This window comes from Psychrobacter sp. ASPA161_6 (genome assembly GCF_051970285.1).
In the GTDB taxonomy this organism is placed as follows: domain Bacteria; phylum Pseudomonadota; class Gammaproteobacteria; order Pseudomonadales; family Moraxellaceae; genus Psychrobacter; species Psychrobacter glaciei.
Map to the genome: position 1 here is coordinate 1 of NZ_JBEFNJ010000004.1, position 57,671 is coordinate 57,671.

Here is a 57,671-nt window from a genome sequence, read left to right on the forward strand (position 1 = left end):
TATTTACTTTATGGACACGTGAGTTAGTTATTAATGATAAATTAGGACGATTGAGAGCTGGCCGTAAGAAAGCGACTGCTGTGGAGTGTCTCTTCCCATCTTTCGTATTTAAATCAGTATAACTGACCCCTTCTTGTGTCTCCCCATTGCTGTCATCATTAAAAGAGATACCAGACTCTACAGCAGCATCAACTATCGCTTTCGTGACTGGATGAGGAGTAAAATCTGCAGTAACATGAAGTAGCCCGTCACCGCCATGATAGACACTTGGACCACGTGAGTAATTTTCTGACTTTTTGAAATATGGTAGTACATCATTATAAGACCACCCATCACAACCTAATTCATTTGCCCAATGATCATAATCAGATGCATTACCTCGCACATAAATCATGGCATTTAATGAAGATGACCCACCCACTGTTTTACCACGTGGCCAATTTAAGATACGATTGTGTGCATTTTTTTGCGGTATAGTTTTATAGTCCCAATCATATTCGGTACCCCATAGCTCAATTAAACGCATGGGTGTTGATATCATTTCACTATTATCGGGACCTCCTGCTTCAATAATAAGTACCTGACTACCGTCTTCAGTTAGACGATTCGCAAGTACGCAGCCTGCTGAACCTGCGCCAATAATCACATAATCGAATTCCTTACTATGGCTATCTATAGGATTAATACTTGCACCTATAGCACCTTTAGATAACATAAGTACACCTGAAGCAACTGCGGTGTATCCTAAAAAATTGCGACGTGAAATACCTTTTGATTTATTTTTAGTAGACATGAAAACTCCTTTTTACTGTCAACTATATTCTTTTGTTTTAGATGAGCCTATTTCAATTAAAATAACTAACCATCTTCAGATAACTGATTTTTTCTACTAACAACCATGTAATCTGGGGCTTTTAGCATCTCTAAAGATAAGTACTCACTACCTGTTCTACTTCGGCCATATTTTTTGCATTTAACTAGCGGTCACTAGATGCTTGCTATGTAATAATTATCTATCAAGATTTAAAAACTTGCATGGTCTGTATAGAAGTAAACTCTTTAAGACCAGCTTCTCCAAACTCAATACCAAACCCAGAGTCTTTAACACCACCAAATGGGGCATCAGGTTGCACCATGGCATGATTATTAATCCACACAGTGCCACAGTCTAAACGTGAGCCGATACTCTGTGCTTTTTCGATGTCTGTCGACCAGACTGAACCGCCAAGTCCAACAGATAAGCGGTTGGCACTGGCTATCGCCTCTTCGACATCGCTAAACTTAATAATCGGTAGAATCGGTCCAAACTGTTCTTCATCAACCAATCTTGCACCATCATTGATATGGTTCACTAGCGTTATGGGATAAAAATAGCCGGTCTCGTCTACCACTTCCCCGCCGCATAAGAAGTTTGCACCGCGCTCTTTGGCATCTTGAGCAAGGGCTTTGACAATATTTAATTGTGCCTCATTTTGTAGAGGTCCAAAGTCGGTGTCTTCATCAAGCCCATTACCTGTCTTCATGCTTTTGGCAATCGCGGTCAAGGCTGCACACAACTCATCGTGCACGGATTCATGCACATACAGTCGTTTTAGGGCGGCACACGTTTGGCCATTATTGATAAAAGAGGTTGCAAAAATCTTACCCGCGATGGCTTCAATATCAGCATCCGCCAGTACAATACCAGCGTCATTGCCACCTAACTCAAGCGTCAAACGTTTTAAAGTCACCGCAGCGCTTTTCATGATGGCCTTGCCCGTTGGGGTTGAGCCTGTAAATACAATCTTTTGAATATCCACATGTGCAGACATCGCCGCACCAATATCACCTTTGCCAGTTACCACATTCAATACGCCTGCTGGCAAAATATCTTTAGCAATCTCACCAAAACATAGTACGGTCAATGGGGTCATCTCAGACGGTTTCATGACGACGGTATTACCAGTGAGCAAAGCAGGAATGATGTGCCAAATACCGATGAGTAAGGGATAATTCCATGGGGTAATTGAGCCTACAACGCCCAGTGGCTTACGATGTAACTCTATCCGAGCCAAGTCATTGTCTTGAATGATTTCTGGTTCTAACGCCATGCTGGCAGTCGCACGTATCCAAGCCAATGCACCACCCAATTCAAAGCCTGCACCCAAATCGGCAAAACCTTTTGTGGGTTTGCCTTGCTCTTTGGTCAGCATTGTCATAAGCACATCAGCACGAGCTTCAACCGCATCAGCAAGCTGCATTAAGTGGTCACGGCGCTCTGCATAGGTGAGTGCTGACCAACTAGGGAACGCAGCTTTGGCTGCTGCGACTGCTTCATCTAGTTGAGCCACACTGGCCTTTGGGCAGCAGGCAATAACAGATTTATCAGCAGGATTGATGACATCAAAATAATCGGTAGTGGCAACGCTTTTACCGCCGATAATTAAATTAAATTTTTTCATTATTTTAACTCTTATTTTCGTAAATATTATTTATAGGATTGACTGAAAACACTTAAATTAGGCTATAGAGTCAAATTATTTACTTGGGATATCTGTGCTTATAAATAATTAGTACTAGTACAGCAATGGTATTGCTGTACTAGTAGCCTACTATTCCAAAATATTTATTTGCTTTCATTTTTACTTTGATTAAGATTTAATGAAGGGGTTTCATCAAAGAAGTTCCATGGTTTCAGCAGAATATTCACCCACTCTGTTGGCATAATAGGCCATTCTTCAGCCCGGGCTATATGCGTAGTGCCCGTGGTTAGCCACACCACCAAATCTTTGTTATGAATGTTTTCGTCATCTGCAACAAAGGCGCCTAGCCCTGTATCTTTATCAGAGCGATTGGGATAAGTACCCTCTGGATATAGCTCATTCGTCTTGTATTTTGTGACCCAAATTTGTTTATCCATAAAGCTAAGACGATTAAATAACCACTCATCGTCTGCAAAGTTAGCGCCTTTCGCAATGGGATGAGTGGCACCTGCAAATGGAATCATTTGATAAGACACTGGATTGCCCATACGATTTTCTTTACTGGCATTACTGATTAAACGCACAGTAGTAGGGTCAAAATTCTCTTGCGCCTTAGTTTCTGTCACTACTGTCGTCTCGCGAGTCTCCATTGCACTGGTACGCGGGCCACTGCGCACATTGGGTACGACGACTGGCTCTATACGTTTGATGTTGTTAGTCTCGCCATCGACATCCATATCCAAGCGGAAGTTATAGATATGCTGATGCGTGGTGCCAACGATGTTATGGTCTATCAGTGTGCCGTAACGTGTGTCTTCTTTAGCACTTGGATCATGCATGGTTTTTGCAATAACACCTTTGACCGCCTCGATACCAGTAGCGCCGGCATTGATACCAATGGTACCGTTTGGCTGAAGCACCCAATCAAAAATATAGTCATAGTTGCCGATGGTGCTGATCCAGCGTACGACCAGCTCACGACGCTCAGTACTGACATTTTTCTGTCCCATTTCTTGGTGTTTAAACTCAGGGCCTGCATAACGTTCAAACACGGCGATGGCATTCGGAATGGTATAAGGATTGCCTTCATAATCTGCAAGCACCGCATCAAGGAGTACCGCGTTTTCTGGTGCGTCAACGTTTCTTTCTAGCGGGGAGGTTAAGGTGCCCATACCATATTCGCCAGAGTCTAAATAAGACTTAAAGTACCAACCCATATCGGGGTCACCATAAGGGACTACCATGCCGCCTAAGTTGCCTTGATACATGATTTTACGGTCTACGCCTTTGTCGTTAAAGGTCACGGTGCTGAGCTGTAAACCGGTACGACTGTCTAGACCAATATGGAATTTCCAATTGTTCCACTCAATGTTTCGACCAGTGATGGTATAGTTTTTCCCTTCTGGTTCGATAATGTTCAGTGGTTTATTGGTCACAACCTTTTTATCGCGACCATCAATTGGGCGCGGGGTCATAGGTACCGGAATAACACCGCCTTCTTCGATTTTAATAATCTTGTTCTTATCTAAATCGACAACGGCTACTAAGTTTTCGATCGGATGTGCCCAATAGTTGCCATCCCCAACATCTAGGTAAGAGACAATTTTTAAAATCCTCTGTTGCTGATCTAAAAGTCCATCTTTTCCCCCAAAATAGCCGACAGTCAATGGTGTTCCAACCACTTTTGTCACGTCATCAACGCCCCGTTTTTTCAAAGCGGTTTTATACTCTGGGCTAGTTTGAATAATGTCTTGTATGGCCATAAAATCATCGACTAATACCATACCAAATGTATTTTCGAGCGTTTTCCAGCTGGTAAGTGACTTGGTGTTTAAATCCACCTCACCTTCAATGACAGTGTTACCCTTTAGAATTGTAAAAGTGACTACACGATCGCCAACATAAGGTTTTTTATCAATTACGTTACGCCACACGGCATCTTTGTCAGGTTGCTTTAGACGAATATCGGCAAACCTTAAGTTGGTTTCTTTCGGTTTGGCTTTACGAATAATAGCGGTCGCTTGCTTAATTTCATCACTGCTCAAAGTATTGAGTGGATGCGGTATGCTCTCTACTTTAAAGGTTTGGTCTAAATTGGATTGGAGTATTTCATTGGCCAAGGTATCAGGCACCAAAGCTTGACCATCTTTCATAACCAGTGGGTTGGTGATTTTTAAGGATTTTCCATTAACCATGGCAGTTGCGCTACTGGGTTTGATCTGTACTCGTGTAGAGTTTTTGGTAATGGTATACATATCAGCATAACTGTCATAGGTGACCTCTGCACCCGCTGTGGACATTGCTTCCTCAATCGGAACCATGTGCACCTCACCACCATGTGCTAGTGCCTGACCGCCATAAATAAAAGCTAAGCTGGCGACTAGCGCCGTTAAAGTAGACTTGAATGTGATATTGTGATGAGATTTTTTACTGATTGTAGCGTTTATTTTTTGGTGATGGCTTGAGTGTCTCATGAATAACTTCCTTGTTATTGTGGATGGATATAGATTTTACTTTTTGAAATAGCCGCTAAATATTGATGGCCTTTATTATCAAAGCTCTGATTTGATATGATGTTGGGCATTAAATTGCTTATGTGTTAACCGCTCGTCTGCATCCATGGTTAAAGGCTCAACTTCTTTTAAGGAGTACAAACAACGTTTGGTAAGATCTATATATTGCTGAGTACCATGAGCTTTCCAAGCCAATTCCTTTTCTTCAAGTTTTCTTATCACTTTTGTAGGGCTGCCTAATGCCATGACATTTGGCGGAATGATCATCTTCGCTTTGACGGTACTATTAGCACCAATAATGCTATTTTCACCTACTTCTGCTAAGTCTAAAATGACACTATTCATTCCGACTAGTGCATTCTTTCTCACAATGCAGCCGTGTAGAATGGCTGCATGTCCAATATGTCCATACTCTTCAACCACTACTACATGGTTGGGAAAGCCATGTATAATGCAATTATCTTGGATATTGGCGTTTTTTTTAACACGAATACCACCGAAATCAGCACGTAATGAAGCGAATGGACCAATATATACACCTGCTTCAATCACCACATCGCCGATGATCACGGCAGTTGGATGAACATAAGCATCTGGGCTAATAACCGGTATTACACCGTCAATGGCATAGCAAGGCATCATCGTTTCCTTATCAAAAAATATCAAACAAAGTTTACAGCCATCATTCGCTTAAGTTCCTTCAGCAAACTTTAACCCGCCGAAGCGTTTATAAAACTGTGGCCGTGCTGGCGGCATGGTCCCCTCAGCAGTGCGAGCAATGTTAAGAAAAAACTCTTCAGACGAACTAATAATCATTTGGTACACATTACTGGTCAAATTACGAGCGGTCAGTGCCAGCCAATCCGATGGCAATAATTCTAGAGGTAAATTCGGATCTTTTAATAAGATACGTCGGTACTGGTGAATCAGTAGAATGCGAATTTGAAACGCTTGTAGTTCATTAAGATCACCATCTTCAATGAGGCTTAAAACATTACGAAAATCGTTAATAAATTTATCATAGCGTTGGTGCAGCTGCTCGATGGGCCAGTTCACCTCAATCATACGCTTGAGTGTTGGGTATGACTCTTGCCATAAGTGCAAGGCTTCGGCACGAAACACTACCACTTGTTCAGTCATATTGAGCTTGAATAGTAAGTTTTGCAGCTGCAGTTCATCACAGCTAGGATAGGCCATGAGATTGGTGGTAATATTGGCAAACCCTAACCACTCCAATTCTTTTTTGAGGATGGTTTTGTTTCCAAGCTCAACCGAACTTAATAACACCAAGTCCCATTTGTGATCCCACTCACACTGATTTAAACCATAAATTTTTTCATGGGCGGCAGCAAAGCGTTCACGGCTGACTTCTGTAATGCGGTAGTAACTGGTACGTCCGATTTTTTCGGAGCTTAACCAGTCATTTTGCACCAAGCGAAACACCGCAGTACGCACGGAGCGTTCGTTGAAACCGAACACATCCATGAGTTGAATCAGACTGGCTAAACTAATGACCCCTCCTCGTTGAAAGATACAATCACCAAAGATTGACATAATTAACGAGGTGCCACTTAAGACGTCTTCACAAATAAGCTCATCGATATATTGTTTTAGTTTAGCGTTCATGTCATTTATTCATTATTTAAAAAGCACGCAACAATACCCAAGAGACTATCGCGCGGGGTTAACTACATTAAGCAGGCACAGCGACATTGCGTAGGTCAACAACACGTTGAGCCTTACCCTCAGAACGAGGTAACATACCTTGTGGTAAGACGTCTATCTGAACGCTGATACCCACCATGGTTTTTATTTTTTGTTCAAGTTTTCTGGCCAATTGCATCACTTCAAGATCACTGGCATCAATACGTGACTCAACATGGATACGTAGGGTGTCTAAGTGGCCGTGCTTGATGATATGAATTTGGTAGTTTGGCAGTAATTTTGATATTTGTAAAATTTGTTCTTCGATCTGCGAGGGAAACACATTAACGCCGCGGATGATCATCATATCATCACTACGACCAACAATCTTTTCCATACGACGCATGGTGCGTACAGAGCCTGGTAATAAGCGGGTCAAATCTCGGGTACGGTAGCGAATGATGGGCATACCCTCCTTAGTAATGGTGGTAAACACTAGTTCGCCAAGCTCGCCGTCTGGTAGTACCTCCCCGGTCTCAGGGTTGATGATTTCTGGGTAAAAATGGTCTTCCCAAATGGTTGCACCGTCTTTAGATTCTAAGCATTCCATGGCGACACCTGGGCCCATGATTTCTGACAGGCCGTATATATCTAGCGCATCAATACCCATGCGTGCTTCGATTTCTTGGCGCATGGCATTCGTCCACGGTTCCGCCCCGAAAATACCGGTTTTGATAGAACAGTCTTTAGCTGTACCAAATTTTTTCTCTAATGCTTCAATAATGTTCAAGCAGTAAGAAGGGGTAACCATTAATGCGGTTGGTTTAAAGTCATGGATTAGCTGGGCTTGGCGATCAGTTTGGCCACCTGACATTGGAATAACCGTTGCGCCTAATCGTTCAACACCATAGTGCGCACCCAAACCACCAGTGAATAGGCCATAACCGTAGGATACTTGGATGGTATCTTTGCTAGTAAGGCCAGCCGCACGCAGTGAGCGTGCGACGACATCCGACCAAGTCACGATATCTTGCTTGGTATAACCGACCACGGTAGGTTGGCCAGTAGTACCTGATGATGCATGAACACGGACGATCTGTTCACGTGGGACGCTAAACATACCGAACGGGTAATTGTCGCGCAAATCTGATTTGGTTGTGAATGGGAATTTGGCTAAATCTTCTAACGATTGACAGTCTTCGGGGTGGACACCGACTTGGTCAAATTTCTTCTTATAAACAGGGTTGTTTTCGTAGGCGTGTTTGAGTGTTTCTTTCAAACGTTTCAACTGTACGCTACGCAATTCGTCTATTGACGCGGTTTCGATGTGTTCCATAACGTTATGATTCATGTAAAACTCCTTTTCGTAGTCATCCTGACTACATTTCCAATTAAAAAACTCCGTTAAAGCCGTGATCAGACGTTTTCTATCACCATTGCCACGCCTTGACCCACACCCACACACATGGTGCATAACGCATACCTACCGTTACGACGTTTTAATTCTTTCATTGCGGTGATGACCAAACGTGTACCACTCATTCCTAGAGGATGACCTAGCGCAATGGCCCCACCATTTGGATTGATACGTACGTCATTATTGGTAAGACCCAGTTCGCGAATTACGGCAAGGGATTGCGCGGCGAATGCTTCGTTGAGCTCGATAACATCCATCTGGCTTAATGTTAGTCCGGTTTGCTCAAGTACTTTTAATACTGCAGGCACAGGGCCAATACCCATATAGCGTGGCTCGACACCAGCACTCGCCATACCAACAATACGCGCTTGCGGCGTTAGATTATATGCTTGACCAAAGCGTTCGCTACCCATTAGCACACAAGCAGCACCGTCATTGATGCCTGATGCGTTACCCGCAGTCACTGAGCCGCCCTCCTTGCGAAATGGGGTTTTGAGACTCGCAAGGGCTTCTAAGCTAGCATCTGCACGTGGGTGTTCATCTTGGTCAACAATCACGCTGCCTTTTTTCGTTTTGACTTTAACTGGTAAGATCTCTTCGGTAAAGAGACCCGCCTGTTGGGCAGCGGCAGTTTTCTGTTGGCTACGTAGCGCGAATAGATCTTGGTCTTCGCGGCTGATCTGATATTTTTCAGCCACGTTTTCGGCAGTTTCTGGCATGCTATCAACACCATACGCTGCTTTCATTAATGGGTTAATAAAACGCCAACCGATTGAGGTGTCAAAAATTTCTGGTGCGCGGTGAAAGGCACTGGTCGGTTTTGATTGGACATAGGGTGCGCGGCTCATGCTCTCGACACCACCAGCCAATACAAACTCGGCCTCACCCGTTTTTACCAAACGTGAGGCGATGCCAATCGAGTCCATACCAGAGGCACAGAGACGGTTAACGGTGATAGCAGGCACCTTATCAGGCAAGCCTGCAAGTAAAGTTGCCATACGCGCTACATTACGGTTGTCTTCGCCGGCTTGGTTAGCACAGCCAATGACTACCTCATCGACCTTATCCCATGGCAATTTTGGGTTTTGAGCTTTTAGATGTTGAATAGGTAAGGCTGCCAAATCATCCGTACGAACACTACTTAAGCCACCGGCATAGCGCCCGATTGGGGTGCGAATGGCGTCATAAATATATACTTGTTGCATCATAGTTTCCCCTTACAATAAATTAATAAGCTTAAGCGCTCACCGTGTGACAGGTGATAGCTTTTTTTACCAAATACAGGCTGGCACGATAACGTTCTTCACCATAAATACGCTGTAAGTTATTGAGCGTGTGAAGCACGGTGTCGTAGCCGAGCATTTGTGCCCATTCAAACGGACCTTGGGGGTAATTCACGCCGTACTTCATGGCCGCGTCGATATCTGCTTCAGAGGCGATATTATGTAACACTGCTTCACAGCCTTCGTTAATAAGCATAGCAATGGTACGTAAAACATATAAACCAGGATGGTCGGCAGTCCAAATAACATGCACGTCAATACGGGCAAAGGCTTGCGTCACCAGCTCACGTTCATCATCATTACAGGCCATAGAGGCAGTCAATGCAACAGCGCAGGCTTGTGACCAGTCCGCATGCCAGTCCATCAGCATGACTTTGGCATCACCATGATCAATCACCACGGATTCACCCAGTGATAAACGGATGCTGACATCACCAATTTCGATACTGTTCTGGTCTGCATTTTCAAGAGTCACCGTGAGGCTATCAGCGGCTTGTAAGCGTTCAACCAAACCTTTGGCATAAAGCCAATCACCGCGTACGATAATTGTAGGCAGCGCGGCATCGTTTGCTTCAACGGTTGGCAACGTGTAGGCAGGGGTTGCTGGAGTTTGGCTATAATCATAGAATCCTTGGCCAGATTTACGGCCGAAGCACCCTGCATCGACCAATTCTTTCTGTACCAACGATGGGCGGTAACGTGGCTCATAGAAGAAAGCTTGGTAGACGCTTTGGGTCACCGAGAAATTGACATCTTGACCAATTAAGTCTGTCAACTCGCATGGCCCCATAGCAAAACGACCTGATTCACGCATGATAAAGTCAAGCTGCGCAGGCGTGGTCGCGTTTTCTTGCAGGGCGCGAAAGCCTTCGGCGTAGTATGGACGCGCCACACGGTTGACGATAAAGCCTGGAGTAGACTTGACGATTACCGGTACCTTTTTCCAAGCACTCATCAAGTTAAACAAGCCATCTGTAATCTCAGTCGCTGTTCGTAAACCGCGAACAACCTCAACAAGCTTCATCACTGGGGCTGGATTAAAGAAGTGTAAACCCACCACACGCTCAGGGTTTGGTACTGCTGAGGCAATCGCTGTAATCGATATTGACGACGTGTTTGATGCAAAAATCGTATCATTAGCACAAATATCAGCCAATTGGACAAAAAGCTGCTGTTTAATGTCTTGACGCTCAACAATCGCCTCAACGATCAACTGCACCGCTGCCATCTCATTAATATCTGTAATAATAGATAAATTCTCTAGGGTGCTATCAAGTAGCACTTGGGACATCTTACCTTTTTGGACCCGTTTGGCAAGTTGGCTTTCCATACCCGCTAAGGCGGCTTTACTTTTGGCAACATCTACATCAAAGAGATAGGTCGTGTGACCGTGCATGGCGGCCAACTGGGCAATGCCAATTCCCATCGTGCCTGCCCCAATAACGGCAATGGTTGCTTTTGATAAATCCCTCGTTTCCATGATTAACGTCCTTGGTAAATTGGGGTGCGTTTTTGCATAAAAGCTTGGACACCTTCTTTATAGTCGGCTGAGCGGCCAGCAAGTCGCTGCAAGTCCCGCTCTAAGATTAGCTGATCTTCTAAGCTGTTGTCCGCGGATGCATTGATGGCTTTTTTAATGAGGCTGAGGCCATAGGTCGGTTGGCTGGCCAAGTGTTCGGCCAATTTACTGGCTTCGCTACGTAGCGCGTCATCTTCGACCACTTGCCAAATCATGCCCCACGCCATCGCTTGTTCAGCAGATAGCTTATCGCCGAGCATGGCTAAGCCCATCGCGCGGGCGCGTCCGACAACGCGTGGTAAGAACCATGTACCGCCTGAATCAGGTACAAGCCCAAGACGACAAAACGCTTGGATAAATGAGGCTGATTTGGCCGCCAGTACCAAGTCACACGCTAAAGCGATGTTCGCGCCGGCACCGGCAGCTACGCCATTCACCGCACAGATCACAGGCTTTGGCATGTCAGTGATCAGCTTAATAAGTGGATTGTAGTAAGTCTCGATAGATAGGCCCAAATCTGGCGCATCAGCATTCGGGGCAACTGCGCGATCGCCTAAATCTTGACCTGCACAAAAACCGCGACCTTCAGCAGAGAGCACTACAGCGCGAATAGTACTGTCTTTTGACCATGCTTTTAGCACGCTGACCACTTCTTTGTGCATGGTTTCATTAAAGCTATTAAGCTGTTTTGGGCGGTTTAAGGTAAGATAGCCGACGGCATTTTTTTCTTCGACGAGAATCGTTTGATAGTCCATTACATACCTCTAAAAATTGGTTGACGTTTTTCTAAAAATGCACGGATGCCTTCTTGGCGATCTTGGGTGGCGGCAAGCCAAACAAATAGCTGACGTTCTTGCTTAAGGCCTTGGCTCAAGTTCACTTCGTGGATGGTTTTAAGTGACTGTTTGATGGCGCGAATGGCCAAAGGGGCTTGTTTAGCGATTTTGGCCGCCAGATCAAGGGTATATTGCACGGTCAAATCGGTTGGGCAGATTTGGGTGGTAATTCCATGTTGTTGCGCGCTCAACGCACTAATCCTCTCACCTGTCATCGCCCAACGCATGGCAAGCTGTTGACCCACTAGGCGGGCGAGACGCTGTGTCCCCCCAGCCCCTGGTAGCATGCCCAAGCCAATTTCAGGCAGCCCAAATTGGGCGTTTTCGCCCGTAACCACGATGTCACCATGCAGTACCAGCTCAAAACCGGCACCGAGTGCATAGCCATTGACCGCGATTAATAGTGGCTTGCTAAATTCATCGATTCGCTTCCATAAGGTTGGGCGCATATCGGTTTGTAAGCTAACGGTATCGAGTTGAATAAGTTCATTAAGATCTGCACCCGCAGCGAAGCATTGGGTGTTGCCAGTAATGACGACCGCTTTTATATCGGTGTCAGCGTCATAGGCTTGAAGCTGTTCAACGATTTCTTGCAAAGTGGCGTTATTTAAGGCGTTACGTTTTTCTGGGCGATTCAGCTCAATTAGTGCAACGCCTTCTTTTGGTCTGGAGGTTTTAATGTAATTCATCCCTGAATCCTAATAAAAACAATGAAATAAGGAGTTTTTGCTAAACTCTACTTTGAATATAAAAACGATAAATAGCTATGTTTCTAGCGTCTTACGATTACGCGTCAAAGCTCAATCGTATGTTGGCTGATACAGGTAATGCTTGGCAGCTGAGTACGTAGCCCTTATCTAACTCTTCTTGCTCAAGGCTATAGTTAACGGCCATTTCGACCTCACCTTCGATCACCTTACATTTGCAAGTGGCACACACACCGCCTTTACAGGCATAGGGTAAGTCAGCACCCGCACGTAATGCCGCATCTAAGATGCTGTCATCTTGTTTTGACACTTCAACGATCAGTTCACGTCCGTCCAAAATGATATTGACGCTCTCTTCGCTACGTTTTTCGATTTGCTGGGCGGTTGGTTTGTTGACAGTCCCCGTATGGAAACGCTCGGTATGGATGTTGTTGCGATCGATACCAAGGTTTGGCAATACGGTCTCAATGGCTTCCATCATTTCTTCTGGGCCACAGGCAAAGCAGTGGTCGACATCAGCACTGATAAGTTGGGCGTCAAACAATTGTTGTAATTTGTTCGCATCGATACGACCATTAAAGATCTCGCTGTCACTCATCTCACGTGAGAAAATATTGACCAGTTGTAGGCGCGTTTTAAAACGGTCTTTAAGGTCCATGATTTGCTCAGAGAACATGGTTTGTTTCCATGACCGATTGCCGTATACCAAGGTAAAATTGGCATCTGGTTGGGTGCTTAACACCGTTTTGACGATAGATAAAATCGGGGTAATACCACTACCAGCAGCAAAGCTTAGATAGTTTTGACCACCAGCTTTAGCGGCTTTTTGAAAGAAAAATCCTTGGGGTGGCATAACTTCTAGAGTATGGCCTACTTTTAGGTGTTCGTTTGCCCAAGTAGAAAATTGTCCTTGATCAATCTTCTTGATGGCGATGCTCATGTCTTCTTGCACATCACTACAGATTGAGTAGCAACGACGGATTTCGCCATTGTCTGTCATGTGACGGATAGTCAAATGTTGACCTGGTTGGTACTTAAAGGTTGTCGCGTCTTCCGAAGCAAGGTCAAATGCAATGCAAATCGCTTGCTCAGTTTGTGGCTGGATAGACTTGATAGTTAGTGGCAAAAATTGACTCATGCGAAAATCCTTCTTTCATATTGCTTAGTTAGTGAGCTGACTGTCACGTGCGAGCTCGCGACTACCCCTATCTTAGATGCATTTAAAATAATCAAACGGCTCAAGGCAGTCGAGGCACTTATACAGCGCCTTGCACGCAGTTGAACCAAATTCGCTAATCAGTCGGGTTTTTTGACTGCGGCAATGCGGACAGGTCACACCATCGGTTAGCGCCACGTGGGTACCACAGCTGTGTGAATCGCCTTGCGGCGGTGCAATGCCATATTCTTGCAGCTTTTGCTTACCTGCCTCACTCATCCAGTCGGTCGTCCAAGCTTCAGACAAGTCAATCACCACCTTTACAGGGCTCAGCCCACGTTCGGTAAACGTGTTGGTAATATCATCTTTTAGCATATCAGTTGCTGGGCAGCCGCTATAGGTTGGTGTTAAACGCACCACGATTTCGTTATCTGCGTTGATATCAACGCCCCGAATCATGCCTAAGTCAAGCACGGTCAAAACAGGTATTTCTGGATCATGAACCTGATTAAGGGCTTGCCAGCAGGCATCTGTGACTTGTGGAATTAACCGCATACTTTGACTCCCTGTCTTGTATGTTTACCAATTCATATTTGGGTAAGCACGTTGCATGTACTGTAATTCTGCCAAAATATAACCCAAGTGTTCGGTATGAGCGCCTTGTTTCGCACCACGGCGGTATGCGCCAATCTCAGGCAACGTTAAGTTCAAACGTGCCAATCCACTTTCAATCTGCGCTAACCATTCAGCTTTTAGAAGATCAAGTTTCGGTAAGACACCACTATCAACCAAGGCTTGTTCGTCAGTGGTGAGTTCAAACAATTCAGCAGTAAAGCGCCATAGGTTGTTCAGCGCTTGTTGCGTTTTGTGGTGTGCCTCATCGGTGCCTAGACTTAGGCGTTCCATCCATGCATGTGAGAAACGTACGTGATATTTTGCTTCTTTCAATGACTTTACACCAAAGGCTGCAATATCTACGTGGCTGCTTTGGCTTAACGCGTCAAGTAACAATACATGGTAATTATCCATCAACCATTGACGCACCATCGTTTGGGCAAAATCTCCATTGGGCTGTTCACATAGCAATAGGTTGCGATATTCACGTTCGGTACGTAAAAAAGCTATATTATCTTCATCACGGCCCAAGCCTTCGATTTGTCCGGCCAGACTCAGCACCGTACGTGATTGGCCCAATAAGTCTAAACCGATATTTGACAAAGCAATATCAAGCTCAAGCTCAGGGGCATGTCCACACCACTCAGACAAGCGGTGTGATAGGATCAATTGGCTATCACCAACATGAAGTAAAAATTGTGTTAATGCTTGGTTATTCATCGATTATCTCCTACCTTAAATATGTCCAATACCGTCTGGAATTTGATAGAAGGTAGGATGACGATATACCTTGTCGAGTGATGGCTCAAAAAACTCTGGTTTATCCTCAGGTTGCGATGAGGTAATCAGCTCTGATTTCACTACCCAAATGCTCACACCTTCGTTACGACGAGTGTAGACATCACGTGCGTTCTGCAGAGCAATTTCATCATCTGGCGCGCGCAAGCTACCAACATGACGATGACTTAAACCTTGTTTGCTACGGATAAACACTTCGTAAAGTGACCAGTTGTTTTTGCTTTCCATGGCTAATTTTCCTTTAAAAAATATTAAGCGACTTTTTGAGTATTGGCGTGTTGCTTCTGTGCATAGACAGCAGCAGAGTCACGAACCCATTCACCCTCTTCCCAAGCTTTACGTCGGGCTTCGATACGCTCATGGTTACACGGACCTTTACCAGCAATCACGGCAAAGAGTTCGTCCCAGTTGATTTCACCGAATTCATAGTTGCCCGTTTCTTCGTTAAACGTCAAATCTTTGTCAGGAATGGTTAGACCAAGTTGTAACACCTGTGAGACGGTGTTATTCACGAATTTTTGGCGCAACTCATCGTTACTAAATAGTTTGATTTTCCAATCCATGCTAACAGCACTGTTGGGTGAATTATCATCACTTGGACCAAACATCATAAGCACTGGCCACCAGAAGCGATCGACTGCATCTTGTGCCATGGCTTTTTGTTCGGGTGTACCATTCGCCAATACCATCATGGCTTCAAAGCCTTGACGTTGGTGGAAACTTTCTTCTTTACAGATACGAACCATGGCGCGAGCATATGGACCATATGACGTCCGGCAAAGCGCCACTTGGTTAACGATGGCGGCGCCGTCAACCAACCAGCCGATAGCAGCGATGTCAGCCCACGTTAAAGTTGGGTAGTTAAATATTGATGAGTATTTCATGCGGCCGGCAACGAGTTTGTCCATCATATCGTCACGATCTGCGCCTAAGGTTTCAGCAGCACTGTATAGATATAATCCATGACCTGCTTCATCTTGGACTTTTGCCAACAATACGGCTTTACGCTTGAGTGTTGGTGCACGCGTAATCCAATTACCCTCAGGTAACATACCAACCACTTCTGAATGCGCATGCTGACCAATCTGGCGAATGAGCGTTTTACGATAAGCATCTGGCATCCAATCCTTTGGCTCAATTGAAACGTCCTTTTCAATCTTGTTGTCAAACAATTCTACTTGCATGTTCATTTGATCCCTCGTCCTTAACAAGTGTTAGTGTTATCCAATCTAAAGCGATACTACTTTAAAATCAATACCTATTTTTATGTATCGTTTTATTTTTTAGCCATTTTTATTATAAGTAATTGTTTTTAATATCTATTTATAATAATAAATTTTTAAAAAATATTAATAATGTTAAATACGCTTGACTTCTTAGCGATTTAAATACAGATTATGACACGTTAAGTTTTTATTTTTATCTATAATGTATCGTAAAAGGAGTTATCATATGTCAGACATTAAAACTTTAAGCTCACTCATCCTCGGTAAAGCCTACGTTGCACAAAGCGATTTTCGCACCGTGCATCATGCGATCACCGGTGAACCAATTTATCAAGTCAGTAGCGCTGGTATCGATACCAAAAAAGTGGTTGAATACGCCAAAGAATATGGCTCAGCGATTGCCAACTGGACATTCCACCAACGTGCTAATGCACTAAAACTGGTCGCACAATATCTACTTCAACGTAAAGAAGAATTTTATACCTTAGCCACAGCAACTGGTGCGACACGCAAAGATGCCTGGGTCGACGTTGAAGGAGGTATCGGTACCCTATTTGCATATTCGAGCCTCGTGCGCCGTGAGCTCAGCGATGAGACCGCATTAGTTGAAGATGCTTGGATTCCTCTATCAAAAAATGGTACGTTCGGCGCTCAGCATATCTTGAGCCCGAAAACGGGCGTGGCCATTCATATTGATGCGTTTAACTTCCCCATCTGGGGCATGTTAGAAAAAATCGCACCGACTCTATTAGCCGGTGTCCCTTGTATCGTCAAGCCAGCAACTGAAGGCGCTGAGCTGACTCATGCCGTGGTAGCCGCGATTCATGAAAGTGGCCTATTGCCAGAGGGTTCATTGCAGCTGATATGTGGTCAAACCTATGACTTGTTTGACCACCTGAATCCCCAAGACACCATAACCTTCACAGGTTCTGCAGTAACGGGGCAAAAACTAAGAGCCCATCCACACTTGAACGCCCATTCAATCCCCTTCACCATGGAAGCCGATTCGGTGAACAGTGCAATTTTAAGCCCAGCTGCCAACGATGAAACTATCGATTTGTTTGTACGCGAAGTTTTCCGCGAAATTACTATCAAAGCCGGTCAAAAATGTACTGCGATTCGTCGCGCGTTTGTCCCTGCCGCCTTGCTAGAAACAGCGCAAATGCGCCTAGTTGAAAAACTACAAAAAGTCGTGGTCGGTGACCCAAGCCGTGAAGGAGTGACCATGGGTACATTAGCTAGCGTGAAGCAAAAACTTGACGTCGCCGAAAAAGTCGAGCAACTAAGCCAAGAAGCCGAAGTGGTATTCGGTAGTCACTTACGTGAAGACTTCATTTTACAAGTAGACGACGCAGAAAAATCAGCCTGTTACCCACCAACCGTATTGGTCTGTAATAACCCAAGCCAAGCCGAAAACATCCATCGCATCGAAGCATTTGGTCCAGTTGTCACCCTAATGCCATACAGCGACCTAGATGAACTTGGCGCACTTGTAGCACGTGGTGAAGGTAGCTTAGTCGCCTCTATCGTGCGCAATGCAGACGAAAACATCGAAGCCTTATTGAAAAAAATTGCCCCTTGGCATGGACGTGTACATATCCTAGATAGCGAAAGTGCTCGTGAAAGTACAGGTCATGGTTCACCTCTCCCATTACTTGTACACGGCGGCCCAGGCCGTGCCGGTGGCGGCGAAGAACTTGGTGGTCTGCGAGCTGTTAAACACTACATGCAACGTACCGCCATCCAAGGCTCACCCAATGCCATGACCCAAGTCGGTCACAGCTGGACAGCTGGTGCGCAAGTGTTCGAAGATCGTGTCCATCCATTCAAAAAATCATTCGATGAACTTCGTATTGGTGAGCGTCTATTGACCGCACGTCGTACAGTGACTGAGGCAGATATCGTCAACTTTGGCTGCTTGAGTGGTGACCACTTTTACGCTCATATGGACAAAATTGCGGCGGCAGATTCGTTCTTTGGCGAGCGTGTCGCCCATGGTTACTTTATCGTATCAGCGGCCGCTGGCTTGTTTGTTGACGCATCACCTGGTCCAGTCATCGCTAACTACGGTATGGAAAACCTACGCTTCGTCGAGCCTGTCAAGATTGGTGACACCATTCAAGTTGAATTAACTTGTAAACAAAAGACGCCAAAGGCACAACGCGACCCAGCGGAAAAAGCTCATGGCGTTGTAGTATGGGATATCAAAGTTAAGAACCAACGCAACGACTTGGTCGCAACTTACGACATCTTGACCTTAGTTGAACGTAAGGCTTGATAGCTATACCGATTTGCAAAAAAGGAGTCGTCATGACTCCTTTTTTTCAACTAAAGTAAACTTTATTGATAAAACATATTGACGCCAGGTTGTAAAATAGCTAAATTATAAAATAAGTGATACACAAATTTATTTTTAAAAAATAAAAAGTATCATTAATTGATATTAAGTAATGTTTAGCTAGGATAGCTAAGCTGTCGAGTCGTTTCTAGGACAATATATAGACAAGGAGTCACTAATGACAACTACCACCACGATGGCTGAAAACGCCTCGCTTGCTATACATCAGGATAAAAAAGTACTCACTGCTACCCTAGTTGGTACTGCGATTGAATGGTATGATTTTTTCATCTATGCACAAGCCGCAAGTCTCATATTTGCTCCCCTGTTTTTCGCTGAAGTCAGCAAATCTAACCCTATGCTAGCCCAAATCATCGCTTTTGCTACCGTTGGTATCTCATTTCTATTTCGCCCATTAGGCGCAATCGTATGTGGTCGTTTGGGCGACAAATACGGTCGCAAGATGGTATTGGTAACAACCCTGATTTTGATGGGTGCGTCAACGACCTTAATAGGCTTCTTGCCGACTTATGCGCAGATTGGTGTATTAGCACCCTTGGCTTTGGTATTTTTACGTATTGTCCAAGGCTTTTCTGCAGGTGGTGAATGGGGCGGTGCGGCATTGTTATCTGTCGAGCATGCACCCCTTGATAAACGCTCACTATTTGGGGCTTACCCACAGATTGGCGTGCCCATCGGTATGATTTTAGCGACTGGTGTCCTTCTACTCTTAAATTTGATTTTGGGTAAAGAAGCCTACCTCGAATGGGGTTGGCGCATTCCATTTATATTATCAATTGCATTAATCATCGTGGGCACCTTTATCCGTCGTTCGGTTAAAGAATCACCAGTGTTTGAAGCCATGCATCGCCGTAAAGCTGAAGCCTCTGCACCGTTGTCATTGTTATTCAAAGATCACACGCCAACAGTTCTTAAAGCGGCTTTAATCTTTATGGGAGTGAATGCAGGTGGTTATATTCTCATCGCTTTTATGGTGGGTTACGGTCAAAAAGCCTTAGGACTTAGTCCTACTTTAACCATGCTAATCGTAGTTGCGGCTGCTTTCTCTTGGTTAGTATCAACCCTTTGGGGCGGCATGTTAGGTGATAAGATTGGTCGTCTAAAGATTTTTAAATTAGGCTATATCTTATTGTCGTTATGGTCGATTCCAATGTGGTTTTTGATTGATACCAAATCTCCCATCTTATTTATGCTAGCATTAGTGGTTTGGACTATTCCCCTAGGTTTTACTTATGGTCCATTATCAGCCCTATTTGCTGAAATGTTCCCCGCAAAAGTGCGTTTTTCAGGGGTATCCATCAGCTATGCATTAGGTTCCATTATTGGTGGTGCATTCGCTCCGATGATTGCGCAATGGATTATGGCAACTTATCAACAATCATGGATGATTGGTTTGTATATTACTATCGTTTCATTAATTTCACTATTCACACTTTACACGATTAAAAAAGACCCACAAGGCGTTGATCTATCTCTCTAAATAAATTTAGATAGATAGATAGTGGAAAATGTCACCATGTAAATGGTATAAAAATTTTCTCAGCATACGACAAAAAATCAGCCCCACCTCACCTTTAACGGTTAAAAAGCTGACTAACTGTCGTATTACTATATTTGGTTGACATACATTGACATGGTAGAGGATGTTCTAAGTCACCTTTAGATGAATTATATTAACTTTTTTATGTTACAACGTATCATGTATGAAACCCTTTGTTTTCAGACGCTCTAAAATACAATTATCGTGATTAAACGGTATCACCGTCACGTATTTTATGGATAAAAAAAACACTCTTTAAGCTATATAAAACATAGCTTAAAGAGTGTTTTTTTTATCTGTACTCTTATGTGGTTGAGTCGATTAAAGTTAAGGTTTGGTCTAAAAATACAACTCCCTCCCTTATTGATAGTTTTCCAATACTATACTGCTGTGCATTGACTCTGAACCCATCTGGTTCCGAATGCCACTAAAAGCTCTAACTACTAAAAACAGGGGAATGCTAAAAGACTTTCGTTAGATAAATTATCGTTCATCAGGTCTAGAGAATAGCTTTTTTTAGTCGCTATAATAAATGACCCCTGCCGTCAAATCCGTACAGTTAAACTTGGGAGATTTTAGTTACGCAGCTTGACGGTGTTCTTTGAGTATCCTAAAAACATTAGAAAAGCCATTTATACCACCAATGCTATAGAATCACTGAATAGTCTCATTCGGACGGCGGTGAATAAGCGTAAGGTGTTCCCATCTGATCAAGCCGCATTCAAGGTGGTGTACTTAGCCACCCAGCAGGTATCCAAAAAGTGGTCGTTGCCAATTCGTAACTGGACGGCTGCTCTTAATCGTTTTATGATTATGTTTGATGATCGTATCAGTAAGCATTTAATCTAAAGGGCAGTTACACAGAATCTGGGATGGGCTCTCTTATGCAGGGGACGAAATAACTAAAAATATTAATATTCATTCTTTAAGTTTCCGACAATCCCGGGACGGTTCAGAGCGTGTATTACTCTTCTAGATTTTAGTATATTTGGTAACTGCTGCCATATATTTACCGTGTAGAATTCATCGAAGACCTTTACCTACTGCACCAATATTTACGCAAAGTTTGGGAAAATCTCAGTTTGGTAGGAATTTGATCACGGCTACATTTTATTCTGTTCAATGACTTCTAAAATCTTGTAAGCTTTCCATATATATCTAACGTTTAAGTACCATTTGCACGCTATCACACTAAATGACGCAGAAATCGAGAGCCCAAAAAATAGTAAGAAATAGTTAATCGGCAAATTTTGCGACAGTTACACCATTTTCTAAAATGCAGTTATCGCAAAAATTGCGACAACTGCCTCAACTTATGAAATGGAAAGAAAAATGTCTGATGATCGCCCTATCCTTGTAAGTGAAGCCGAAATTGCGAAGCGCCGGCATAGCAATGCACTTACTTCAGGTAGCTTTGCAGTAGACAATATACCTGCAAACCCTGACACTCAGTACCTTTTTGACGATTTTGTGGAAGGTCGCATTGCTACCAATGAGGAATTAATACAACTGTTACATGCTCATTACTCTAAAATAATAAACCCACCTAAGCCTTGATGGTTTAGATACATACCCTTTTAGCCTCCATTAGTTATGTCTTTACTTTACTAATAACAATCCAAAATCGAGGATTTACAGTCGGAACCTGTAGGCGTAAAAAAGTTAAAAACACTAAATGACGTAGGAACGCATTCTGTTTTTAGAGCCTATATTGTTCGTCTGAATTTTATTGAATATACCTATTGCGAACCAATAAAGTGCTTTCACTGGTTCGGCACCCTAGTGAGGACTTGGATCTTGGTCTGTAGACTATTGGTAGTAATGGTTAGAGTTATATAAATAATTGTAGTGTACTTCACAGTGCATTTTTTTGGTAGTTAAACAGAATTCGGGATGGGCTCTGTCACACTGCTTGAGCTATGCTGAAGAAACCGTAGTGAACCCTGCCCTCAAATCCATATAATTAAACTTGAGACACTTTAGTCATGCAACCTAACGATAATAACCAAACCACATCTGCCTTGGCGATCTATAGCTTAAACCTTTTTTAATTCTCGTTTCAAAGCAGTGCTTTGCTAATCGCTCCTCATTATAATCAAGCTCAACATACTTAATAATATCGTTGATGGCTCCAGTTCTTATTTCAAAGTCTTGATGATACATAAGCTCATTCTTACTTGAGGAGCAGTACTCCTCACCCGAAAAGCTTTCTATGTGTGCGTTATCAAAGCAGTTGCCTTTGCCACTAACTGAGCTGTTAAAGTGATGCTGCTTGATGATGTGATACGCTTAGCTACAATACTAGGCTAGGCTAGGCTAGGCTAGGCTAGGCTAGGCTAGGCTAGGCTAGGCTAGGCTAGGCTAGGCTGAAGAAAACATATTGCCCTAACACTATGGCCGCTCTTGAAGAAATCAAGTATTTTTTTGATAGTCATACTTTTATCAGATGCCGCAGTCTTAGATTTTTGGCGTACAACATTATCAACAATAGAATATTTTCAACAGCATAAAGAGATAAAATCTTGAGTGCAAAGTCATCGCTAGCCGCTGATGTTATAGCCTACCAAACATTTATTATCTTTAAAATTATTTAGCTGACTTTTTTAATATCGGGGTTTAATTACAAATATTTTTTGCTAATTATTTATTTCAGAAAAACAAGCATTCATATTTGAATGACTAAGTGCTAAAATAATGGTTTAACACTCTTATATGATTGATTAAATTATGAATGTAAGGTTTGATTTTTATACGCCAAGTGAGATTGCCGAGATTTTAGGTGAACGCTTAAAAACGCAGCGATTGGCATTAAACTTAACACAAGCCGCCTTAGCAGAGAAGGCAGGTATTGGCGTCAGCACTGTAGCTCGCATTGAATCAGGTCAAGGCGGTACATTAGATAACGTGATCAGGCTCGCTATGGGGCTTGGTATGGTCCATCACTTTGCTGAATTGTTTGATATAGTACCTACCAACATAGAAGAGGTTATCGCTAAGAAAAATTCGCGCTTGCGTGCCTCAAATAAAAGCTGACATAAGGTAACCAATTCAGTGTATCAACCGATATCAATTGTCAATATTTACTACCAGGGATTCGGGGACAAACGTCTTATCGGTAAATTAACAATGGATGGGCGACGCCCTACCTTTGGCTATGATGCAGCGTGGCTGGCTGATGGACTGGAGCTGTCACCCATTGAGATGCCATTACGAGCAGCACCGTATTATGGTACTCATGCGTCGAGCCATTACTTATGCGGATTATTATCAGACAGCTTACCCGATGGTTGGGGAATGCTACTAATGGATAGGTTTTTTCGCAAATTTATGGACAGCTCTGCACAACAAGTGAATGTTTTGGATCGTTTGGCTTATATTGGTGATTCTGCAATGGGTGCGCTTAGCTTTGAGCCACAACAAGACCTGTCAGGCGCTGATATAGATATCACTGATTTTACTTTATCTAAACTAGCCGCTGCCAATCAATCGATTTTATCTGGACAAGATAGTGACATACTGGCTGAGCTCATCGTCATTGGTGGCTCACCACAAGGCGCAAGGCCAAAAGCACTTGTCCTATATGATGAAGCAACCGAGTTTATTGCTACGGACTTAACAAGCGAACAGCCATCCGCAACGCCGTGGCTGATTAAGTTCCCTGCCCAATCTGAGCATAAAAGCGTTTGTCTATTAGAGTCACTTTATGCTGATATGGCTAAGCAAGCAGGCCTAAACATGCCTGCGCATCATTATTTTGATATCGGTGAACAACATGCTGCTTTTGGGGTTGAGCGTTTTGACCGCATGGGCAATCAACGCGTTCATACTCATACACTGGCGGGTTTGTTAGATATTGACTTTCGCATTCCTTCAATAGATTATTTGCAGTATTTGCGCTGCGTGCGTATGTTGACTCAATCGCAAGTTGCTGTAGAAGAGGGTTTTAGACATGCTGTATTTAATGTCATCTTTAATAATAAAGACGATCATAGCAAAAACTTCTCTTTTATGATGGACAAGGCTGGCAGGTGGTCGTTATCGCCCGTCTATGATCTCGCTTATAACTCAGGTATGAATGGTTATCACCAAATGGATGTAACTGGTGAAGCTCAATACCCTACCCGATCTCACTTACTAAAATTGGCGAAGCAAGCTGATATTAAGCAAAACAAGGCACAAGCTATTATTGATCAGGTAGCATCAGTTGCTGAGGACTTTTTGACTGTTATTAAAGATCATAACATTGAGAAAGAATTATCAAATCAGGTCATTCATGATATAAAAGCCAATCTCAATCGGATGGCAAATCAATAGACCTTAAGAAGTTGTTAAATTTGTTGTTAAAAATAAATACTTAACTACCTTATCCCTTAATAATAAAGGATTATGCTAATTTAGTCGTTGCGTGGTGGGCGCACCAACGAATATTATCAGAAGCAATCAAAAGACCCCATAGCCTATACGCTGTGGGGTCTTTTGATTATTTAATATATTACATCCTGACTTTATATAACTTACGATGTATTTTCATACAGCATTTTAAAGGTATTCTAGCAGGTATCTGAAAATACTGAACCGCTCCGAGTATATCGGAGGCTGATTTACTTGAGTCAGGCAGCGATGCCTAACAGGGTTAAATTATCATAATACCGTTTTTCGAACTCAATTAGTGTTTCGGCTGTATATGTATAGTAGACGAAAAGCTTTTATTTTTAACCACTACACCTTTGGGTGCTAATGGCTCAAAGTCTTGATTAAATATCGCCCCATCTTCTGCAGGGATAATATACTGAGCTATGTAATTAGTGCCTCTGTCATCTTGAATATCAGCAAACGAGGCATAGTATTTGTTGTATTTTCCGGCATCTACAAGCTTACTTTCAACTGGCTTTATAAATTTACCATGAATCAACTCAAGAGGATTAGTAGAACCGTGCTCGCGCGCTATAAACCAATATTTTTTATATGACTCTAAATTAAGGCTTGAAATATCTACCTCAGCCAAATCGATCCAGTTAGCACATTGCTGCTCAAACATTTTCGAACGTAAATCCTCTCCTTCAAGCCAAGCAATAGCCATGTTTGTAGCACGCTTGATTAAATGACCTTCAATCATTGCATTACTACCACCATCGCTAAAATCGATCATTTCTTTAGCAAACTCTAGTGAAAGCTTTTCAACATCCGCCCGATCAAATCTTTTTATCATTTATTTTTATTCCTAAGATTATTTATCGAAACACCCTAAATTTGGTTGGAATCCGCCACGCTACAAAATATATCATCAACTGTTGTCAAGGGTCAAGCAGTAACAATCTTTTGAAAATATTAGTAATGTTCGGGCCTCAAAAATCATCTAAAGGTAGGTCTATGTTGGTTACTTTCTAGCATCACTATGAATAAATAGATTGTCCTTATTTAATATAAGAATCTTTTGAGTTGGTTTTAGTTTAATATTTTTCGTTGTATTATATTAAATAGTGAATTATATTCATGTTTTTATCTAGGTAAGGATCTTAATATGGGGGTTTGAAAAACTACAGCGTAGTTGCAACTAGATTTGATAAGCTTAAGCAGAGTTATGGAAATACGGTCGCTCTCGCTTGTGAGAGGTTATGGTAAATAACTTTAGGTAGAAGGATAGTCATGACAAATATAAGACACTTATTTAATGATAATTAAGCTGCGTATCACTCTTTGAGCCGGTAGTGAGAAGTCAATTGCTTTTTAACAGATGATATACGCTAGATGGCGTATTCAATCATAGCCAAATAGTAAATCCGGCCATGATTGAATAATTCACTGAAATCTACATAGCTTTGAGACTATGTGACTTAAAAATTGATTTAGGAATGTAAAATGATACTACCCAGTTCGGCTGATCAACGATTTCACTGATTTTTAGCTGTCCGGCTACGCTGCACAGGGCATAAGCTAACTCTTCGTCCATACCAGCTTTTTTATTCAGCCGATCAATCATGAAGCGAACGGCATTTTTCGCACCTTCCATAAGGTCTGGGCCCACTCCTGTGGTAACAATATACCCCTCATTATGGTTATCGCTGGCAACAGCGGGCATATCAAACATGGGGGCAGGAATACTATCGCCCTTATGCAGTCTGATTGTCGCTGTAGCTGCCATCCGCGTTTCAACCGCAGTGCCACATACCTCTCCATCTCCCTGACATGCATGTGTATCGCCAATGCTAAGAAGGCCGCCTGGCACCTGAACTGGTAAGTAGAGCTTAGACCCCTTTACTAGATCGCGAATATCTAGATTTCCGCCACATATGCGCGGAGGAACAATGGAGTGCGCACCAGGCTCAGCAGGTGCTAATCCGATAGTCCCTGCAAATGGTCGGAAAGGAATAACGACATCATCATGAAAATATACTGACTCATTATCATACTCTGAAATTTTTAACCATGGCTTTGTAAACTCTTCAGACAGCAAACCAAAACTAGGTATTATTCCTGTCCATCCCCAGCCACCAGGTTCGAAATCTAAAATCTCAATTTCGATAACGTCACCTGGTTCAGAATCTTCAATAAACAGTGGGCCACAGACAGGATTTAAAGCATCCATAGGCAATCGAGTAAGAATCTCAGCCTTACTGTCACGAGTAATCAACCCTCCGCTAGCATCGAGAATATCGAATCGTCGGGTATCACCGGAACTTATAGTTTCAACAGGCTTAAGATCATGATCAAAACAATGATGAACATCATGAATCGTCTTGAATTTCATATTAAATCTCCATATTGACTTGGCGGCCACGCATTTTTGCCAAATAATAAATGCCAACGCCTATTGCAGCCCAGATGGCACCAATAATAATAGTATAGCTTTCAAAGCCACTCCATATGTATCCCACAACAGCCATGCCAAGCAACGGGCTCAAAATATGTAGAAAGAAGTTATAAGACTTTTTCTTAAGCACAAAGTAATAGATGGTACTAATATTTAGGATCAAGAAGGCTGTTAAAGCACCAATAGTGACAATAGATGTCAGCAGAGCAAGATGAGACATAAAAGCAATCGCAACCACAATAGATATCACGCTTACCAACAGCGTACTGACATATGGTGTCTTGTAGCGGGAATGCACACGAGAAAGTGCCGATGGCAACAGGCGATCACGTCCCATACTGTAAAGAATACGCGCTGTTGCGATCTGCGCGACTAGTGAGTCCGCGATACCCCAAGCAATCGCTGTCGTTGCTGCTGTCAGCACTCCCAACCATTCGCCACCAGCGATACGAGCCGTTTCATAAAATGCAGTATCAAGGTTGTTGAACTGTTCTGGATCAGGTTGTATCAAGGCCGCAATCCACGTTTGAGCAATAAATAAGCCACCAATAATAAACAGCACTAGGAAAATCGCTTTACTTACTGCCTTACCACCTCCCTTAGCTTCTTCAGCTAGGGTAGAAATACCATCAAAACCAAGGAAACTTAGTACAGCAATAGGTACTGCAGAAATAATTAATCCCATTGAAAAGTTGTCTACATCGTAAACAGGAGCTATCGAAAACATAGCTCCGTTGACATTATTGCTAATGGCAACAACCCCTACTACTAGAAATATTGCAAGAACGATAAGTTCAGCGATTAACATCCAACGATTGAACAATGCAGTGAAGCTGATGCCACGAATATTGACGTAAGTATTAAAGATAACGAAAGCGATGATCAAGAATACTGGTGAAATCGAAGGGAAAATGTCGTGAATAGCAAGTGCGCCTACAACGTAAAGCAATGCAGGTATAAGAACATAGTCCAACAACATAATCCAACCAGCGACAAAACCGACAAAACTGTTGGTTCCTTTAGAAACATACGAATACACAGAACCTGCTACAGGAAACTCTTTAGCCATCTGTGAGTAACTCACAGCAGTAAATAGCATACCTACCAGCCCTATTATATAAGCGGTCACAATCGTACCACCACTGGCACTCATTACGTGCCCGAAGATGCCGAAGGGTGCAATAGGAACAATAAAGATAAGACCGTAGATCACAAGATCTCTTAGCTCTAGTGTTCGTGAAAGTTCCTGCTTGTAGCCAAGACTTTCAAGAGTATTCTCACTCATTGATAAATTCCTTTTATTTGTAACTTCCTTTTTAAGTATTTTAAAATGCTTTCTATTTCTTCGATCAGCAAAGTAATGCTGACTTTTCCTTTAAAATAAGTAAACGCCTCTAAGTCTATGTAGGCTTTTTGGTACATTACTAATTAATTAGATATTATATTTTCTATAGACTGTTGTTCTATATTATTTTCTTCCATAACTTTTATTAAAGTCTTGTATAGAAATTTACTTGAAGCTCATACCACAACTTGCCCACTCGTAGTAGCTTGATAGCTTCACGTCTAATATATGACATATTCGAGTAATACTAAGAAAGCGCCTGTTATCTTTGATAAAGGCGTGTTTCGCGAGCTGCTCTTTGTAGAGTTGAATTAACCCTTCTAAGTTGCATATCACTCAGAAGGATTAGTTTATGAAGACCTACTATGGCTTCGCTCTGACTCAAGAGAATGTCTTATTGAGAAGATTGTCATTCACGAAGCTAAAATCACAGTATAAATTTTGATGTTTCTCACTATTAGTAGATATCAAATGGGTATTTAGACTGTAGGATTATTCGTAGCTTTATCACTAAAATCATTATTAGCATTTGGCTTAATATAACGCGGCATTTTTTGTCCAGTTTCTTTAGCAACAGTATGTAGCATCTGTTCAATCCAACCAGCATCCATAATAAACATAAGCGAGCCATCCTCATTGAAGTTTACATTAGCACCTTCAACCATGATGAACCCCTCTGCACCTTCATCACTTCTGAGTGTATGTGTTGACCCTGCTGGTTCAAATAAATAGCTCCCAGCTGTTTGCACATCATCTGGATACTCCAAATACATCCAAGATCCTGCTGTGGTATAAAAATGTACTATCCCCGTATGAAAATGCTCTGGCAGTTGAGTATTGGGTTCAAAACGGGCGTAAATAACCCATACCCCTGTTTCAGAGTTCAAATAAAAGGGCGTGATATGAACGCCTGGCAAGGCATTTTTTATCTCGCCTTCCTTTTTCATATTTAGCGTCAATAGATAGTCTTGAGGGGTGCCGATAGACATAATGCAATTCCTTTTGCGATATACGATTAATAGTCGGAGTCAGCATCAGTTTCCTTCAGATGCTGCTAGTTGTGAGCAAGTTAAGCCCTGACTGCACCTGATCTCTTGCAGATACTCTATTAGTATATTCGCCTAAAACTTGCTGCCAACCACTCAAAAGAATGGTTTTTTATAAACACAATACTGAGTACAACCATCCTTTTATTATCAATATTTATGCTAATTTTAATCAATATGACTAGGGTATGTCTGATAGTAGACCCTGACAGAGATATTTTATAACTGTTTAACCCGCTTCATGGTCATATATCAGCAGAGTAAGGTTATTAGCTTAACTAGCTACTTAAGCTATAGGTGTTTAATAAAAGGAGTATTTCGTATGGATACGAAAGCATCAGATACATTTTCAAAAGATTTATTTGCTCATAAAGTTGTCGTTGTGACCGGAGCAACCTCAGGAATTGGACAAGCCGTTGCCATTGCTTTTGCACAAAAAGGCGCTAAAGTTTGGGCATTGGGATTAAATAGTAAGGAGGCACAGTATCCACAGCAATTGGATATTGAGTCAGTAGAGTTAGATGTCACTAATGAGGATAAAGTCGCCGATTTTTTCAAAAATCTAAATCAGCTTGATGTGCTTTTTAATGGCGCGGGTATTGGCTCAACAACAGAACACGAATTACCTATGTTTAAAAAGGTTGTTGATATTAATTTAACGGCAGTTTTTCATATCAGTGAATGCGCGGCGCCACTATTGGCAAAATCATCTGGTGGTTCTATTATTAACGTTTCATCCATGTATTCTATATTTGGGTCACAACTCACGCCTGCTTACGCATCATCCAAGGGCGCAATCGATCAATTGACTAAATCTCATGCTATCTACCTTGCAAAAGATGACATTCGCGTGAATGCTGTAGCACCCGGCTGGATTGACACTCCTATGATTCAACAGTTAAAAGTATTAGATGGTTTTACCGATGGTATTATGGCAAGAACGCCTCTGGCAAGGTTTGGTAACCCAATAGAAGTGGCTAACGTGGTTTTATTTTTAGCTTCTGATGCAGCCAGTTGGATTACTGGTACCATCGTCAACGTCGATGGTGGCTATTCTATTGTTTAATATGTGAATGCTCTAAAAATAGGTCATGGCCTGTTACGACTTGGCCTATTTTAAAATATACTGTTGATGTGCTTGCGCAACGGCTTGTGTTCGGGAGCGTACTTGTAATTTATGATAAATGTTACGTAAATGCCATTTTACGGTGTGAATAGACAAAAAAATCTTATCGGCTATCTGTCCATCACTCAAACCACTTTCAACCAATAATAATATTTCAATTTCGCGCTCTGATAAAACTATCATACTATTAGGATCACTCTGATTATCACTAGATAGTTGCATAGCACTTTCTATTTGAGATTGCTTATCTTTCAATGAAAAACTGCCTTCTTCATAAAAATCACGACTCCCTACTTCTAATATAGATACTATATATTTTTGGATATTAGACGATACGGCAACCTCATTTCCCTGATACTGATAAAGCTTATTCAACAGCACTAAAATTAGCGGATGCTCATCGAGTATGATTCGATGTGTTTGTGTTGATTTAAATTGTTCCAGCGCATCTAATAAGCTCTTATAAGACAGTATAGGTTGATCCAACACGTGATAGGCCATTGCCAACAATAACCTTATGCGAGCATTACGTATCACAAAGGGTAGATCAGCTTTTAGAAGTTGATTCAGCTCCACCACTACTTGCGCTACTTGCTGACTATTACCCGAAAATATCGCCTTACGATATGGTAACAGATCCAGTCCAGTCAATAATTCAGTCAACGTCAAACCACTAAGCTCACCCTCCTCTCTTTTTGATCGCTTTTTTATTTGATAATCAAGCCGATCGTTCTTATCTTCGTATTTTCCTGTCACCATTACTGGCATTATTTTCTTCAAATCTTGCTCGTCAACCCATCGTTGTATATCACTGGTTAGCCGAGGGAGCGACCATTCATCCGCTTTGCTATTGGCTTTTGAGAGATCTTGATAACTAATCTCCATCCCTGCTAAACATGCCAGCTTCAATTCTGTCAAAAAACCCAACGTAATCATATCTGTGATAACCATGTTTTCACCTTGGTCGAAATCTCTAAGTGCTTGTCTAGCATCTTCAATACGATTGCACTCATAATAAAAGCTTGCTTTTAAACTGCTTGCCACACTCAGCATCATATCGCGATTACTATCATTGGTCCCTAATTGAGCATAATCTGGACTGATACCAATGCGCTGAAATTTCTTGGTGGCTGATGGTATATCGCCTAATAGCCTGTCACAAGTTGCATCAATACTATCTATATAAGTTAAGCCGTACGGATTATCATCCTTAATATAAAGGGTTCTTGATTGAAAAATTAGTGAATGAGCATGTCTGATGTTGCCATCATTAAGTTGATATAAAGCACAGATGGCCAATAACGGTGCTCTAAAAAAATACGCCTCTAGCGACAGTTGTTGAAGACCTATTTGCGCCAACTGATAAGATTTGGGTAAGTCATCAGCAATAAAAGCAGTCATTGCTGACAGTCCTAACTGCTTATCTTTATGGCTAATAAAAGTTTGATTGTCATTATCTAACAAATAAAGCTCTTCTTGCTCAAGCACTTTTATATAGCGGGCTGCTTTATAATGTTGACGAGATAGAATCAAACCCCAAATTAAATCATATAGTAAGGCTGGATGTTGACACAGCTGACTATCAGTTAAAGACTCAGTCAGCTCTAACAAACTATAAAGCCGCCCCTCTAGTATCAAATCATGACTGACTGCTGTTAAAGCTGACAAAATCAGTGTGTTATCACCGATTAACTGTGCATGGTAGATCACCTCCAAAAACATACTATTCGTTTGATACCATTCTGCTGCTTTAGAATGAGTGGCAAGATACTTTTCTGATGCTTGATTTTGTAGCCTTGTTTGCAGAAACTGTCTCATCAATTGGTGTATGCGAAACCACTGATACTGATCATCTATCGCTTGAATAAAAAGTCCTTGTTGACTTAAATTTTTCAGCAAGACCTGCGCATCAGTTGCACCAGTTAATGCGTGACACAAGCTGGCATTTATTTTTCTCAATACGCTAATATTTAACAAAAGATTTTGGACATGTGCATCACATTGTAAAAATACCTGCTCTGCTAAGAAATCAGCTATTTGCCGCTGTGCGCCACTCATTTGATGTACGAGTTGGTATAAATCTTTTTCATTCGTACAACATAAATTAATGAGCTGTATACCTGTTAGCCAACCCTCCGTTTTATCAATAAGCATTGATACCAACTCGTTATCAATCAAAGTTAAGGGGCTAGCAGCATCTACTGTCATCTCTGATAATGACTGATTGGCTGCCATGTAAGGTGTAAGCGTGGTATTTTGTATCAAATTACTGTGTAGGTACTGCTGTAGTATATGCGCATCAAGTGCTGACAAACGCAACTCATGTGCTCTAATAATGTGGACCAATCCTTGTAGTTCACCTTTTGCAAGTGCCCAGTTTGGAAGCGCACGTGAGGCAATAACTAAATGGTAATTACTGGGTAAAAATAGGTATAGCCACCAGATAATATTCAAGCTATCAGGATTGGTTAATACCTCTAGCTCATCAATAAATAATGTATGGGAAGTTGTCGTATTAAGCTGAGACAGTAAATGATGAATATGACTTTTTGTTACTCTGTCTTCTACTAATAATTGTGCATCAGATTTCTGAGTCAATATTGTCCACAGGTATTGGTACAGACGTATAGGGTCGTTGTCATCGTTATCTAGAGTTAGCCAACCAACCGTGAGATGACGTATCTCTAGCTGTTCACTCTGCTGTACCATAACAGTAGTTTTGCCATACCCTGCAGCGGCTTGTATCAAAACCAACCGATGAGTATTATCTCCAAATAACTGATGCAGTAGTTTGGGGCGCTCAAGCAGCCTGACTTGTTGCAGTTGTGGTCGTTCGATCTTTGTTTTTAAAATCAGCATCCTTGCCTCATTTTTTTAATAATTGGTTGCCAAATAGCGAGTAGCTCTAATGACTATGCACCACAATAGCAAGAAATACATTAACCTTAGGCTATAACATGTATCACGTATTATGCATCATGCCATCTAGCTATTATGACTCGTTGAATCGTAACATTAGTGAGTAGAAAACACACTGTAATCAAAGTGAATAAGTGGTAAATCAACTTATATTGAAATCAAACAGCGCTATAATGTTAAGTATCTCCACGCATATCTGAGAGCTAAAAATTATCGTATTAGTAAACTGCCTAGCAACCGATACGCTCACAATTCATCGCTTTTAACGACTCAGAAATTCTGATAAAAGTATTAAGGGATGAAGGTGAATATCACGCTCTGTTTATTATAAGAGTCATAAAGATCAATAGTGTTTACACAAGGAAAAAGATCATGCCAGATATTAACGTGAATGGAACTACCCTATTTTATAATGATGAAGGTCCTAAAGACGCTCCGGTGTTAGTACTAAGTCACTCGCTGTTTTTTGATCATAAAATGTTCGTGCATCAGATAGAGCATCTATCTAAAACCATTCGAATAGTGAGCTATGATGATCGGGATCAAGGGCAAAGCGCCCGTTCAGAATTGAAAAGCGTTGATATGGATACTCATACCAACGATGCCATAGCATTAATTGAGGAGCTCGACCTAGGGTCTTGCTTTTTTGCTGGGAACTCTATGGGCGGGTTTGTTGCGCTACGTTTAGCCGCTCGCCGCCCAGATTTGCTAAAGGGTTGTATTATACTTGGATCTAGCGGAGAGCTTGAATACAAACTGGCCGATTTTTCGCCTTTGGTTGAAGGCTTAGGTGCACAAGGTACTGAACCATTTATCGATACGCTTATGTATATCATGTTTGGCGATGACTATTTGGCAGACGCCACTCGAGCAAGTGAGCGTGAGTACTGGCGTGATCATATGCTAAAACTAGGACCTGATATCGCGCGCAGTGCTGATGGCGTTATTCATCGCACTGGCATATTAGATGAGCTTAAAGGGTGCAAAGTACCTACGCTAGTATTGGCAGGCGAACAGGATCATGCGTATGAAGTGCCTCTGTCAGAAAATATTACTAATACAGTAGCCGATGGCCAAATGTTCGTGATTCCAAAGGCCGGTCATTCGGTAGCACTTGAACAACCGGAAATCGTTAATAGATATATTGCAGATTTTATTTCAGCACATTCATAATGCGGACTTCATAGCAAATAGCTTGAGATTTTAGTGTTTTACTCACTTAATGGAATTTAATAAAGCATGTTTATTCATGTCATTAGTGAATTTATCTATGTGCTTGACACTTCCAACAGCTCAATGATTAGAGCAACTGCATGAACGATAATGGCTTACGTGACGGTAAAGGTAGTACGTACTTTGCTAGTCACTCCTCATTATAATCAAGCTCAATATACTTAATGATATCGTTGATAGCTATAGTACTGACTATCTCTGTCAAAATACAAAATCAGCTCTTGGCTGGGTCGTCTATTCTTAATTTCCATATTGAGTGCACAACAGACTAAATCTGCTGTCACATGCTTATTGATGGCATAGCCAACCAGCTCTTTAGTGTCGTTATCACATGGGATATTAAAAACTATCGAATGAATGGTATGGCTGGCAGGGTAGTTTTGAAATAATTGGCTTTTGCAGAATTAACTTATATGCATATATTTAAAAATTATTCGGTGTGACTACCTATAATACTACGGGTCTATAGATAGTACTTATAGATATGCTAACCACTAACCACTAACCACTAACCACTAACCACTAACCACTAACCACTAACCACTAACCACTAACCACTAACCACTAACCAAGATATGAACACACTATATTGATAATCTATCTAAGCCTATTTATATAAGGCTTAGACCACAAATTGCTAATAATAAGGTTTATCAGGTGTCTTTGTGGAAATCGGGGTTTGCAGCCTGACTCAAGTAAATCTGCCTCCGAAAAATTCGGAACGGTTCAATTCTCAGGATTAGTAAATTTCAAGCTTAAGATGTGACTTTTTCAGGAGGTCTAATAGTTACAGCTTATCTCAAATTAGGTAATATTGTCTTTACAGAGTTTCGATTAAAAAGAAATATCAAACTCTATAATTTCTTCGATAAATCTAGCTTCAATAGGTGATAAAGCACGGTGTTTATGCCAAAAGAGACGAATAGGGATATCAGCAATACCTTCGCTTGGCGGCAAACGTCTAAGCTTAGACTCTAAGTGCGTTGCGGCAATGAACTGATCAGGTAGCGCACCGATGCCATAGCCGGTATAAATCAGGCGAACCGCTTCATCTAAATTGTTGGTATAAGCACTGATACGGCCAGTAATATTATGGCTTTCTTTAAACACCGTAATTGGTGAAAGCACATCACCAATATCTTCACTACTAAAAGCTATAAAATCCTCTTTTAATAAGCTATCAAAACTCAAATCAGGTACTGAAAATAGCGGATGATGGTAGCCGCAATATAGGTAATACCGCTGAGTAAACAATAACTGCTGATTAAGAGTTTCCGGGATGTGTCGAGCTAAGCAGATACCAACAGCAGGTGTCTTTTGTTTGAGGTTATTTAAAATATCCATACTTGATTTCACTGTCAAATCTAAAGTAATATTTGGATATTTTTTTTTGAAATAAACTAAAAAATCATTGTATTTTGGATTGTGGAGTCGACTGGCGACTAGTAATTTAATCTCGCCTTCTAGTAGATGCGAATTGCTACCTTTCATAGCTTCAATAGAGGTTATTTCTGTAAAAATCGTTTGTGCAACTTGAAGGCAATAATGACCAATTGGAGTGAGCTCTAACGGTTTGGTATTGCGAATAAGTAGCTGACTTTCGAGCTGCTCTTCAAGCTTTTTAAGGTTTTGACTGACTGCTGACTGGGTAATGTTTAGGCGGTTAGCAGCTGCGCTAATGCTTCCCTCCTCATATATAGCTATTAACACATGAAGCAATGTCCAATTCAAGCTATCGGCTAATTTCTGTTGCAGCATAGTAGTTTCAGCACTTGTATTATAAATATATTGATAACAACTCAACATGAAAGGACTACCAAAAATAAGGAGGACTTAGTCTTTTTGATACATATTCAGCCTCTGAATTTTTAGCTCCCCTTTCATCATTGTTCTCAGCTCATAATACAATATAGCTAAGGATAACGGGGCAGTATAAATGCTTATTTATTGTATGGCTTGTCATAACACCTTCTTGTCATGACAAGCTAATTAATACCTAAGGTGTTAGCTCATCAGGGTCTGTAATCACATGCAGCAATACTGTCTTGCGCTCTTTTGTAACGATTCTCAGCGCATTGGTCACACTGGTTGCGATGTCCTTGTTATTAGCGACTCGTATACCATGGGCACCAAAAGCATTGGCCAGTGCAGCAAAGTCAGGGTTTTGTAGCTGCGTACCAGACACCCGATCAGGATAATGAGCTTCTTGGTGTTGACGGATAGTACCAAATTGCTGATTGTCCATCAAAACAATTAAGACAGGGGCATCATAACGAATGGACGTTGACAATTCTGCTTCATTCATCATAAATTCGCCATCACCCGTGACCACTATCGATAAACGCTCAGGCGACTCTAATGCAGCTGCAATACCCGCTGGCAGGCTGTAACCCATCGCACCATTTCTAGTACTCAGCTGACTTGGGAAGGTATTTGTGGGCAAATAACGCTGCGCCCATAAACAGTGATTGCCAGCACCAAAACTGTAGACAGCATCGGTAGGTAACTGCTCAGTCAACACTTTGATAACTTGGGTCATACTGGCGTATGTCTGATCAGTATTTGTTTGCTCAATATTATTCGTTGCTACGGGCGTTTCTGGAAAAGCACAATCTTTTCTCTGCTGTTCATGACAATAATTAAACCAAGTATCACGTGAATCTGAGCTTGCCAGCGATACTTGGCTAATCGCTTTGATAAAGCTAATAGGGCTAGCGACGATATGCTCAGTAACCGCACCACTATGACCGCGCAAGCTTGTATCTAAATTAACAATATAATTAGGTTTATCAAAGGACTGGCGCAATTTATACCCATCACTAGCAACGTCCCCTAATACAGTACCTATCGTAAGCACGACATCAGCTGTTTCGATTAATGCGGCACAGTCGTCCGAGCGCCCATAACCTAGGTAACCTGCGTGGGCAGGAGAATCAAAAGCCACTCTGTCTGAGGCGCGCCAATCATGGATGACAGGAATGTGATTGTCCTCTGCAAACTGGGTTAACTGTTTAGAAGCTTCGGTCGTCCAATTTTGTCCCCCTGCAAAAATCAGTGGCTTTTCAGCAGTAGATAACGCATTTAATATTATATCAAGCTTGTCATTAGATATAGCACCTTCAGCAACAGGAATCCCTGGATGCAATTGTCCGTGGAATTCCTGTTGGATGATGTCTTCAGGTAGTCCCACAACGACAGGACCTGGTCGTCCTTCTAAAGCAGCGTGAAAAGCTTTGGCTACAATCTCTGATGCTCTTGAAACTTCATCCAATATCAGTACACGTTTACACTGACTAGAGAACCATTGATTGGGATCAAACTCTTGAAACGATTCTCGGTTTCTGTCTGCAACAGGAATAAGTCCAACGAATAATATGAGCGGCACACCATCTTGCCATGCGGTATGAATACCAGTATAAGCCTGTGCCGCGCCTGGTCCACGGGTAACCATAGCAATACCAGGCTGACCCGTAAATTTGCCATGAGCATCTGCCATGTAAGTGCAGGCTGCTTCATGACGACACACCACTGTGTCAATATCAGCATTATACAACCCATCTAATACCGACAGATAACTTTCACCTGGAACGACATAGGCGCGACTGACACCGTGTAATTGCAAACTGTCTACGATTGCTCGACCACCATGGATAATGTTGCTCATTGTTAGTCCCTTAATTTTTCATTTTAATAAAAGTCTTTATTTCTTATAAGTGTCAAAACAACTTATTCAGCAGCAATGACCGTCACTTCTACTAATAGGTCAGGATGCGCCAATACTGATTCACCACAGGCTCGAGCAGGTGGTTGAGTATCTGCAAACCACTCATCCCACACATCATTCATCGCTGCAAAATCCTCCATATTTTTTAGCCAAACGGTGGCTGATAGAATTTTGGATTTATTACTACCTACTTCTTCTAATAGCGCTTGGACTTTATTTAGACATGTCAACGTTTGAGTAGCCACATCTTCATCAATACCTCCAACTTGACCTGACAAATAAATGGTCTGATTGTGAATGACAATTTGGCTCATACGTTGGTTACTATGAAGTTTTCGCATGTTGATTAATCCTTGTATGTTAGAAATAACGAAATTTAAGATTATCTCGTTAAAATAATATTATTAAGCGTTAGAAAATCGTTGAGCATCAAAAGGTTCAATATCCACTACTGTAGGTTTGTTGTGTAATAATTCTTCTATAATACGTCCAGTGATAGGTCCCAAGGTAAAGCCTTGATGACCATGTCCAAAGGCAAACCATAAATTACTATGTTTACCAGCGGCTCCGATGACCGGCTTCATATCAGGCATACACGGTCGTGAGCCTGCCCACGCCTCTGTTTCCACTTTTTGATTTAATGGTAAAATATTTTTAGCGAAAGCCAATACAGCGTTCAACTGATCAAAGTTCTTTGGTGCATCGATGGTAGTCATTTCAGCGCCAGTTGTGACGCGAATACCTTGCTGCATCGGCCCCATGACAAAGCCTTTATCCATATCTACCAGACTATGATTGACCGTGTTCTGTGGCGTCGTCTCAAAATGCTGATGATAGCCACGCATAGGAAATAAAGGTAAGTCATATCCCAAAGGTTTTATCAACTGGTTAGACCAAGGGCCTGCTGCAATAACCAGATCATCACTATAAAAAGTATCAAGATCAGTTATCACTTGCCAGCCATCGCCTTCAGGTCGTATTTCTTTGACCGTACACTCACCTATTGCCCCATCTTTTTCTTGAAAGCTCTTGGCATAGGCCTTTACCAAAGCTCCAGGGTTTGATACCTGCCAAGAGTTAGACCAATGAATAGCCCCGATAAAATCATCGAAATTACCATTGGGCTCTAATTCTTTTAATTGCGTAATAGATAGAACTTTGTGCTCAATGCCTTGTTGTAGTACATTTTCAGCACCTAAAATTGCTGCTTTAAGTTTGTTTTCGTCTCGATGCATTTCAATCCAACCATCACGCCTGATCAAATCTTCAGCACCTGCGGCCGTAATCATCTCTTGATGTTCGCTCGTACAATGCTCAATCAGAGTCTGCCACTCTTTTTCTATTTGCTGAACAGAAGAAGGTGCAGAGAACTGCCAGTACTTTAATAATGCCTGATGGTAACGGAAGACAGCAGGCCAACGGTAGCGTATATCAGTATTTTGATTCGGTAATACTCTTATTAATTCTGCAAGATGCCTTGGAAAAGGATGCACATGAATAGCTTCTCTCTGAATCAATCCCGCATTACCATATGATGTTTCTGATCCCGGTGGCTTTTTATCTAATAATAAAACCTGAGAGTTATGACTTTGCAGATGCCAAGCAATAGATGTCCCTACCATGCCAGCACCAATAACAATCACTTCATATCGCATACTATATCCTTTTGTTTCTGCTTTGCCTTTTGTTATAGCTTTGGTCGTTCAGCCATAAATATTTGACCTTTGAAAGTCTTATATAGCGCACAGAGCAGTACATACATACCGAGAATACCTAAAGCGGGATATAAGGTGCCGACCAATGTACTGAACGGAAAGAGTGAAGCCAGTAGAGACAGCACCACGACGACTATAGTCAAAATACGAAACTTTGATGTTTCTGTATCAGAATCAAAGAAGCGAATAACGAAACCATAAAGGTTGGATACCGCTGTCGTAAACACGGCAACGACGAGCACTACACTAAATAATAATCCTGTCATTGGGCTAATACCACGTGCTATCTCTAAAAATGGAAGCTCATAACTCATGACGTTTTCAAGATTTGATAAGAGCGCCATAATAATGAATAGTAAGCAAATACCCAATGTCATACCACCGATTACACCGGCCATTCTGACTGTTTTTAGATTTGGCTCTTTATTACCAATTGAGGCAAAAGTAGATACGCCTGGAATGACATTGTATGAGACATAAACGATTGCTGACGTCCACCAAAAAGACGTGGCTGTGTCGGGCTGAAGCGTTTGAATAGTGGCATCAACAGTTGCTAATTGGTCAGAGTAATTAGTGAAGGTAATGACAGAGATGACAACCACGGCCAAAATCATTAACGGGGAAATAATCCCTAACGCTCTAACAGAAGATGTAAAACCAAATATGACGGTTGACAAGGTCATTATAGCAATCAGTATCTTGCCAGCAACGGACGGTAAACCCCAGTATTGTTCGATAGCTGCCCCGCCACCTGAGAACATAATACTAATGACGCCGAACATAAAAAACAAAAGAATATAATCGGCGAAGAAACCTATTTTTTTGCCACATAAGTAGTTAAGAACCACACGGTGGCTATTGGTTTTAAGCTGATGACCCAACTCCATAAACACCGTACCGTACCATGCCAGCATGATCATCGTAATCACAGCACCCAGCATACCGATAAAACCGTAACCTGCAAAGAATTGCAGCACCTCTTGCCCACTTGCGTATCCAGCACCAATGACAGCCCCAACATACACACCGGCATAACTGATCGCCTTAATAATTGAAACACTCATATTAAACATCCCTGTTGTTGTGAGTTAATCGAGTAATAACCCTAATAAATCCTTTAAACGGTTAGCGACTAAACATTTATTTTTCATTAATCATTATTGTTTTCTGAAATGAACCCAGATAAGAAAGATTGCAGATTTTCATTGAGCTTTTCTATGCAATACCCTCCTTCAACCAGCACAATGATCGGTTTATTTAACGCCTTAAGTTTCTGTGCCAAAGTTTTAAAGCCTTCCGTACTAACGTGACATTTGGCTTGTGGATCGTCTTTATAGACATCAAACCCTAAGACATGAACAATGACATCTGGATCAAATAATTTTAAGGTTTCTATTGAGCGATCTACATAATGAAAGAATCCCCTTTCATCAGTATCATGAGGCATTGGAAAATTGAGGTTATAGCCATAACCTTCTCCTGCACCTCTCTCGTGCTCATGACCGGCGACTACCGGATAAAAATTGATAGGGCTACCGTGAACAGAGGTGTATAGCACATCTTTGCGGTCGTAGAATATCTCTTGGATACCCTGACCATGATGCATATCCGTATCGATAATGGCGATTTTTTGAAATTTTTGACGGAGATGCTGTGCAATGATTGCGGCATTATTTAAATAGCAAAAGCCGCCTGCCGCATTCTTACGAGCATGATGGCCTGCAGGTCTGGTTAGACAGATTTGAATATTGTTTTGATTGTCTTCATCGTTTAATAAATTTTCAGCAGCGTTGAGTGCCGTTTGAGCCGACCAATAAATAGAGGTCCATGAGTATTTGCCAATTGGTGCGCTACCATCGGCTTGATATTTGGCCGCTTTTGCTAAGATACCAAGACCTGGGTTATTATTCTGAACATAAATCGTCGTCTGAACTTCCTCGCCCATCTCTTCATCTATTGCCATCCATTCATCATAAGCATGCTTTAAGAAATCAACATAATCTAAATCATGAATAGCCAAAATTGGCGCGATGCCAATATCTTTAGCAGTTGTTACTACTAAGTCTAAAGCTTTTGGTGCCTTTAATAGCTCAATCAATCGCTCAGGTTTTTCTTGAGGCTCGCGCATTTGTCCACGCGAAAAATAAGTCTTTGGATGATGAAGCTTTTGATTTTCATGACTATAAACTTTCATTCTGAACATTCCTTTGTTTCTAAAATACTTAAAAAATAATATTAAAAATTCTAATGTACTTACTAAGGTGTATCTTTTTACATCTGATTGCCAATAGCCGTATATTATGGTTATTACTCATGTTTCTCTAATATATGTTGTTGAAAAGTCTCCGTCAAACGTTATAAATTAATAGTATTTATAAGTAAATCTAATATCTTTTGGACTACTATATTAAGTTTGTCCATAAGCTATGTAATATATTCAATAAGTTTTTTATACGCAGAAGATAAAACTGAAATACCTACCAGTTAGCAACAATACAAATGCTATTCAATTAGTAGAATAGAACACGCCAATAAAAGCGTGTAAGCATGATGATATTGTCATGCGCTTAATACTACTTTTGAAGAGATAAAGTAAATAATTGACAGCTTGAATTGGCTTATGAGGAAAGAGAATTGTTGACAGATTGGGGAATCATAATTACGCTACAACGTAATTCGTTACGTACAGCTCGTAAAGTACGCTGGTATCAAGGATAATTAAAAGTTATTTAAATCATATATCCGTATCGCGTGTTAGGTTTTAAACAATTAGGCCATCACAGTAGGATAAATAGCAGCATTAATTGTTAGTCAGAGTATCCAGTGATGAGATTGGGAAACACTATCCGTCCTAACGAATCTTGGGTCAGTGATATTACCTATACTTGGACAAATGAGGGCTGGTTGTATTTAGCAGGGGTTAAGAACTTATACACCAAAGAGCTGGTGGGCTTGCCATCGACAAGCGCATGACCGCTGATTTAGTCTGCCGTGCATTGAACATGGCAATTAAGAATAAAGAGTCAAGCCAAGGGTTGATTGTACATTCTGATAGAGGCAGTCAGTACTGTAGCCACGCGTGTCACAAGATCATCACGCAGCATATGCTTCGATAAAGCACCCATAGAAAGCTTCTGAGTTCATTAAAGAATGCGCTTGTGTATAACCAAGACTATAAAATAAGGTTTACAGCAATCAAAGAGATCACACTGACAGCATAGGTCAATAAAAATAGTCCACCATCCTCAAAACACAAAAAAAGCCTTTCAAGCTTTATATTTCATAGCTTGAAAGGCTTTATCGATCGCATGCTTTTATCTAAGTGAGCATTTTAATATTAGGATTTGCTTATCGTTTAGAGCCGCTCTCACTCTATGTTTAACATCGATTTCGCCACAGCTTCGGCCACTTTAATGCCATCAATCCCTGCTGATAATATGCCACCTGCGTAGCCCGCACCTTCGCCTGCAGGGAATAAGCCTTTGGTATTAATGCTCTGGAATTCTTTATTGCGTTTAATGCTGATGGGTGACGATGTTCTGGTTTCTACGCCAGTGAGTAACCCATCATCAGATGAAAATCCTTGGATTTTTTTATTAAACGCTGGAATGGCTTCACGTATGGCATCCACGGCAAAGTCTGGCAGTGCTTTGCTTAAGTCGGTTAAGGTAATACCTGGTGTGTAAGACGGTTTTACATCGCCTAATTCTGAGTCTGGTTTACCTTTTAAGAAATCGCCAATGGTTTGCGCTGGTGCACTGTAGTCTTTGCCGCCTAATTCAAACGCTAAGGTTTCTAGTTGTCTTTGTAAGTCGATACCGGCAAGTGGGTGGTTTGGGTAATCTCGCTCTGGGTCGATGCCTACCACAATAGCACTGTTGGCGTTACGCTCGTTTCTTGAATATTGGCTCATACCATTAGTAACAACACGGCCTTCTTCTGATGCTGCGGCAACCACGGTTCCGCCTGGACACATACAGAAGCTATAGACAGAACGACCATTTTTACAATGATGAACCAATTTGTAATCCGCAGCGCCAAGTATTTCGTTTCCAGCATTGTCACCAAAGCGTGCTTTATCTATGGTTGACTGTTTATGTTCAATCCTAAAACCAATCGAGAAAGGCTTTGCTTCAACATATACGCCTTTATCATGGATCATCTCAAAAGTGTCTCGGGCGCTATGACCAACAGCAAGAACAACATGGTTAGTTTTTAAGGTTTCGCCAGTATTGAGTGTCACGCCAGTTACTTTTGAGTCAGTGATATGCAAGTCATCTACGCGAGTAGCAAAACGGACTTCACCACCGAGTTCTATGATCTCGGCACGCATTTTTTCTACCATAGTGACTAACTTATAAGTACCTATGTGCGGTTTACTAACAAATAAAATTTCATCTGGTGCGCCAGCTTTTACAAATTCTGTCATTACTTTACGGCCATAATGATTTGGATCTTTTACTTGGCTATATAATTTTCCGTCAGAAAAGGTACCGGCTCCACCTTCACCGAATTGTACGTTAGATTCTGTGTTTAATTTACGCTGACGCCAAAAGCCAAAGGTGTCTTTGGTCCGTTGTCTGACTTCATTACCACGTTCAATGATAATAGGTTTAAAACCCATTTGAGCAAGGGTAAGTGCTGCTAATAAACCACAAGGTCCAAAACCAATAACAACAGGACGCTCAGTTAAATCTTTTGGCGCTGCACCTACATATTTATAACTAGTGTCTGGCGTTGATTTAACATGGTTGTCTGACTCAAATTGAACCAGTAAATCATGTGTTAAATCCGAATCGGTCAGTGTGATGTCTAGCGTATAAATTAATTGGATATTTCTTTTATTACGAGCATCATAACCACGTTTAAACATCACAAATGACGCCATTTGCTCAGCAGAAATTTTAAGTTTTGTCGTTATAGCAGTCGTTAAATCTTTAGGTGCATGATTTAATGGCAATTTAATTTCAGTTAAACGTATCATTGGTTACTCATAAACTCGTGTAGAAAACAGTCTCGCATTTTACTGGTACTGATACAAATAAGCGAATAAATATTTTATTTACGCAGGGTAAATTTGCGTATTTAGTTTGTAGTTTGAAAATAACCTCTGCCGTCAAATCCGTACAATCAAACTTGGGAGACTTTAGTCACATAACCTGACGATAATAATTAAACCACATCTGTCTTGGCAATAGATAACCCGAACCCTTTTGAATCTGAATCCTAGTCCCATTAAGAGCATCGCTCTTGTTTTGCGCCGCTGCAAAGCGGTACTTTGCTATTCCACTTCTCATGATAATCAAGCTCACAACAGAACTCGTTATAAGGTATGGATAAGGAGTTTTAGCATGAGAAAGCGTACAGGTTGCAGAAGTGTCTACGTACCTATTATATTTGAGGAATTAAGTGCTAATTTAAACGTTCTTAGGTGATATTGCTAATATTGGGTTTTATAAACAGTCCATATTCATCCATTGCTTGCTACCAGTAAGGCGAATGCTTTATTTCTTCAGCGAGAAAATCAATAAACCTTCTTTGTAATGGTGTCACCTGCTTTCGATTGGCATAAACCACATAAACACCCAAAGTTTTAGGTTTCCATTCAGGCAATAACTCAATAAGTTGGCCGGATGCAATCAAATATTTGACTGCGCCAGATGGCTGCAAGCTGATCCCGTGTCCACGTAGCGTGGCAGCAAGTAAAACCTCAGAGATATTGGCGCTGATATTGCCAGAGATAGGAACAGACTCCGGACCATTTGGCCCATCGAACACCCATGCAGACCGTCCAAAATACGCAAACGATAGACAGTTGTGATGTACAAGCGACTGTACATCTGTAGGTCTGCCACGTTTTTGTAAATACTCAGGTGCAGCGCATACGATAGAGTGGCACTCACCGATACGTCTGGCAACGACATTTGGCTCCAAGTCATTGGTGATACGAATCGCCAAGTCAATACGGGCATCAACTAAATTAACCGAGTCATCAGTGGTAAGAATATCAATCGCTGTCTGCGGCCAGTGAGATACAAAGCGACCAACCACATCCATCAAAAGGCTATCAATCAGCGAAAGGCTAGCAGTAATCCGCAACTGACCTTTTAACTCCAAAGTATTTTGATTACGTATTTGATCCAATGAATCAGTCAATTCAAGTAACTGATACGCTACCTCAAGCGTCTGCTCACCAGGGGCAGTCAGGCTCAGACTTCTAGTCGTGCGATGTAATAAGCGTATATCCATCCAGCTCTCAAGCTCTGTCAGATAGCGCGTTACCTTAGCTCTAGACATGTCTAAATTGTCCGCCGCACGGCTCAAGCTACCTTGTTCAACGATAGTAACAAACACCTGTAACGCGGTCAGTCTATCCATTTATCCATCCTAATTTGCGCGAAAACTGAAATAGTAAACACTGGATTATAGCGTATTTAAACGAAATACAATCGAATAAAATAGCCACTAACAACGAATACCGCCATTAACGCGGTCTATTTACTCAAACAAAAATACAGGTGGATTATGAAAAAATTAATGACAGCTTCTATGGCGGCCAGTGTTCTACTGCTTGCAACCCAAACGAACGCAGCCGACCTACAACTACAAGCATATAAACCAGATCAAAATGCTATTTTCCCAGTGACCTCTGTACTGGCAAGTGGCGAGAAAGATGCTATTTTGTTCGATGCGCAGTTTAGTGTTAGCGACGGTGAAGCATTGGTTGATATGATCAAAAAAAGTAATAAAGACCTTAAAATGATCTATATCACGGCAGGCGATCCAGATTACTATTTCGGTCTTCAGCCTTTAGTCAAAGCCTTCCCTAATGTGAAGGTTATGTCTAGCCCTTCTATTGTTGAACACATTGAGGCGACCAAAGATACAAAATTAAAGCATTGGAGCCCAATCCTTGGCAAACACGCGCCTACCAAGATCACAGTACCTCAAACACTTAACCAGTCTACACTGACCTTAGAAGGCCATAAAATTGAAATCAAAGCGTTCGGAACCCCTCAAGCATACATGTGGGTACCAGAGTCAAAAACCGTTTTCGGCGGCGTGTCGGTAACATCAGGCATGCATGTGTGGACTGCTGATACCCAAACTAAAGAAGCACGTAGCGCTTGGATGCAATCATTAGAACAAATGAAGCAATTAAAGCCAAACGTCGTGATACCAGGTCACTATTCAGGCAACCTACTCAAAAAAGACTACGCTGTTGATTTCACCCTCAATTATCTAAAAACTTTTGAGCAAGCACTCGACGAGGCAAAAAGACAAGATTCTAAGCAATCAGAAAAAGTGATTACCACCATGAAATCGGCTTATCCAGCGTTGCCCGGAGGAAGTGATTTAGAGTTGAGCAGTCAAGTCAATACAGGTGAAATAGAGTGGTAAATACAAACTATTAGATAAAAATATCATGATTTGATAAGTCTGTTAGCGAAATACGAGTGTCAAAGTACTGGCGTATGAATGCTTGGTCAATCAGCATACGCTAGCACTTTTAATGATAAATGAGAGTGACTAATGACAATACAGTATCGTCGTGCTACGCCTGAAGACTTTTCAGCCATTGTTGACCTTTTTGTCGTCAATATGAATTTGAGTGTATTTACTACTGCAACAGATAAGCAGGTTCTAAAGCAATTGGCTACCCTATTTCTAGCTAAAGACTATCATCATGCTACTTTTATACAAGTTGCAGAATATGGTGACATTATTTGCGGTGTGGTGATAGGGGTCACTAAACAAGATCCACATAAAGCTTTGTCATTCGATGATAAGCCCATTATTGATCAGATAGAAAACAAGCTGCGTCTATCTGAACAAGGACAACAGGTATTGAAAGAGTTACAAGAAAAAGAGGCTGCTGGCACGAAACGAAAGAAAATCGATTTTGATAGCGAGCTGCAGTTTTTCTGTGTGGACCCAAACTATCGTCGCCACCGTATTGGAGCGACGCTAATTCAGGCATTTGAGACTTATCTCGTGGCACAGGGCGTAACCACGTATGCACTGCACACAGACACTTTATGTACTTATCAATACTATGACAACAATGGCTATCAACGTGTTGATCAGTATCCTAACCACCTAAACCCACAGATAATGCACTATACCTATGTCAAACCTTTATCTTAACGAGTTTGTAAAAACGACAAATGGTTTTGACATCATAGATATACTAAGTTGGATGATACAATATCTTGTCACTTACAAAATATGATTTGCTGTAAAAAAGATTGGTAACGCTATATTATATATAGCGTTACCAATCTTTTTTACTGAGGTGATGATGTTCTGACTGGGGTTTGCTATAAGATCAACTAACACTCATAGTAATTTACTACCCCGCTTTGCACCTACTTCTCTATTCATAGTTTTGATTAAAAATTACCGATAGCTCATTTGCTGCTTCTTGCATAAGAGGCACATAGCTGAGTAGTTCCTCTAGACTTTTTCTCACGGTCGGCCCATGGGTAAACACCGTCGCAAAGGCTTGCTGATCGCCATTAGGAATCATGACCGCACAGGCAACCATACCTGGAATAAACTCCTCATTATCTATGCCTACTCCCGTCTCACGCGTTGTAGTAATCGTTTGCATCAGTTGCTTTTTATCGGTTTGAGTTTTGGTCGTTAGTGCGTGTAACGACATTTTCTCAACGATGCGCTCGCATTTCTCATCCGATAGCTGCGATAACAATAATTTACCACTGGCACTGGCCCAAACAGGCACATGCGTGCCCGAAGGCAGAAATATTTGTAGCGGCCAATCCGACATAACGCGATCGATATAAACCACATCTAAGTCTTGTAAAATCGAAATACCTACCGTCTCCCCTATTTGCGCTGACAGCTCGTTCAGTATCGCTAGCCTTTCATTTTTAAAGTCACTGTTTTGCAATAAGTTCATGGCAAGCTTATAGGTGCGTTTTCCACAGGTTACCTTTCCTGGCAAATCTAACTGCACAAACCCAAGACCCTGCAGTTGATCCAATAGCCGATACATACTCGGCACAGGCACTTCTAATGTTTCTGCTAAATCGCTGACACTCATTGGCCGTTGCGAGCTGGCCAGTACCTCTACTATCTGCAAAACGCGCTCAACACTTGAGCCCTTCTTTTTAGTATTACTCATTGTTTGGTTTAAACCTCTGGCTGACTCGCAGCAAATAAATTTATTTATTATAACGATAAAATTTACGCTTTTGCGTCTTGCTATTACAAAAACATTCTGTTACCTTTCACATATCGATAAGATATTTATCGTTATGTGAATTTTATATCTAAGCGCTATACACTTTTGTGAATAGTCCGTACGACGATTGAGCTGCCTACTACGCTTATATCTGAAGTCATTAATTCAAGGATGAGTCACTATGTCACACAGTATCCTGCTCCCAAGAACGATGGAAATTGGACGCGATGCCTGCCAAAAGCTGCCAGCAATATTGGCCAGCTTAGGGGTAAAAAAACCCCTTATTATCACTGACGAGATGATGGTTAAACTCGGCTATGTCGATAACATTCAAACCATTTTGAAAGCAGCACAAATCAATGCCGATGTATTTTCAGATACGGTGCCAGAGCCTACTGAAAGCTCTATTGAGGCTGGCGTGTCTCAAGTACAAGCACAAGATTACGATGGTCTGATTGCCTTAGGTGGCGGAAGCCCTATCGATAGTGCAAAAGCCATTGCTATTCTAGGAAAATTTGGCGGCGTGATTCGCGATTATAAGTTTCCTCGTCAAGTGGATGAAGCAGGTTTGCCTATTATTGCCATACCGACGACGGCAGGCACAGGATCAGAAGTGACACGCTTTACCATCATTACTGATGAGGCTAATAACGAAAAGCTGCTGTGCGTGGGTATGGGGTTTATGCCCGTCGCAGCCATTATCGATTATAGCCTCACGCTCAGCGTACCGCCTCGTACTACCGCAGATACGGGGATCGATGCGATGACCCATGCTATCGAAGCGTATATCAGCCCTAAACGTAATGCCTATAGCGACCAACAGGCGCTCGCAGCCTTACGCTTAATTGGACCCAATATCCAAACGGCTTATCACGACGGCAAAGATGAAACCGCCCGTGAAGCAATGATGCTGGGCTCTACCTTAGCAGGTATTGCATTCTGTAACTCTTCAGTAGCACTGGTACATGGCATGAGTCGTCCAATTGGTGCCTTTTTTCACGTGCCGCATGGCCTATCAAACGCGATGCTATTGCCAACCATTACAGAGTTCGGCATTTCTAGTGCCCCCGACCGTTATGCGGACTGCGCGCGTGCACTAGGCATAGCAGATCATAGTGAGACAGACGATCAGGCCAATGTCAGCTTGGTCAAGTATCTAAAAAGCTTAAACGATGAGCTTCACGTGCCCACATTGGCACAGTTTGGTGTCCAAAAAGCAGATTTTGATGCGCTAATAAACACAATGTGCGAGCAAGCATTCGCATCAGGTTCACCCAACAACAACCCTAGAATACCTACGCTAGAAGAAATGGTTCAACTCTATACCTTGCTATGGAATGACAACACTGCTGCTGAGAGTTCAGTCAGTTAAAACTGTCATCACTTACTATTAACCCACTAATTATTCACATGTTTAAAGGAATTAAACTTATGCAAACGATCGGACATTTTATCAACGGCAGCCTGTCAAACAATGACAGCCAAACTCAAGATGTTTATAACCCATCAACTGGTGATGTCAGCAAGAAAGTCGCTTTGGGTGGTGAAAAAACCATAGGCGAAGCAGTCGCTGCGGCTAAAGCGGCTTTCCCAGCATGGAGCAAAACCTCGCCACTAAAACGCGCGCGCGTCATGTTCAAATTCAAAGAATTGTTAGAGCAAAATGCAGATGAAATCTGCAGACTGGTTGGCGAAGAGCACGGAAAAATCGTACATGATGCGGCAGGCGAGCTACAGCGCGGTATTGAAAACGTCGAATATGCGTGCGGTGCACCTGAGTTGCTCAAAGGCGAGCACAGCCGTAATGTGAGTACTGATATAGACTCTTGGAGTGAGTTTCATCCACTAGGTGTGGTTGCTGGTATCACACCATTCAACTTCCCTGTGATGGTGCCACTGTGGATGTTCCCAATGGCGATCGTTTGCGGTAATACCTTTGTATTAAAACCGTCTGAGCGTGACCCTAGCGCCACACTTTTCATCGCACAGCTTTTGCAGCAAGCGGGCCTACCAGATGGTGTCATTAACGTCGTAAATGGTGGCAAAGAAGCCGTTGATGCTATTTTGCATCATCCAGATGTCAAAGCCGTTAGCTTTGTGGGCTCAACCCCTATCGCTGAATACATCTATACCACAGCTGCTGCTCAAGGCAAACGTTGCCAAGCATTAGGCGGTGCAAAAAACCATGCGATTGTCATGCCAGATGCAGACTTAGACAATGTCGTCACCTCACTATTGGGTGCTGCTTTTGGCTCATCAGGCGAGCGTTGTATGGCGCTATCTGTTGCCGTTGCAGTTGGTGATGAGACCGCTGATAAGATGATTGCGGCCCTACAGCCTGCTATTAAAGAGCTAAAACTGGGGCTTCATTCAGATAAAAGCAACGACTTTGGCCCTGTCATTACAGCAGCGCACAAATCTAAGATTTTAGACTACATCAAAAGTGCTACCGAGCAAGGTGCAGAGCTCATCATCGATGGTTCTGATGCTGCCCCAGAAGGCAATGAGAATGGATTTTTCGTAGGTCCTACTCTGATTGATCATGTCACTAAAGACATGCACAGCTACGAGGCAGAGATTTTCGGTCCCGTGTTACAGGTGATGCGTGTGCAGACCATGGCCGAGGCCGTACAACTCATAAACGATCATGAATATGGTAACGGCACCTGTATTTATACGAGAGATGGAGAAGCGGCGCGTTACTTTATTGACAACATTCAAGTCGGTATGGTTGGTGTCAATATTCCACTACCAGTACCTGTAGCGTCTCAAAGCTTTGGTGGCTGGAAGCGTTCATTATTTGGTGACTTGGCCATGTACGGACCAGACGGCGTGAGATTCTTCACTCGTCGTAAGACCATTACGCAGCGCTGGCCTAGTGCGGCATTGAGAGAAGAAAAACAGTTCTCTATGCCAACTTAATAGCACTGTCTTTTCAAGGTGCTAGCCTTTAAGAACACTACATTATAAAGGCGCTACATTATAAAGCCCTTACCTTTTAAGCGCACTGCATAATCAGTGCGCTTAAAAGCAGTCGTTTGTATTCAAAAAATGCTGCTTGCTTCTGACTCTCTCCATTAGTGGACGACTGGCAAGTGCTCTGACTGAATTCTAATTTTTCATAGTCGTACCATAAAATTCTAAGGATAGATAACTATGCGAGAAACTTTTGAATTGCCATTACTGGGTGTCAAAGTCATCGATTTTGGTCAATATATTGCGGGTCCTGCTGTTGGTATGATGCTTGGCGACTTAGGCGCAACCGTGGTTCATATAGACCCACCGACAGGCCCAAAGTGGCACAGTCCAGCCAATGCGGTACTGAATCGCAATAAATTGATGTTAACACTCGATCTTAAGACGGATGAAGGCTTGGCGCAAGCTAGGCAATTAATTTTAGAAAGTGACATCGTTATCGAAGGCTTTCGCCCTGGAAAAATGGCAGAAATGGGATTAGATCTGGTCGCGCTACGAAAAGAGCGGCCACAGCTGATCACACTGTCAATCCCTGGATTTGCATCGAATGACGAAAATCGCCGTGAGTTACGTGCCTATGAAAGCATTGTGGCAGCGAGCTCGGGCGTGTTTACTGACATGGGTTTAAACCGTGTGCTCATGGGCATTAACCCATCGTTCTCACCCTTACCACTACCCTCTGCTTATGGCGCAATGCTGGCAGGTTCTTCCGTTGTTTTTGCACTACAAGCACGTGAAAATACAGGACTTGGCGATGCTATTGAAGTTCCACTTGCTGCGGCTGTGATGGAAGGCCTTTGTTACAACTCAATAGATATCGAAAACCTACCTGAACGCTATTTGACCCAACGCGAAGTTGAGATTCAACGTCGCCGCGTTGAAGGTATTCCCATGAATATGGACTACGAAGCGTTGCAAGAACTGCTAGATCCTTTTTACCGCAGTTACATGTGTAAAGATGGCCGTATGTTTTACGTGGTATGCCCCAGCCACAAACATCACGCCAAGCGTTGTTTGCAAGTATTGGGGTTATACGACGAATTACTTGAGGAAGGATTGACTGAGGAGGAAGACACTTATTTGCCTTCTAGTCAGTGGACATCTGATACATCGCTTGGGGTTTATCCCATGCCAAAACATTGGGCAGATCGTATTGCCGAAAAAATGAAAGTGGCGTTTTTATTACGTACGTCAAAAGAGTGGCAGAAGATTTTTGGGAAACGCGGCATACCTGGTGCACCGCAGCGTTGGCTACAAGAATGGATTCATGATGATCATGCAGAAACAACAGGACTCATGATCGAAGTTGATGACCCTACTTATGGCAAGATGATTCAGCCAGGCCCAATTGTGTGGCTAGAAGAATGTGGCGAGTTGATGTTACAACCGAAAGCACCGCTGCCTATCGACTTTGAGGGCGCATTGAAAAAATTAAAGGCAATCAAAACCAAGTTGCCTTCAATCAATAATGTTGATGAAAAAAGCGGTTGGTTAGACGGTATTAAAGTACTTGATCTTTGTAATGTTATTGCAGGCCCGCATTCGGCCTGTTATTTGGCGCGTTTTGGTGCAGAAGTTATCAAGCTTGATTCTGCTTCTCCATTATACGACAGCTGGAATACTGTCATTTATGGTATGTCTCAAATGGTCGGCAAACGCTCCATACTTGCTGATATTAGCAAAGGCACAGGACGAGAAGTGTTCGAGAAGTTGGTTCGTTCCGTTGACGTTATTGTTTGGAATGCAACAGACACACAAATCAAAAAAATGGGCTTGGATACTGAAGGCTTAAAAGCCTTAAATCCTGATGCTATATTCTGTAAGCTTGATTGTTTTAGTGGTGTCCGTAAGGGTCCGAGTAGTGACTTCATAGGCTATGACGATGTGGTACAGGCGTCTACTGGCATCATGTTGCGTTGCGGCGGTGCTATGGATACTCCTGAAGAACATGCACACGTTGGTACTATTGATGTCATGTGCGGCTTTGGCGGCGCCATGAGTATTGGTGTGGCGCTCTATCAAAAATATCGTACAGGCCGCATTGGACGTGGTCGTACTTCATTGGTCGCCAATAGCGCCTTGCTACAAATCCCCTATTGCTATGATTTTGAAAAACGCGGGTTATTCAATGAGCCATCAGGTCGCGAAACCAACGGCCATGATGAGCTGACGCGCTTTTACTATACCTCTTCAGGGAACTACTTGTTATTAAACGCGTATGAAGTCGATGTAAAAAACTTCGAAAACGTTGAAGACTTACAAGGTTTCAGTGAGCTGGATAAAAATGATCGTGCCGCTTTCTTATCTAATACCTTTCAAAAAGCGCCTGCTCATGACTGGGTAGAACGTCTGCAAGCTGCCGATATTGCGGCTGTCGTCTGTGCGGATATCAATGCATTACGTGCTGAATACAGCCGCACAGCAGATGGCACACCAGGTACTGACAATGGTAGTTATTCTTTCTCAATTTATGAAGATCATCCAAGTGGCCATACAGTGACTCAGCTTGATCCTTATTCTATTCGTCCGTCGAACAGCATCGTGTATGCACTCTCTAGACCTGAAAAATTTGGACAATCCACCCGTCAGATCATGCTAGAACTTGGCTATAGCGAGGCAGACATTGACGCCAGTATTGCCAGTGGTGATTTGAGTGATAGTTGGAGTCAAGAGTTTTTACCAAGTTAAATAGGCAGTGTCATCAGTTGGAGTGCCCTGCTAACCATGATGCAAGTTGGTTGGTATCTGGCTGATGACACGCCCTGAATGATAGGGGTTAAGCTGCTCGAAGGACAGTGCAGCTTGATGCTCATTTGAACAAAAGGAAAACCATCTAAAGGATTAGATATGAAAAACAGCAGCAGAAAACCTTTAACCAAATTGCCGATTAAAGTGGCGACAAAAGGTTTTTATGAAGGGTTTAATAAAGACGTTACGATTACCGCTAAAATCTTACTGGGTCTGCTCATTGTTTGGGCTGTCATCTTTCCTGATAATTCAACGACGATATTAGGGTCGATCAATACTTTCTTACTCAATCACTTTTCGACATGGTATATCTTATGCGTCGCCTTTTTCTTAATTTTAGCGTTGATTCTGGCCGTTGTGCCGCGCTATGGGAGGTTGATTTTAGGGGACACCGGAGATAAACCTGAGTTCTCCAACTTTTCATGGTTTTCGATGATTTTCGGTGCTGGTATTGGTGTTGGTATGTTGACTTTTGCGACCGCAGAGCCGATGTATCACTTTGCCAATAACCCTGAAGTCATTCAAGGGTTGGCAACGGGCTCTGGTGCCGACAATGTACGATATGCCTATAAATGGGCCTTTCTACATTGGGGATTCAGCGCATGGATTTGCTATTCCTTAGTCGGATTATCGATGGCCTATTTTTCGTTTAGACGTAAATTACCTTTAACCATTCGCTCAGGTCTTGCGCCATTATTCGGCCAAAAACTATCAGGTAAACTCGGTAATACCATTGACATCGTTGCCGTTATTGCCACTATCTTGGGCGTGGCCCAAACATTAGGGTTTGGGGTTGAGCAATTCGTTTCTAGTATGTACCGTGTTGGTTTGGGCGAATGGTTGATGAATGCTGATGGCACATCGTCAACGGCAGCCATTATCGTTGCACTGGTCGTTATCGTTGGTATAGCAACCCTATCTGCGCTTTCTGGGCTAGGTAAAGGGGTGAAATGGCTCTCTAACATCAACATGGGATTGAGTCTGGTTCTGTTTGCCTTTTTCTTAGTATTCGGTTCGACATTCTTTGGTTTACAATCTTTTTTCTTAGGTATGTTTGACTATGTTGTCGCACTTCCTGAGCTGCTATTTACGGTTTGGCAGCCAGATGGTACGGTGGTCGGTGACACGCTTGCCACATGGCAAAAAGACTGGTCAGTGTTTTATTGGGCATGGTGGATTGCTTTTGGTCCTTTTGTTGGTGTTTTCTTTGCTCGCATCTCACGTGGTCGTAGTATTCGGACTTATTTATTCGGTACCGTTATCCTACCTGCTCTGATGTGTTTTATTTGGTTTTCAATGGTGGGTGGTACCGCGATTGACTTAACGCTAGGTGGCACCAATGCCATCTCAAGCGTGGGTCAAGAATCTCAATTATTGGCAATGCTTGATGTGATGTTGTCCCCAGGTTTTGCTTGGGTAATGGCAATTTTAGTTCTGGTCTTACTATTGACCTACTTAGTCACGACGTTAGATTCGGCAATTTTAGTTATCAACACCATCAATTCAGGTGGTAACGAGGGTCCAAAAGGCCGCCCACATATTATCTTTTGGGGCGTAATACTAGCATTAGTTGTTGGCGTACTGCTGATAAGCGGAGGACTGGGCGCGATTAAAACGGCGATGGTTATTGGTGCCTTGCCGTTTAGTTTTGTGATGGTACTCATGGGAATATCACTGGTCAAAGCCATTCTTTATGATACCAGTCCGGCTAGGCTAGAGACGATAGATCCGGTTGACGAACCATAATTTAGATATACATACTTAGGAACATGCTAATTACACGCACCAAGAAGATACAGCAAGCGCAACGCTAAATGATAGAGTGCTCGATTAGCGTCCGCTAAAAGCCAATTGAGCACGCTTGGTGTGTTGTGAGATTTATATTCAATCGTTTGTATTCCAATATTAAATACCTGTCTAAAGTTACAGCCTTTAGGCAGGAACACTTAATCTAAACGGCAGTTACACAGAATCTGGGACAGTCCTTCTAAATCAAAAAAGCCATAAAAGTCATTGCTTTTATGGCTTTACTATTCTGTTTTATATTTTGAATCTTAGACCTAGCTTTAAGTTAAATAAGCGCCTTTAAATCAGTCAGCTTATCTAAAATCGCATCAGGTGAATATTTCACTAGCTGCTGCTCGTTTTGTGCACCAGATAGCACACCTAAAACCAGCCCACACTCTGCATTTTGGCCTTCCTCAATATCGATACCACTATCCCCTGCTTTTAATACTTGCTGTGAATTCTCGATATTGAACTGCTTCATCGCAAGAGTAATCATATCCGGGTCTGGGCGGCCATTTTCTACGTCATCGGCTGTTATTAGCGCATCTACTTGATCCCCCACAGACCACCCTAAGATAGTCAAAATGTTATTAGCAGTCTTAGCATCATATCCTGTATTTAATACCACTTTACGACCGCGCGCCTTTAACTGCTCAAACAACTCTGACATGCCTTCAAACTCAGATAAGGTGTCCTTGCTATAAGCAGTTGCAAGATTGACTTTAAAGGCTGCAAATGCCGTATCCGTTAATGATTCAATACAAGCATCAGATAAATCTAACCTGTTTAAAATATCGCGGATGGCGTTGCGTTTTTCTTTCCCTGCACCATATTCTAAACATAACTCAAGACTCACTTGTTTATCTGACTTGCCAGCGCTATCCAGTGCTTCAGTGATGGCATTACATACGGTTTTATAGACTAAGTTACCTTCATCTACTGTTGTGCCAGCCATAT

General features: G+C 42.1%; 43 protein-coding genes and 5 pseudogenes (1 of these 48 running past the window's edge). 16 read left to right on the forward strand and 32 right to left on the reverse strand.

The window, feature by feature from the left end; all coding sequences use genetic code 11:
* The 15 genes from ACTQ9T_RS11030 to paaA all read right to left on the reverse strand — a co-directional run.
* Positions 1-793: GMC family oxidoreductase (locus ACTQ9T_RS11030; RefSeq protein WP_440465078.1), on the reverse strand; the 793-nt coding region annotated here is incomplete at its 3' end.
* Between the two features lie 223 nt (positions 794-1,016).
* Positions 1,017-2,441, reverse strand: a complete 1,425-nt coding sequence (locus ACTQ9T_RS11035; RefSeq protein ID WP_440465079.1) for an aldehyde dehydrogenase family protein — start codon at positions 2,439-2,441, stop codon at positions 1,017-1,019.
* 164 nt (positions 2,442-2,605) lie between these two features.
* Positions 2,606-4,936 carry a primary-amine oxidase gene (gene tynA / locus ACTQ9T_RS11040; protein ID WP_440465080.1) on the reverse strand — a complete coding sequence of 777 codons (2,331 nt, stop codon included), beginning with the start codon at positions 4,934-4,936 and terminating at the stop codon, positions 2,606-2,608.
* 78 nt (positions 4,937-5,014) lie between these two features.
* Positions 5,015-5,614 (reverse strand): gamma carbonic anhydrase family protein, encoded by a 600-nt coding sequence (locus tag ACTQ9T_RS11045; protein ID WP_440465081.1) that lies wholly within the window; start codon positions 5,612-5,614, stop codon positions 5,015-5,017.
* Positions 5,615-5,665: 51 nt separating this feature from the next.
* Entirely contained in the window at positions 5,666-6,601 is a 936-nt protein-coding gene (locus ACTQ9T_RS11050; protein WP_440465082.1) for a PaaX family transcriptional regulator, read from the reverse strand.
* 67 nt (positions 6,602-6,668) lie between these two features.
* Positions 6,669-7,970: a phenylacetate--CoA ligase PaaK gene (gene paaK / locus ACTQ9T_RS11055; protein WP_440465083.1), complete on the reverse strand. Its 1,302-nt coding sequence runs from the start codon at positions 7,968-7,970 to the stop codon at positions 6,669-6,671.
* A gap of 65 nt (positions 7,971-8,035) precedes the next feature.
* The gene (gene pcaF / locus ACTQ9T_RS11060; protein ID WP_440465305.1) at positions 8,036-9,241 is read right to left on the reverse strand and encodes a 3-oxoadipyl-CoA thiolase; all 1,206 of its coding nucleotides are present in this window, start codon (positions 9,239-9,241) and stop codon (positions 8,036-8,038) included.
* A 31-nt stretch (positions 9,242-9,272) separates the two neighbouring features.
* The gene (locus tag ACTQ9T_RS11065; RefSeq protein ID WP_440465084.1) at positions 9,273-10,799 is read right to left on the reverse strand and encodes a 3-hydroxyacyl-CoA dehydrogenase; all 1,527 of its coding nucleotides are present in this window, start codon (positions 10,797-10,799) and stop codon (positions 9,273-9,275) included.
* Positions 10,800-10,801: 2 nt separating this feature from the next.
* The gene (gene paaG / locus ACTQ9T_RS11070) at positions 10,802-11,593 is read right to left on the reverse strand and encodes a 2-(1,2-epoxy-1,2-dihydrophenyl)acetyl-CoA isomerase PaaG (RefSeq protein WP_440465085.1); all 792 of its coding nucleotides are present in this window, start codon (positions 11,591-11,593) and stop codon (positions 10,802-10,804) included.
* Complete coding sequence (locus tag ACTQ9T_RS11075) at positions 11,593-12,363, reverse strand: enoyl-CoA hydratase-related protein (RefSeq protein ID WP_440465086.1); 771 nt, start codon at positions 12,361-12,363, stop codon at positions 11,593-11,595. The genes paaG and ACTQ9T_RS11075 overlap by 1 nt, the downstream gene beginning before the upstream one ends.
* A gap of 97 nt (positions 12,364-12,460) precedes the next feature.
* On the reverse strand, positions 12,461-13,519 hold the full coding sequence (gene paaE / locus ACTQ9T_RS11080; protein WP_440465087.1) for a 1,2-phenylacetyl-CoA epoxidase subunit PaaE: 1,059 nt from the start codon (positions 13,517-13,519) through the stop codon (positions 12,461-12,463).
* 72 nt (positions 13,520-13,591) lie between these two features.
* Positions 13,592-14,092, reverse strand: coding sequence for a 1,2-phenylacetyl-CoA epoxidase subunit PaaD (paaD, locus tag ACTQ9T_RS11085; protein ID WP_197100986.1), 501 nt, complete (start codon positions 14,090-14,092; stop codon positions 13,592-13,594).
* 24 nt (positions 14,093-14,116) lie between these two features.
* Complete coding sequence (gene paaC, locus ACTQ9T_RS11090) at positions 14,117-14,872, reverse strand: 1,2-phenylacetyl-CoA epoxidase subunit PaaC (RefSeq protein WP_440465088.1); 756 nt, start codon at positions 14,870-14,872, stop codon at positions 14,117-14,119.
* A gap of 15 nt (positions 14,873-14,887) precedes the next feature.
* Positions 14,888-15,178, reverse strand: coding sequence for a 1,2-phenylacetyl-CoA epoxidase subunit PaaB (gene paaB, locus ACTQ9T_RS11095; RefSeq protein WP_440465089.1), 291 nt, complete (start codon positions 15,176-15,178; stop codon positions 14,888-14,890).
* A 23-nt stretch (positions 15,179-15,201) separates the two neighbouring features.
* A complete protein-coding gene (gene paaA / locus ACTQ9T_RS11100; RefSeq protein ID WP_440465090.1) occupies positions 15,202-16,140 on the reverse strand; it encodes a 1,2-phenylacetyl-CoA epoxidase subunit PaaA in 939 nt (312 codons plus the stop codon).
* Between the two features lie 262 nt (positions 16,141-16,402).
* Here paaA and paaZ point away from each other — a divergent pair, with 262 nt between their 5' ends.
* The 4 genes and pseudogenes from paaZ (at position 16,403) to ACTQ9T_RS11120 (ending at position 21,632) form a co-directional block, all read left to right on the forward strand.
* A complete protein-coding gene (gene paaZ / locus ACTQ9T_RS11105) occupies positions 16,403-18,454 on the forward strand; it encodes a phenylacetic acid degradation bifunctional protein PaaZ (RefSeq protein ID WP_440465091.1) in 2,052 nt (683 codons plus the stop codon).
* Between the two features lie 238 nt (positions 18,455-18,692).
* A complete protein-coding gene (locus ACTQ9T_RS11110; RefSeq protein WP_440465092.1) occupies positions 18,693-20,015 on the forward strand; it encodes an MFS transporter in 1,323 nt (440 codons plus the stop codon).
* A 645-nt stretch (positions 20,016-20,660) separates the two neighbouring features.
* Positions 20,661-20,924: pseudogene (locus ACTQ9T_RS11115) on the forward strand (transposase); the annotation flags it as partial.
* Between the two features lie 483 nt (positions 20,925-21,407).
* A complete protein-coding gene (locus ACTQ9T_RS11120; protein ID WP_201608376.1) occupies positions 21,408-21,632 on the forward strand; it encodes an antitoxin VbhA family protein in 225 nt (74 codons plus the stop codon).
* 435 nt (positions 21,633-22,067) lie between these two features.
* Here the strand turns inward: ACTQ9T_RS11120 and ACTQ9T_RS11125 are convergent.
* Positions 22,068-22,364: pseudogene (locus ACTQ9T_RS11125) on the reverse strand (hypothetical protein); the annotation flags it as partial.
* A 438-nt stretch (positions 22,365-22,802) separates the two neighbouring features.
* Between ACTQ9T_RS11125 and ACTQ9T_RS11130 the strand changes: the two are divergent.
* Complete coding sequence (locus ACTQ9T_RS11130; RefSeq protein ID WP_201599331.1) at positions 22,803-23,108, forward strand: helix-turn-helix domain-containing protein; 306 nt, start codon at positions 22,803-22,805, stop codon at positions 23,106-23,108.
* Between the two features lie 18 nt (positions 23,109-23,126).
* Positions 23,127-24,389 carry a type II toxin-antitoxin system HipA family toxin gene (locus ACTQ9T_RS11135; RefSeq protein ID WP_440465093.1) on the forward strand — a complete coding sequence of 421 codons (1,263 nt, stop codon included), beginning with the start codon at positions 23,127-23,129 and terminating at the stop codon, positions 24,387-24,389.
* 352 nt (positions 24,390-24,741) lie between these two features.
* Here the strand turns inward: ACTQ9T_RS11135 and ACTQ9T_RS11140 are convergent, their stop codons facing one another.
* Positions 24,742-25,284 carry a hypothetical protein gene (locus tag ACTQ9T_RS11140; RefSeq protein ID WP_210539275.1) on the reverse strand — a complete coding sequence of 181 codons (543 nt, stop codon included), beginning with the start codon at positions 25,282-25,284 and terminating at the stop codon, positions 24,742-24,744.
* A gap of 311 nt (positions 25,285-25,595) precedes the next feature.
* Between ACTQ9T_RS11140 and ACTQ9T_RS11145 the strand changes: the two are divergent.
* A pseudogene (locus ACTQ9T_RS11145) lies at positions 25,596-25,697 on the forward strand (IS5/IS1182 family transposase); the annotation flags it as partial.
* 187 nt (positions 25,698-25,884) lie between these two features.
* Here ACTQ9T_RS11145 and ACTQ9T_RS11150 read toward each other — a convergent pair.
* The 3 genes from ACTQ9T_RS11150 to ACTQ9T_RS11160 all read right to left on the reverse strand — a co-directional run bounded on the left by ACTQ9T_RS11150 (position 25,885) and on the right by ACTQ9T_RS11160 (position 29,220).
* On the reverse strand, positions 25,885-26,823 hold the full coding sequence (locus ACTQ9T_RS11150) for an acetamidase/formamidase family protein (RefSeq protein ID WP_440465094.1): 939 nt from the start codon (positions 26,821-26,823) through the stop codon (positions 25,885-25,887).
* Position 26,824: 1 nt separating this feature from the next.
* Positions 26,825-28,171: an APC family permease gene (locus ACTQ9T_RS11155; protein WP_194618427.1), complete on the reverse strand. Its 1,347-nt coding sequence runs from the start codon at positions 28,169-28,171 to the stop codon at positions 26,825-26,827.
* 539 nt (positions 28,172-28,710) lie between these two features.
* Positions 28,711-29,220 (reverse strand): 2,4'-dihydroxyacetophenone dioxygenase family protein, encoded by a 510-nt coding sequence (locus ACTQ9T_RS11160; protein ID WP_194618425.1) that lies wholly within the window; start codon positions 29,218-29,220, stop codon positions 28,711-28,713.
* A gap of 379 nt (positions 29,221-29,599) precedes the next feature.
* Between ACTQ9T_RS11160 and ACTQ9T_RS11165 the strand changes: the two genes are divergently transcribed.
* Positions 29,600-30,343, forward strand: a complete 744-nt coding sequence (locus ACTQ9T_RS11165; protein ID WP_440465095.1) for an SDR family NAD(P)-dependent oxidoreductase — start codon at positions 29,600-29,602, stop codon at positions 30,341-30,343.
* Between the two features lie 45 nt (positions 30,344-30,388).
* Here ACTQ9T_RS11165 and ACTQ9T_RS11170 read toward each other — a convergent pair whose 3' ends face one another.
* A complete protein-coding gene (locus ACTQ9T_RS11170) occupies positions 30,389-33,262 on the reverse strand; it encodes a LuxR C-terminal-related transcriptional regulator (RefSeq protein ID WP_440465096.1) in 2,874 nt (957 codons plus the stop codon).
* A gap of 432 nt (positions 33,263-33,694) precedes the next feature.
* Here ACTQ9T_RS11170 and ACTQ9T_RS11175 point away from each other — a divergent pair, with 432 nt between their 5' ends.
* Entirely contained in the window at positions 33,695-34,495 is an 801-nt protein-coding gene (locus ACTQ9T_RS11175; protein ID WP_440465097.1) for an alpha/beta fold hydrolase, read from the forward strand.
* 224 nt (positions 34,496-34,719) lie between these two features.
* Here ACTQ9T_RS11175 and ACTQ9T_RS11180 read toward each other — a convergent pair.
* The 7 genes and pseudogenes from ACTQ9T_RS11180 to ACTQ9T_RS11210 all read right to left on the reverse strand — a co-directional run.
* Positions 34,720-34,875: pseudogene (locus tag ACTQ9T_RS11180) on the reverse strand (IS3-like element ISPar1 family transposase); the annotation flags it as partial.
* Positions 34,876-35,389: 514 nt separating this feature from the next.
* On the reverse strand, positions 35,390-36,313 hold the full coding sequence (locus ACTQ9T_RS11185) for a LysR family transcriptional regulator (protein ID WP_440465098.1): 924 nt from the start codon (positions 36,311-36,313) through the stop codon (positions 35,390-35,392).
* A gap of 238 nt (positions 36,314-36,551) precedes the next feature.
* Entirely contained in the window at positions 36,552-38,219 is a 1,668-nt protein-coding gene (locus ACTQ9T_RS11190; RefSeq protein ID WP_440465099.1) for a thiamine pyrophosphate-dependent enzyme, read from the reverse strand.
* 62 nt (positions 38,220-38,281) lie between these two features.
* Entirely contained in the window at positions 38,282-38,620 is a 339-nt protein-coding gene (locus tag ACTQ9T_RS11195) for a RidA family protein (protein WP_210539266.1), read from the reverse strand.
* A gap of 63 nt (positions 38,621-38,683) precedes the next feature.
* Positions 38,684-39,934, reverse strand: a complete 1,251-nt coding sequence (locus ACTQ9T_RS11200) for an NAD(P)/FAD-dependent oxidoreductase (RefSeq protein ID WP_440465100.1) — start codon at positions 39,932-39,934, stop codon at positions 38,684-38,686.
* A gap of 32 nt (positions 39,935-39,966) precedes the next feature.
* On the reverse strand, positions 39,967-41,058 hold the full coding sequence (locus tag ACTQ9T_RS11205; protein ID WP_194618409.1) for a YkvI family membrane protein: 1,092 nt from the start codon (positions 41,056-41,058) through the stop codon (positions 39,967-39,969).
* 86 nt (positions 41,059-41,144) lie between these two features.
* Complete coding sequence (locus ACTQ9T_RS11210) at positions 41,145-42,188, reverse strand: histone deacetylase family protein (RefSeq protein WP_440465101.1); 1,044 nt, start codon at positions 42,186-42,188, stop codon at positions 41,145-41,147.
* Positions 42,189-42,841: 653 nt separating this feature from the next.
* On the opposite strand from ACTQ9T_RS11210, the pseudogene ACTQ9T_RS11215 reads away from it, so the two are divergent.
* A pseudogene (locus tag ACTQ9T_RS11215) lies at positions 42,842-43,200 on the forward strand (DDE-type integrase/transposase/recombinase); the annotation flags it as partial.
* A 161-nt stretch (positions 43,201-43,361) separates the two neighbouring features.
* Here ACTQ9T_RS11215 and ACTQ9T_RS11220 read toward each other — a convergent pair.
* Both ACTQ9T_RS11220 and ACTQ9T_RS11225 read right to left on the reverse strand, forming a co-directional pair.
* Positions 43,362-44,978, reverse strand: a complete 1,617-nt coding sequence (locus ACTQ9T_RS11220; protein WP_440465102.1) for an NAD(P)/FAD-dependent oxidoreductase — start codon at positions 44,976-44,978, stop codon at positions 43,362-43,364.
* Positions 44,979-45,478: 500 nt separating this feature from the next.
* Positions 45,479-46,372: a LysR family transcriptional regulator gene (locus ACTQ9T_RS11225; RefSeq protein ID WP_440465103.1), complete on the reverse strand. Its 894-nt coding sequence runs from the start codon at positions 46,370-46,372 to the stop codon at positions 45,479-45,481.
* Between the two features lie 147 nt (positions 46,373-46,519).
* Here ACTQ9T_RS11225 and ACTQ9T_RS11230 point away from each other — a divergent pair, with 147 nt between their 5' ends.
* The gene (locus ACTQ9T_RS11230; RefSeq protein ID WP_440465104.1) at positions 46,520-47,395 is read left to right on the forward strand and encodes an MBL fold metallo-hydrolase; all 876 of its coding nucleotides are present in this window, start codon (positions 46,520-46,522) and stop codon (positions 47,393-47,395) included.
* Between the two features lie 132 nt (positions 47,396-47,527).
* Positions 47,528-48,142: a GNAT family N-acetyltransferase gene (locus ACTQ9T_RS11235; RefSeq protein ID WP_440465105.1), complete on the forward strand. Its 615-nt coding sequence runs from the start codon at positions 47,528-47,530 to the stop codon at positions 48,140-48,142.
* 229 nt (positions 48,143-48,371) lie between these two features.
* Here ACTQ9T_RS11235 and ACTQ9T_RS11240 read toward each other — a convergent pair whose 3' ends face one another.
* On the reverse strand, positions 48,372-49,142 hold the full coding sequence (locus ACTQ9T_RS11240) for an IclR family transcriptional regulator (protein ID WP_440465106.1): 771 nt from the start codon (positions 49,140-49,142) through the stop codon (positions 48,372-48,374).
* A 241-nt stretch (positions 49,143-49,383) separates the two neighbouring features.
* On the opposite strand from ACTQ9T_RS11240, the gene ACTQ9T_RS11245 reads away from it, so the two are divergent.
* The 4 genes from ACTQ9T_RS11245 to ACTQ9T_RS11260 all read left to right on the forward strand — a co-directional run bounded on the left by ACTQ9T_RS11245 (position 49,384) and on the right by ACTQ9T_RS11260 (position 56,672).
* On the forward strand, positions 49,384-50,574 hold the full coding sequence (locus tag ACTQ9T_RS11245; RefSeq protein ID WP_440465107.1) for an iron-containing alcohol dehydrogenase: 1,191 nt from the start codon (positions 49,384-49,386) through the stop codon (positions 50,572-50,574).
* Between the two features lie 59 nt (positions 50,575-50,633).
* Positions 50,634-52,124: a CoA-acylating methylmalonate-semialdehyde dehydrogenase gene (locus tag ACTQ9T_RS11250; RefSeq protein WP_440465108.1), complete on the forward strand. Its 1,491-nt coding sequence runs from the start codon at positions 50,634-50,636 to the stop codon at positions 52,122-52,124.
* Positions 52,125-52,358: 234 nt separating this feature from the next.
* On the forward strand, positions 52,359-54,866 hold the full coding sequence (locus tag ACTQ9T_RS11255; protein ID WP_440465109.1) for a CoA transferase: 2,508 nt from the start codon (positions 52,359-52,361) through the stop codon (positions 54,864-54,866).
* A 159-nt stretch (positions 54,867-55,025) separates the two neighbouring features.
* A complete protein-coding gene (locus tag ACTQ9T_RS11260; RefSeq protein ID WP_440465110.1) occupies positions 55,026-56,672 on the forward strand; it encodes a BCCT family transporter in 1,647 nt (548 codons plus the stop codon).
* Between the two features lie 325 nt (positions 56,673-56,997).
* On the opposite strand, the gene ACTQ9T_RS11265 is transcribed toward ACTQ9T_RS11260, so the two are convergent.
* Positions 56,998-57,671 carry the 3' portion of a phosphonatase-like hydrolase gene (locus tag ACTQ9T_RS11265; RefSeq protein WP_440465111.1) on the reverse strand. The gene runs 100 nt beyond the window's last position, so 674 of the gene's 774 nt are visible here — the last part of the coding sequence; the start codon falls outside the window, past its right edge; it ends in the stop codon at positions 56,998-57,000.

Excerpts from the sequence above, each read along its gene's own strand:
- ACTQ9T_RS11210 (WP_440465101.1), bottom strand. The coding sequence starts at position 42,188 with ATGAAAGTTTATAGTCATGAAAATCAAAAGCTTCATCATCCAAAGACT.
- ACTQ9T_RS11195 (WP_210539266.1), bottom strand. The coding sequence starts at position 38,620 with ATGCGAAAACTTCATAGTAACCAACGTATGAGCCAAATTGTCATTCAC.
- ACTQ9T_RS11130 (WP_201599331.1), top strand. The coding sequence starts at position 22,803 with ATGAATGTAAGGTTTGATTTTTATACGCCAAGTGAGATTGCCGAGATT.
- ACTQ9T_RS11185 (WP_440465098.1), bottom strand. The coding sequence starts at position 36,313 with ATGCTGCAACAGAAATTAGCCGATAGCTTGAATTGGACATTGCTTCAT.
- ACTQ9T_RS11035 (WP_440465079.1), bottom strand. The coding sequence starts at position 2,441 with ATGAAAAAATTTAATTTAATTATCGGCGGTAAAAGCGTTGCCACTACC.
- paaZ (WP_440465091.1), top strand. The coding sequence starts at position 16,403 with ATGTCAGACATTAAAACTTTAAGCTCACTCATCCTCGGTAAAGCCTAC.
- ACTQ9T_RS11170 (WP_440465096.1), bottom strand. The coding sequence starts at position 33,262 with ATGCTGATTTTAAAAACAAAGATCGAACGACCACAACTGCAACAAGTC.
- paaG (WP_440465085.1), bottom strand. The coding sequence starts at position 11,593 with ATGGACTATCAAACGATTCTCGTCGAAGAAAAAAATGCCGTCGGCTAT.
- ACTQ9T_RS11260 (WP_440465110.1), top strand. The coding sequence starts at position 55,026 with ATGAAAAACAGCAGCAGAAAACCTTTAACCAAATTGCCGATTAAAGTG.
- ACTQ9T_RS11225 (WP_440465103.1), bottom strand. The coding sequence starts at position 46,372 with ATGGATAGACTGACCGCGTTACAGGTGTTTGTTACTATCGTTGAACAA.
- ACTQ9T_RS11200 (WP_440465100.1), bottom strand. The coding sequence starts at position 39,934 with ATGCGATATGAAGTGATTGTTATTGGTGCTGGCATGGTAGGGACATCT.
- ACTQ9T_RS11190 (WP_440465099.1), bottom strand. The coding sequence starts at position 38,219 with ATGAGCAACATTATCCATGGTGGTCGAGCAATCGTAGACAGTTTGCAA.
- paaA (WP_440465090.1), bottom strand. The coding sequence starts at position 16,140 with ATGAACATGCAAGTAGAATTGTTTGACAACAAGATTGAAAAGGACGTT.
- paaC (WP_440465088.1), bottom strand. The coding sequence starts at position 14,872 with ATGAATAACCAAGCATTAACACAATTTTTACTTCATGTTGGTGATAGC.
- paaE (WP_440465087.1), bottom strand. The coding sequence starts at position 13,519 with ATGAGTCAATTTTTGCCACTAACTATCAAGTCTATCCAGCCACAAACT.
- ACTQ9T_RS11235 (WP_440465105.1), top strand. The coding sequence starts at position 47,528 with ATGACAATACAGTATCGTCGTGCTACGCCTGAAGACTTTTCAGCCATT.
- ACTQ9T_RS11140 (WP_210539275.1), bottom strand. The coding sequence starts at position 25,284 with ATGATAAAAAGATTTGATCGGGCGGATGTTGAAAAGCTTTCACTAGAG.
- ACTQ9T_RS11240 (WP_440465106.1), bottom strand. The coding sequence starts at position 49,142 with ATGAGTAATACTAAAAAGAAGGGCTCAAGTGTTGAGCGCGTTTTGCAG.
- ACTQ9T_RS11160 (WP_194618425.1), bottom strand. The coding sequence starts at position 29,220 with ATGTCTATCGGCACCCCTCAAGACTATCTATTGACGCTAAATATGAAA.
- ACTQ9T_RS11175 (WP_440465097.1), top strand. The coding sequence starts at position 33,695 with ATGCCAGATATTAACGTGAATGGAACTACCCTATTTTATAATGATGAA.
- ACTQ9T_RS11110 (WP_440465092.1), top strand. The coding sequence starts at position 18,693 with ATGACAACTACCACCACGATGGCTGAAAACGCCTCGCTTGCTATACAT.
- ACTQ9T_RS11220 (WP_440465102.1), bottom strand. The coding sequence starts at position 44,978 with ATGATACGTTTAACTGAAATTAAATTGCCATTAAATCATGCACCTAAA.
- ACTQ9T_RS11230 (WP_440465104.1), top strand. The coding sequence starts at position 46,520 with ATGAAAAAATTAATGACAGCTTCTATGGCGGCCAGTGTTCTACTGCTT.
- ACTQ9T_RS11075 (WP_440465086.1), bottom strand. The coding sequence starts at position 12,363 with ATGAATTACATTAAAACCTCCAGACCAAAAGAAGGCGTTGCACTAATT.
- ACTQ9T_RS11155 (WP_194618427.1), bottom strand. The coding sequence starts at position 28,171 with ATGAGTGAGAATACTCTTGAAAGTCTTGGCTACAAGCAGGAACTTTCA.
- pcaF (WP_440465305.1), bottom strand. The coding sequence starts at position 9,241 with ATGCAACAAGTATATATTTATGACGCCATTCGCACCCCAATCGGGCGC.
- ACTQ9T_RS11065 (WP_440465084.1), bottom strand. The coding sequence starts at position 10,799 with ATGGAAACGAGGGATTTATCAAAAGCAACCATTGCCGTTATTGGGGCA.
- ACTQ9T_RS11250 (WP_440465108.1), top strand. The coding sequence starts at position 50,634 with ATGCAAACGATCGGACATTTTATCAACGGCAGCCTGTCAAACAATGAC.
- ACTQ9T_RS11120 (WP_201608376.1), top strand. The coding sequence starts at position 21,408 with ATGTCTGATGATCGCCCTATCCTTGTAAGTGAAGCCGAAATTGCGAAG.
- tynA (WP_440465080.1), bottom strand. The coding sequence starts at position 4,936 with ATGAGACACTCAAGCCATCACCAAAAAATAAACGCTACAATCAGTAAA.
- paaB (WP_440465089.1), bottom strand. The coding sequence starts at position 15,178 with ATGGAAAGCAAAAACAACTGGTCACTTTACGAAGTGTTTATCCGTAGC.
- ACTQ9T_RS11205 (WP_194618409.1), bottom strand. The coding sequence starts at position 41,058 with ATGAGTGTTTCAATTATTAAGGCGATCAGTTATGCCGGTGTGTATGTT.
- ACTQ9T_RS11150 (WP_440465094.1), bottom strand. The coding sequence starts at position 26,823 with ATGAAATTCAAGACGATTCATGATGTTCATCATTGTTTTGATCATGAT.
- ACTQ9T_RS11255 (WP_440465109.1), top strand. The coding sequence starts at position 52,359 with ATGCGAGAAACTTTTGAATTGCCATTACTGGGTGTCAAAGTCATCGAT.
- ACTQ9T_RS11165 (WP_440465095.1), top strand. The coding sequence starts at position 29,600 with ATGGATACGAAAGCATCAGATACATTTTCAAAAGATTTATTTGCTCAT.
- ACTQ9T_RS11245 (WP_440465107.1), top strand. The coding sequence starts at position 49,384 with ATGTCACACAGTATCCTGCTCCCAAGAACGATGGAAATTGGACGCGAT.
- ACTQ9T_RS11050 (WP_440465082.1), bottom strand. The coding sequence starts at position 6,601 with ATGAACGCTAAACTAAAACAATATATCGATGAGCTTATTTGTGAAGAC.
- paaD (WP_197100986.1), bottom strand. The coding sequence starts at position 14,092 with ATGCGGTTAATTCCACAAGTCACAGATGCCTGCTGGCAAGCCCTTAAT.
- ACTQ9T_RS11045 (WP_440465081.1), bottom strand. The coding sequence starts at position 5,614 with ATGCCTTGCTATGCCATTGACGGTGTAATACCGGTTATTAGCCCAGAT.
- paaK (WP_440465083.1), bottom strand. The coding sequence starts at position 7,970 with ATGAATCATAACGTTATGGAACACATCGAAACCGCGTCAATAGACGAA.